19 protein-coding genes, 4 tRNA genes and 1 pseudogene are annotated in these 52,150 nt (G+C 40.6%); 3 read left to right on the top strand and 21 right to left on the bottom strand.

Translation table 11 applies throughout. The features are described from left to right. Positions 1–1,746: 1,746 nt before the first annotated feature. On the bottom strand, positions 1,747–3,312 hold the full coding sequence (hcp, locus tag EO125_RS06485; protein ID WP_127148167.1) for a hydroxylamine reductase: 1,566 nt from the start codon (positions 3,310–3,312) through the stop codon (positions 1,747–1,749). A 323-nt stretch (positions 3,313–3,635) separates the two neighbouring features. Between hcp and EO125_RS06480 the strand changes: the two genes are divergently transcribed. From EO125_RS06480 to EO125_RS06470, 3 genes are all read left to right on the top strand, one after another. Beyond that, positions 3,636–3,821, top strand: a complete 186-nt coding sequence (locus EO125_RS06480; protein ID WP_127148166.1) for a hypothetical protein — start codon at positions 3,636–3,638, stop codon at positions 3,819–3,821. A 72-nt stretch (positions 3,822–3,893) separates the two neighbouring features. Next, complete coding sequence (locus EO125_RS06475) at positions 3,894–4,769, top strand: Rpn family recombination-promoting nuclease/putative transposase (protein WP_127148165.1); 876 nt, start codon at positions 3,894–3,896, stop codon at positions 4,767–4,769. A gap of 223 nt (positions 4,770–4,992) precedes the next feature. Continuing rightward, on the top strand, positions 4,993–5,703 hold the full coding sequence (locus tag EO125_RS06470) for a Crp/Fnr family transcriptional regulator (RefSeq protein ID WP_127148164.1): 711 nt from the start codon (positions 4,993–4,995) through the stop codon (positions 5,701–5,703). Positions 5,704–5,857: 154 nt separating this feature from the next. Here the strand turns inward: EO125_RS06470 and EO125_RS06465 are convergent, their stop codons facing one another. The 20 genes and pseudogenes from EO125_RS06465 to EO125_RS06305 form a co-directional block, all read right to left on the bottom strand. Then, positions 5,858–6,649: an Rpn family recombination-promoting nuclease/putative transposase gene (locus EO125_RS06465; RefSeq protein ID WP_127148163.1), complete on the bottom strand. Its 792-nt coding sequence runs from the start codon at positions 6,647–6,649 to the stop codon at positions 5,858–5,860. 162 nt (positions 6,650–6,811) lie between these two features. Beyond that, complete coding sequence (locus EO125_RS09865) at positions 6,812–37,855, bottom strand: YadA-like family protein (protein WP_164726462.1); 31,044 nt, start codon at positions 37,853–37,855, stop codon at positions 6,812–6,814. Positions 37,856–38,572: 717 nt separating this feature from the next. Beyond that, positions 38,573–39,157: pseudogene (locus EO125_RS10075) on the bottom strand (ATP-binding protein); the annotation flags it as partial. 72 nt (positions 39,158–39,229) lie between these two features. Continuing rightward, positions 39,230–39,439, bottom strand: coding sequence for a hypothetical protein (locus EO125_RS06385; RefSeq protein WP_240630450.1), 210 nt, complete (start codon positions 39,437–39,439; stop codon positions 39,230–39,232). A gap of 14 nt (positions 39,440–39,453) precedes the next feature. Continuing rightward, complete coding sequence (locus EO125_RS06380) at positions 39,454–39,900, bottom strand: DUF3990 domain-containing protein (RefSeq protein WP_240630449.1); 447 nt, start codon at positions 39,898–39,900, stop codon at positions 39,454–39,456. Continuing rightward, the gene (locus EO125_RS06375) at positions 39,887–40,177 is read right to left on the bottom strand and encodes a DUF3791 domain-containing protein (protein WP_240630448.1); all 291 of its coding nucleotides are present in this window, start codon (positions 40,175–40,177) and stop codon (positions 39,887–39,889) included. The genes EO125_RS06380 and EO125_RS06375 overlap by 14 nt, the downstream gene beginning before the upstream one ends. Positions 40,178–40,277: 100 nt before the next feature. Then, complete coding sequence (locus tag EO125_RS06370) at positions 40,278–40,547, bottom strand: RloB domain-containing protein (RefSeq protein ID WP_127148160.1); 270 nt, start codon at positions 40,545–40,547, stop codon at positions 40,278–40,280. A 3-nt stretch (positions 40,548–40,550) separates the two neighbouring features. Then, positions 40,551–41,780, bottom strand: a complete 1,230-nt coding sequence (locus EO125_RS06365; RefSeq protein WP_127148159.1) for an ATP/GTP-binding protein — start codon at positions 41,778–41,780, stop codon at positions 40,551–40,553. A gap of 186 nt (positions 41,781–41,966) precedes the next feature. Next, positions 41,967–43,577, bottom strand: coding sequence for an LPO_1073/Vpar_1526 family protein (locus tag EO125_RS06360; protein ID WP_127148158.1), 1,611 nt, complete (start codon positions 43,575–43,577; stop codon positions 41,967–41,969). 291 nt (positions 43,578–43,868) lie between these two features. Continuing rightward, a tRNA-Val gene (locus EO125_RS06355) sits at positions 43,869–43,944 on the bottom strand. Positions 43,945–43,947: 3 nt separating this feature from the next. Then, positions 43,948–44,022 (bottom strand) — tRNA-Glu (locus EO125_RS06350). 12 nt (positions 44,023–44,034) lie between these two features. Beyond that, positions 44,035–44,110 (bottom strand) — tRNA-Lys (locus tag EO125_RS06345). Between the two features lie 26 nt (positions 44,111–44,136). Further along, positions 44,137–44,212 (bottom strand) — tRNA-Asn (locus EO125_RS06340). A 59-nt stretch (positions 44,213–44,271) separates the two neighbouring features. Beyond that, a complete protein-coding gene (locus tag EO125_RS06335) occupies positions 44,272–45,474 on the bottom strand; it encodes a P1 family peptidase (RefSeq protein ID WP_127148157.1) in 1,203 nt (400 codons plus the stop codon). Positions 45,475–45,760: 286 nt separating this feature from the next. Next, positions 45,761–46,834 carry an iron-containing alcohol dehydrogenase family protein gene (locus EO125_RS06330; protein WP_127148156.1) on the bottom strand — a complete coding sequence of 358 codons (1,074 nt, stop codon included), beginning with the start codon at positions 46,832–46,834 and terminating at the stop codon, positions 45,761–45,763. A gap of 104 nt (positions 46,835–46,938) precedes the next feature. Further along, positions 46,939–47,889 (bottom strand): HaeIII family restriction endonuclease, encoded by a 951-nt coding sequence (locus tag EO125_RS06325; RefSeq protein WP_127148155.1) that lies wholly within the window; start codon positions 47,887–47,889, stop codon positions 46,939–46,941. 37 nt (positions 47,890–47,926) lie between these two features. Next, positions 47,927–48,925, bottom strand: a complete 999-nt coding sequence (locus EO125_RS06320) for a DNA cytosine methyltransferase (protein WP_127148154.1) — start codon at positions 48,923–48,925, stop codon at positions 47,927–47,929. Positions 48,926–49,208: 283 nt separating this feature from the next. After that, positions 49,209–50,165 (bottom strand): 2-hydroxyacid dehydrogenase, encoded by a 957-nt coding sequence (locus EO125_RS06315; protein ID WP_127148153.1) that lies wholly within the window; start codon positions 50,163–50,165, stop codon positions 49,209–49,211. Between the two features lie 106 nt (positions 50,166–50,271). Beyond that, positions 50,272–51,630, bottom strand: a complete 1,359-nt coding sequence (locus EO125_RS06310) for a PFL family protein (protein ID WP_127148152.1) — start codon at positions 51,628–51,630, stop codon at positions 50,272–50,274. Between the two features lie 12 nt (positions 51,631–51,642). After that, a complete protein-coding gene (locus tag EO125_RS06305) occupies positions 51,643–51,912 on the bottom strand; it encodes an ACT domain-containing protein (RefSeq protein ID WP_127148151.1) in 270 nt (89 codons plus the stop codon). Between the last annotated feature and the right edge of the window lie 238 nt (positions 51,913–52,150).

Here is a 52,150-nt window from a genome sequence, read left to right as displayed (position 1 = left end):
CCTATCTATATAGATTGTACTATGCTTTGACAAATTCATTTATGTTTATACTATGACAATATCATATGTCGTTCATACATTCTTATGATAGCATTTATAAAATTCTTGTATTGTGTGGCAAGATGGTATATAATTATGGCATAAGGTGTAAAACTCCTCATCATGAGGGTAACAAAAAAGGACGGATGCGAGCCGTCCTTTTTGTCTTTCTATTTTCTGTTTTTGAAGACCTCAATCAATATGTGAGAAATAACATAAATCATGATACCTTGAATTACAGGGGCTAGAAAGTTGCCTACTTGTGGGTAAAACTCCTCAAACATGAAAGTCACCTCCTTTCATGATGAAACGAGGATATATAAAGTATACCACATTGTATACTTGAATGTATGTGAATATTCGCCGTTATTGTGCATTTATAATAGCCTAGGTATAAACCTATGGAAAAGCTAGCCTGCAGACCCCGATCAAATACCCATACTCCCTTTCCCCTGAGGAACGCAGTTAGGCATAGCAACCTTTGTAGCGTCTCTTACTACCTACATCGCACAAACACAAGAAGAGCACGGTGTGCCCCCGAACAAACATTATGAAATACCGTTTGTGAGGGGGTATACCGTGCTCTTCCCTTTATTCAGTTAACCTCGCCACAGGCTGCATAGCGAAATAAGAGACGTTGTATTGCACCCATAACCTATGTTATAATTAAGTCAATAAAGGAAGAGCCATCAACGTGCGCAGGCGTTAGGCTCATCTCAGAAATTCTAAAAGTGAAATGTGCCTAACGTGTTAAGGTGGACCAGACCTTATTCGTTAGGCTTTTTCATTAATCGATTTATTTGAACCAATCAATGAGATGTACTAGTAACTTTAGAATTAAAATCAAAATATCGATTTTTCTAAACTTTTTCATAGTACCACCTCCTCCCGTTACAGGAAGAGATGAGCCTAACAACACGTTAATGACTCTTACCATTTTTATTATAACATAGTATATTCGTATTGTTTATATTAACTTTAATATCATGCCAAACGGCAAACTAAGGAAAATGCAAGTTTGCAAATGGCACCGTCACAAGTACCTTCCCCCTAAGGAACGCAGTTAGGCGTAGCAGCCTTTGTGGCGCCCCTCACTACCTAAATCACACAAACATAAGAAGACCGTAACATACCCCTGAACAAACATAACCACTGTATAGTTTGAGAAGGGGTGTGTTACGGTCTTCCCTTTATCTTATTTAGTTAACACCGCCACAAGGCTGTATAGCGAAATAAGAGACGTTGTATTGCACCCATAACCTGTGCTATAATTAAGTCAATAAAGGAAGAGCCATCAACGTGTAGCTGGCGTTAGGCTCATCTCAAGACAATAACAAAGATGAAATTTGCCTAACGTGTTAAGGTGTACTAGACCTTATACGTTAGGCTTTTTCATTGTCTACTTAAGTAGATCAATGAGCTGAATTGCTAAACTAGCAACAGAAATGATTAAAGAAATCTTTTCATACTTAGTCATAGCAACCACCTCCTCCCACAATAGGAAGAGATGAGACAGAGGAGCGCAGTTACAAGTAGTAGCCTTTGTGCCGCCCCTTACCACCTAAATCGCACAAACACAAGAAGACCGTAACATACCCCTGAACAAACATAACCACTGTATAGTTTGAGAAGGGGTGTGTTACGGTCTTCCCTTTATCTTATTTAGTTAACACCGCCACAAGGCTGCATAGCGTCACAAGAGACGACTTAGCCCAAGATTGCTTTCAAATCTTCTTCTGGTGTTGTAATCGGATGTAAGTTGAATTTTTCAACTAAGATGCCAAGTACTGTATTGGACAAGAATTTTGGCAAGGATGGTCCGATGTAGATGTTGCGGATGCCTAAGGACAATAATGTTAATAGGATACATACCGCTTTTTGTTCGTACCAAGACAATACTAATGTCAATGGCAATTCGTTTACGTCACATTCAAAAGCGCCTGCTAATGCTACCGCTACTTGGATAGCAGAGTACGCATCGTTACATTGACCCATATCTAGGATACGAGGCAAGCCACCGATTTCACCGATGTTAAGGTCGTTGAAACGATATTTACCACATGCAAGAGTCAATACCATTGTATCTTCTGGAGTTTGTTTTACGAAGTCTGTGTAGTAGTTACGGCCTACTTTAGCACCGTCGCAACCGCCTACCAAGAAGAAATGTTTAATAGCGCCAGCTTTTACCGCATCAATTACTTTGTCAGCTACGCCAAGTACTGTACCATGACCGAAACCAGTTGTTACTTCTGTACCGCCGTTGATACCAGTGAATTGTTGTGGCTCTTTATAACCGCCTAATTCGATAGCTCGCTCGATGACTGCAGAGAAATCTTTTGTGCCATCTTCGTTGTGTTCCACATGACCGCAGCCATCGAAACCAACCATGTCAGTTGTGAAGATGTTTTTGATATATGTTTGTTTTGGTGGCATAATGCAGTTTGTTGTGAACAAGAATGCACCTGGAACGCCATCAAATTCTTTTTGTTGGTTTTGCCATGCAGTACCGAAGTTACCTTTCAATTGAGGGTGTTTTTTCAATTCAGGATATGCATGACATGGAAGCATTTCACCATGTGTATAGATGTTAACGCCTTTGCCATCAGTTTGTTCCAATAACATTTTTAGGTCGTGTAAGTCATGGCCTGTTACGACGATGAAAGGACCTGGTTCTACTGTTAAAGGTACAGTTGTTGGAACTGGAGTACCGTATGTCGTTGTATTTGCTTTGTCTAACAACGCCATGCAAGCAAGGTTGATGCCACCGAATTCCATCAATAGGCCTAACCATTCTTCTGCGCTGTGATCTTTTGCCATTTCAACAAGGCCTTTTACAAACCAAGCATCAACTTCTGGATCATTGTAGCCCAATACTGCTGCATGCCATGCGTAGGCAGCCATACCACGCATACCTAATAACAATGTAGAACGTAAGGAAACGATATCTTCATGACCTTTCCACAATTCTTCCCAATCAAAGTTAGGAATGTTCGCATCTAATTTATTATGCGCATTGTTGATTACATCGATGAACTCTTGTACACGATCTTCAGAGAAGTTTACGTTTGTTACGCACATGAATAAACCACGTTTTAACAATTGTACGTTGTCTAACGTTACTTCTGTAGCTTGCATTGCACGAGCTAAACCAATCAACGCCGCTGTTAATTCGTCTTGTAAATTTGCAACCGGTGCCGTTTTACCACATACACCTTGTACTGTACAACCATTTGGTTGCGCTGTTTGTTCACATTGGAAACAGAACATACTCATGAGAAACCTCCTTGGGAACTTTGCCCTTAACATGTATACTACAACATAGTTTACGTTTTATCTTAGATATCCTACCAAGGCACACTGTCTATACCTTATGATTGACGTTCGCAAGACCATCAGATCATACCTTACCATGGCACATGTCCACTTCACATATGTCCCTTGTCTTACCATGAGGCTACCGCACTTTCCAACGGCATCCCTCCATGCATACCTAGCATCGTCTTGTTATCTATACATGTAGTATAGTATACTGAAAGCAGAAAAAACGTATCCTTGGCTACACTTTAAAACATTCTGAGAAATGAAGAGGAAAGTATATGAGATTTGAAGTTGAAAAAATACGATATCGAAAAGAAGGATTCGCTGCCGGTAGAGCTGAAGCTATAGCTGAAATAGTTCTTGGCATGTTAGAGGATAACTGGTCTTTAGAGTTGATTTCGAAGTATACGAAACTAACTGTAGAGCAGATTATAGAAATTGGTCGAACCCATAGATTGATATAGTTACGTAAGAAAGAATAATGTTATATATCTAAAATATATGGTATAATCTGAATAAGAGCCGGAGGTGATTCTATGCATATTAAACCCTTTGAAGAACTAACCATTCAGGATAACTTTATGTTTCAGAAGGTAATGCGAAACAAGCGTATTTGTAAAGCAACAATAGAACGGCTGTTAGATATCCAGATTAAAGATATCACCTATCTCGAAGAAGAAAAGTCACTACATATGAACCCAGACAGTAAAGGTATTCGACTTGATGTCTATGTCAACGATGAGGACGGTACTGTCTTTAATGTGGAAATGCAAACTACTAAAAATATGGAGGAATTAGTAAAACGAGTCAGATACTATCAAAGTATCATCGATTTACATAACATTGAAAAAGGCCAGGACTACACCGAGCTCAATGATACCTATATCATTTTTATATGTACATTTCCACTATTTAGTGATAATCTTCATAAGTATACTTTCAAAAATATTTGTTTAGAAAATCACAATATCGAATTAAACGATGGAACCACAAAACTATTCTTGAGCACTAAAGGTACGGAAGACGATATTTCAAAACCGTTACAACATTTTTTAGATTATGTAGATGGCAAAACACCATCAGATGATTTAGTAATGGAAATGGACTCTGTCGTTGATAAAGTACGACATTCTAAAGAATGGAGGTTAGAATATATGACACTCGAAATGGAATTAAGACGCCGCTGGAAAGAAGGCATGGCAGAGGGCGAAGCTAAAGGTAGAGCCGAAGGTAAAGCTGAAGGTAAAGCTGAAGGTAAAGTTGAAGGTATAGCTGAGGGTAAAGCTAAAGGTAAAGCTGAAGTAGTTCTTGGCATGTTGGAAGATAAACTATCCTTAGAAATAATTGCCAAATATACTAAGCTTACTATTGAACAAATCAAGGAAATCGGTAAAGCACACTCTTTAATTTAATGTTTGTAAATATAACTATTTGTGTGACATTATATAGTGCCTTCGTACAATACTAAAAGGGTCCCTTTGGACCCTTTTGCTATACATCATATACGCAGTCATAGAACATATAGTTATATCACGCTATCGTTCTAGGGTTCTGTCACTCTATCATCACATACTTGTAGCACACCATCATTATATTCCTATACCACATTATAATTTTCTAGTTATCGGAGGTCTTATGTCGACATTACATCCAACGTTAGAAATATACATGAATACGATTCAACAATCTCCCCTATGCGCACATATTGCGCCAGAAAATTTATCACTTTTCTTGTCTCAAGCGAATGTGAAAGTACAAAGTTTCAAAAAAAATTCTTTCATTGCCATTGCTAGGGATCCCATGGAAGGCATCGGTATTTTACTAGAAGGACGTGCCTTATTAACACGAGAGAACATGTTGGGACAACGAACCATCGTAACAGAACTACAACCGTCCTCTATGTTCGGAGAAGCTTTGCTCTTTAGTAACCATCCTCTGTGGCCTGCTACGATCGAAGCCACAAAAGATGCGATCGTTTTATTTTTACCTATCGAGACTTTCACCAAAGCATTTCCGGACTGCCAATCCTGTCAGATTCAATTGCTCACGAACCTCATGCATGACCTGTCTGAAAAGGCGATGCAGCTGACCCGCAAAGTGCATTACCTATCCCTCAAAGGGATGCGCGAGAAAATTTTTGCCTATCTCATGGATATTCGGCAAGTGCAAAAAAAGAATATCCTCACCTTGCCACACAATCGGCAAGAAATGGCGGACGTCCTCAACGTAAGCCGCACCGCCCTCAGCCGTGAACTAGGTCGTTTGCAAGACGAACGGATTATTCAATTCCACGGTAAAGAAGTAGAGCTAGTAGATATCGAAACCATTCAAGATTTTTCATTTTAGTTAGTAAAAGGGACGCAGTACAACCTGTGTCCTTTTTACTATATTCCTAACATTATCATCCACTAGACACACTATACGAATACCACAACACAAAAGCCCCTACCACTCCCCAGTCTTTCGACTAGGAAGGGTAGGGGCTTATTAACTTACGTCACTATATCAGAGCATGGGCACGACCAATTTCTACAATTTGTTCTATAGTTAATTTCGTATATTTTGCGATTAATTCTAAGGACAATTTATCTTCCAACATACCAATCACAATTTCTTTTTTTGCCTCATCTTGCCCTTCTTTTCTTTGCCGTATTTTCTCAACTTCAAATCTCATATACTCCAACCTCCATTCCTCAGAATGTCTTACTTTATGAACTATACTTTCTATTTCTTCTAACAAATCATCTGTTGGTTCTGATCCATCAACATAATTTAAAAATGCTTTTAACGGTTTTGAAATATCCTTCTCAATGCCTTTAGTACTAAGAAATAATTTTGTAGTTCCATCACATAATTCAATATCACATTCTTCTATACATACATTTCTAAACGTGTATTTATGTCGTTTGCCTGTAAATACTGGAAATGTACAAACAAAAATAATATATGTATCCTTTAACTCAGAATAATCTTGTCCCTTTTCAAGATTATTTAAATCTATCAAACTTTGATAATATCGAACCCGCTTAACTAATTCTTCCATATCTTTACTTGTTTGCATTTCAACGTTAAAAACTGTACCTTTTTCATCATTAACATATACGTCAAGCCGTATACTTTTACCATCCAAAGTCAAATTCATTGTTTTTTCTTCTTCAAGATAAACAATGTCTTTGATCTGGATATCTAGCAGACGTTCTATTGTTGCCTTACAAATACGTTTATTACGCATTACCTTTTGAAACATAAAGTTATCCTGAATTGTCAATTCCTCAAAGGGTTTGATATACATAGAATCACCTCCGGATCTTATTCAAATTATACCATATATTTTAGAGATATAACATTACTCTTTCTCATATACACAAACAAAAGCCCCTACCGCTTCCCAGTCTTTCGACCGAGGAGGGTAGGGGCTTATTGTATGGGTTTAGAAAGTTACTTCTTTAGAGAATTATTTTATTCCCATTGCTTGCATAAGCATTTTAATTTGTGCTTTCATCTCTTCGTTGTCTTGAGCCATTTTTTTATAAGATTCCTTCATTTCTTGGTTTTCTGCTTTCATATTTGCATTATCTACCAATACTTGTTCGTAGGCTTCTTTCGTGCGTGCATTTTCTTCTTTCAATGCAGATACTTCGTCTTGCATTACGTATACAGAAGAGATTGGACCCGCTTTATAGCGTTCTGGAATTGCTTTTTTCTCTGGGCTCCAGCCAAATTTATGACTTACACCTGCATTGATCATCTTTTCGTTCTCACCGAGAGTAACTCCTGCATGGAACATAGTGTCTTCACGAGTAAAGTGTGCTATACCAAGTGCCACCGCAGTTTGGTTTTTGTAGTTACCTACGCCCGCCATGATTTGCGTTGGCTCCAATGGGTCATATTGCAACGGTTTCAACGCCGCCAATGCCGCCGCTTTCGCACCCGCCTTGTAAATATCACCTGTTGCTTGGTTTAGAACATGGTTCGACATTTCTTTCAACTGATCCACATTGACACCATCAGTGCCTTTCGTACCTGGTGCTACATTCGTGATTTTGTTACCTCCGTTATTGAGGCCATCGGCTGTCAACGATACGGAAGGATTCGCCTTACCGTCAGCATTTTTAGTTTGAATATACATACCGAATGGTTTTACCACCGTCGTAACCGATGCCTTACCATCTTGTATTGTGTATTCGCTGCCATTACCATCGTGTTTCACGGTCATAGGTAATTCCACTGGTTTGCCTGTTGTTTTATCTACTACAGGTTTGCCATCGACAGTAGGCTTAAATGTACCTGTGTACGATGTAGAGCCATCACCCATCTTCACATCTTTCGCCAACTTCACAGTCATCGTAGCTGGTGTCTTAATCGTGCCATCATCATTTTTCACAGCCTCTGCCAGTTCTACACCGATATTATTTTCGGTGAGTTTCTTAGCTCCGCCTTTGATGGCTAATGTTTCACCAAGACCTACCGTAGCCACTAGATCTTTGCCGTCTTTCACAGTATCAGCCACGAACTGACGTCCGCCAGTGAACTGTTTGCTTACCGCTAGCAATTGATCTTCCGTTGCCGCACGACCAGATACAAATTTCGGATTCGTTACATCCCAAGTCGTATTGCCAAGACCTGTGATGAAATTACCATCTGTCCCTTTCGTTCCTGCCGGTGCAGCTTTTCCGTCATTCGTAGGAGTCACAGTTTGTTTACCAATGACAATGCCATCGGTAACAGCTCCGCCAGTACCATTCGTACCATTCACACGAATAGTTGTTGCTCCCACAGAGGTTGTATTCGTACCATCTGTGACCGCTGTACCCGCTTTGGTCACTGTAGTTTTGTCACTACCAGCTTCCACAGTAAAGCCATTAGTATCCACCGTAGCATTGCCTGTAGCGATAGTGCCGTTTTTACCGTTGATAGTAACAGTTTTATCACCTGTTGTGCCACTACTGAAAGTAGTTTCTCCATTCGCTTTGAACTCAACTTTACCAGCGCCAGTACCATTAGTAATAGAGTTGATATTAGTTAATTCACTAGCCAATTGAACTTTTAACTTGCCACCTACATTGTTTACACCAATGTTGTTGTCCGTTAATGTGCCTGTCGCACCACCAACAATATCTACCGTTTGGTTCAATTTCTTAGCGATGACCTTGGATTTGTCAGTGCCTTGTGCATCGTCACCAGCATATTTCATGCCGTCGTCCATGGTTGCCACTTCATGCGTTTTAACAGTATCTTTCGTAGGATCTGTAGGATCTTTATGTATCGTTTCATATACGATACGAGTCATACCATCCTTACCGTTTACACCATTCGTGCCATCAACGCCATTAGCACCCTTATCACCTTTAATAGTCAGACCGTTTGCACCATCTTTACCATTCAAGCCGATAGAACCGTCTTTGCCGTTGATAACAACTGCAGAACCATCTTTACCGTTTACGCCGATTTTGCCATCAGAACCTGGTTTACCATCTTTGCCAGCTTCACCTTTTTCGCCTTTTTCACCAACCGTGATTTCAGCATCTTTGCCAGGCTTGCCGTCCTTACCATCTTCACCTTTCACAGTGATAGTGGTAGTAGATAAGGATTTCGATGTCAAATCTTTGTTCAACTTCACAGTTACTGTTGTATTGCCATCATCGGTTTGTTTAACCGTTGTCACTACGTTGTTGCCATCATAGTTGTCATCAGCAGCTACATTAGCGGTACCCACAATGTTCAACGTACTTCCTAATTTATTAGATACCACATTAGGTTTACCATCCACACCAAGGTTGGCACCATACTTCATACCAGTATTCACAATGTTATTCGTTGCAGATTTCAACTGATTTACATTGACAGCATCCGTACCATCTGTACCTTCCGCCACATTCGTGATTTTGTTACCGCCATTATCTAATCCAGCATTTGTTAAGGATACGCTAGTACCTGTGCCATTCGATGGTTTAATTGTGATGCCGTTAGGTCCAGTCACAGTTGTAGTTGTACCATCTGTAGTGGTTACTTTGCCACCTTCTACTTTTGTTGTGGATTTACCATCAGCGCTAGCAAATTCAGCACTTGTTAAGCCTTTCAATTCTTTCGCTAATTTCACTTCCACAGTAGAACCATTGGCATTCACACCGATATTGTTATCAGATAATTTATTTTTATCTGCACCACCAGTAATATTGAAAGCGATACCACCTTGTTTGTTCAAGGCTTGTGTATCCGTTTTCGACGCATTATCTGCACCAAATTGGATTGTATTATTCGCTACCGCATTCGTTGTGTCAGACACAGCTTTCAACTGATCTTCTGTGGCTGCACGTCCAGATACAATGCCATCTGCTTTTGGATTCCACGTTGTATTAGTTAATCCAGTTACGTAATTACCTTTTTGCTCTGTAGCAGGTCGTTTCGTAGTTGTCACAACTTGGTCCCCAATCGTAATACCGCCTGCTTTCACCGTACCAGCTTTACCATCAAGCTCAACCAATGTGTTACCAGTACCAGTGGACACCTTACCGTCTTTACCGTTGATAATCACAGTAGTATCGCCTGCTGTTCCACTACTGAAAGTAGTTTCTCCATTCGCTTTGAACTCAACTTTGCCATTGCCAGCTTTATTAGTAATGCTGGTAATATTGCTAAGGTCTTTGTTCAAAGATACTGTCATCGTTGTCTTTCCATCAGCTTTTACAAGGATATTACCGCTAGCAGACTTGAAGTCATCTACTTTGTCTTTATCCACGCCTTCACCAACGATGTTCACCACTGTGTTCAAGCGATGTTTGTTCACTGTATCAGAATTGTTACCAGCGAAGCGTAAGCCATCATCCATGGTAGCCACTTGACGTTCTACTGTTGTTTCAGTATTAGTAGTAGGGTCTTTCACGATTGTTTTGTATACGATACGAGTGATGCCGTCTTTACCGTCAACACCCTTTTCGCCACGAACACCTGGAACACCATCTTTACCATCTTCACCATTATAGCCATCTTTCATGCCAATGTTGATAGATTTGCCTGGTTTTCCATCTGCCCCTTTCGGTCCAGTCAATCCGATAGATCCGTCTTTACCGTTGATGACAACAGAGGAACCATCTTTACCGTTAACGCCGATTTTTCCGTCAGATCCTGGTGTACCTGGATTGCCATCTTTACCATCCTTGCCATTTTCACCAACGACGATTTCAGCATCCTTACCTGGTGTACCAGGAGTACCTTGAACCACCACTTTATTGGTTGTTACAGACTGAGATTTCAAATCTTTGTTCAACTTAATTGTAACTTTCGAGTTGCCTGTAGTTGCATCTTTTTCAATGGTAGTCACTACGTTGTTGCCATCATAGTTGTCGTCATCTTTTACATCTGCCGTACCCACGATATTCACGGTAGAGCCAAGGGCATTTTCAACGACTTTTGGACCACCTACTGTAGCAGGAAGATTAGCTCCGAAGGATAATTTTCCACCATTCACTTGATCTTGAATTGCTTTCAACTGATCTTCTGTGGCTGCACGACCAGATACAATGCCATCTGCTTTTGGATTCCATGTTGTGTTAGTTAATCCAGTTACGTAGTTACCTTTTTGCTCTGTAGCAGGCAATTTCGTAGTTGTCACAACTTGGTCCCCAATCGTAATACCGCCTGCCTTCACAGTACCAGCTTTACCATCAAGCTCAACCAATGTGTTACCAGTACCAGTGGATACCTTGCCGTCTTTACCGTTGATAGTAACCGTTGTATCTCCCGTTGTTGCACTGCTGCTGAAAGTAGTCACACCATTGTTACCGAACTCCACTTTGCCAGAGTTTGCACCATTTGTAATAGAATTAATGCCTGTTAAGTCGCTAGCCAATTGGACTTTTAACTTGCCATTCACATTGTTTACACCAATGTTTTTATCCGTTAATGTGCCTGTCGCGCCACCAACAATATCTACAGTTTGGTTCAATTTCTTAGCAATCACTTTCGTTGCATCTGTTTGACCGTCGTCACCAGCATATTTCATGCCGTCGTCCATGGTCGCTACTTGATGTTCAACAGTTTTATCTGTATTAGTATCAGGGTCTTTCACTGTTGTTGTGTACACAATACGAGTGATACCGTCTTTACCGTCAGCACCGTCTACACCATTTTTGCCTTGTACATTCGGAGTGCCATCAGGATTTGTAGTATTATATCCAGGTTTTACTCCAATGTTGATGGATTTGCCAGGCGTACCTGGTGTACCATCAGCACCTTTCGGTCCAGTTGGTCCAGTCAATCCGATTGTGCCATCTTTGCCATTAATGACAACGGAAGCACCGTCTTTACCGTTGACACCAATTTTTCCGTCAGAACCGTCTTTACCTGGTGTACCTGGTTCGCCTTTTTCACCAACGATGATTTCCGCATCTTTGCCATCTGTACCTGGTCGGCCATCAGCACCTGGTGTACCTGGAGTACCTTGAACTACCACTTTATTGGTTGTTAAAGATTCAGATTTCAAATCTTTTTTCAACTTCACAGTGACAGTGGTATCACCAGTCGTTGTATCTTGACCAATAGTAGTTACCACGTTTTCATCGTTGTATCCTTCATCAGATGTGGCCTTAGAAGAACCTAAGATGTGCACTGTAGTGCCTAATTTATTTGTTACTACTTTATTTGCAGCCACGGTTGTACCAAGATTAGCACCGTATTTCATGCCTGTATCTGTCACTTTTGTAATCACTGCATCAGAGTTATTTTTAAGATCAGATACATTCACTGCTGCATTCGGAGTATCCGTATTAGCTTTATCTAATTTTTCCCAGTACGTAGCGTTAGTTTTAACTGCACCTGTAGCATCTTTCACCACAGCGGTTTCAATAGCAGAGCCGACGTTATCTACACGTTGAGGTTGCACTGTATTTACTTTTGTATGAACTGTACCCGTATATGCATTGCCTGTAGCATCTTTGAAAGTACCATCTGCTTGTTTGAAGACTTGGTTACCGTTGTCATCTACAAAGATTAACGCTTGTGCTTCTCCCAATTTTTTAGCATTTACTTTTACATCGTACGCATGCGTATCTGTACCTACGTTACCCACAGTAATAGTTCCATCACTAGATGTAACGGTTGTCACCGTATCACTATCTGAACCTTTTGGTGCACTAATTGTGATGACCCCATCTTTTTGAGTCACACTTACGCCAGAACCACCTTCGATAGCAATTCGTTTGTTATCTGTTTTGGTGGCCCCATCTTGAGGAGTTACATTAGTAATAGACGTACCTGATTTAACTGCTAAATCCCACAATTGAGTTTTATCTGCTTTGCCATTCACAGCATCACTAACATGTTTCAATTGGTCTTCTGTCGCTGCTCGACCAGATACAATGCCATCTACTTTTGGATTCCATGTCGTATTGGTTAATCCAGTTACATAATTACCTTTTTGCTCTGTAGCAGGCAATTTCGTAGTTGTCACAACTTGGTCGCCGATAGTAATACCGCCTGCTTTCACAGTACCAGTTTTACCATCAAGCTCAACCAATGTGTTACCACTGCCAGTAGATACCTTGCCGTCTTTACCATTGATAGTAACCGTTGTATCTCCAGTCGTTGCTCCACTACTGAAAGTAGTTTCTCCATTAGCTTTGAACTCCACTTTGCCATTACCAGCATTGTTCGTAATAGAAGTAATCTTAGTGATATCACCTGTTACATTCACTTCATACGGGTCAGCTTGTGTACCTGTACCAGTCACGGTTGTGTTCGTGCCATCGGCTAGGTTACTTTCTTTCACAGCTATTTTGTAAATAGTCTTACCTGTTGTTTTGGTATCTGGCGTCACTGTTACATTCGTAGATCCAGATTCCACAACTACTGCACCCTTCGCTACATCCGCCACCGCTGTTTTTGTAACAGATACAACATATTCTGTATTAGCGGCACCGTATGTAGTTGCAGGACTTGCAGGACTTACTGTAGCAATGTTATCAGTATCATCCGAAGCTTTTACCTTTTCAATAGAACCATTTGCTGCCACAACTTTCTTTAACTGACTCAAGTTAACTGCATCAGTATCCTTTGTGCCATCGGCTACGTCTGTAATTCGTACACCGCCTACAGAGATAGTACCCGGTGTTGTTACATCATGACCTTCTGCATCCTTAGTCGTAGTACTAGGGTTAATAGTCAACGTTGTACCACCATTGGAAATAGTTAATGGGTTTGTACCACCTTTGCCAGCGATGGAATTGATGCCTGTTAAAGATTCTGCTAATTGAACTTTTAGCTTACCATCGACATTATTAACACCGATATTATCTGTTGCTGTGAAAGGTTTAGCCGCTCCACCAACAATATCTACAGTTTGGTTCAATTTCTTAGCAATCACTTTCGTTGCATCTGTTTGACCATCGTCACCAGCATATTTCATACCATCATCCATAGTGGCTACTTGATGTTCAACAGTTTTATCTGTATTAGTATCAGGGTCTTTCACTGTTGTTGTGTACACAATACGAGTGATACCATCCTTACCATCGGAACCGTCTACACCATGTTTACCTTGAACATTCGGAGTACCATCAGGATTTGTAGTATCGTATCCAGGTTTTACTCCAATGTTGATGGATTTGCCAGGGGTACCTGGTGTACCATCTGCACCTTTCGGTCCAGTCAAGCCGATTGTACCATCTTTGCCATTGATCACAACGGATGTACCATCTTTGCCTGTAGCGCCGATAGATCCGTCTTTACCGTTGATAACCACTGCAGAACCGTCTTTACCATTCACACCGATTTTTCCGTCAGAACCATCTTTACCTGGCTTACCTGGTGTACCTGGTTCGCCTTTTTCACCAACGATGATTTCCGCATCTTTGCCATCTGCTCCTGGTGCACCTGGTGTACCTTGAACTACCACTTTATTGGTTGTTAAAGATTCAGATTTCAAATCTTTTTTCAACTTCACAGTGACAGTTGTATCACCAGTCGTTGTATCTTGACCAATAGTAGTTACCACGTTTTCATCGTTGTATCCTTCATCAGATGTTGCCTTAGAAGAACCTAAGATGTGCACTGTAGTACCTAACTTATTTGTCACAACTTTATTTGTTGCCACTGTTGTACCAAGATTAGCACCGTATTTCATGCCTTTATCCACTAATTCTTTGGACGCAATATTTTTCAATGTAATATCGCTAGTCAAACCAGTTATATCATCTTTTACAGTCAGGTTCAATTCTCCTGCATTATCTACTGTGTACGCACCACCAGTCACATCCGGATTTGGAATCAAGCGATAATCTGTAGAGGATTTTTTATTCACCGCTGTAGTAATCGCTTTCAACTGATCTTCTGTAGCAGCACGTCCAGTGACATACACAGGATTTTCCATACTCCAATCTGTGTTACCTAGACCTGTGATGAAATTACCTGCAGGACCTGTAATCGTACCTGTAGGCGGTTGACCATTCGCTGTCGGTGTCGCAAATTGTTTACCGATCGTAATGCCACCAGCTTGGACTTTACCAGGAGTAATCGTAGTCGTTCCATCGTCGGACTTCACTTCTACTTTCTTCAACTCTGTCACTGTATCATTCAAGCTGTATGTAAAGTTTCTACCATCTTGTTTGATTTTTAGATTTTTACCAGCTGTGAAAGTAACTTCATCATCGTTTGTTACATGTTCCGATGTTGGATTAGAGCCTGTTGCTTGTTCACCACCATCTGCCACATCCGATGTTGCATACCAACCTAACGTGGATTTCAAATCTGTAATAGATTTGTTCAATTGAGATACGTTTACCGCATCCTTATCGTCTTTACCATCTCCTACATTGGTGATTTTCGCTCCACCTACAGAGATTGCACCTTTGTCCCCTGGTTTTGTAGCATCTGGTTTTGTAATCGTGATAGTCGTATCACCATTGGAAATCGTTAATGGTGTATCTCCTTTACCAGCGATGGAATTGATGCCTGTCAAGGATTCTGCTAATTTGACTTTCAACTTATCACCGTCTGCGTTAACACCGATGTTGTTATCAGTCAATGTGCCTGTGGCACCGCCAAGGATTTGTAATTGTTCCCCTAATTTCTTAGTGATACCGTTTTGCTCAGCTTCTGTAGTCGTTGCCGCTTTGTAGTTATCCCCAGCATATTTCATGCCCTTATCTGTAGCATCATTTACGGCTTTCGCAATACTTTCATCAGATGTTTTCTTGAGGTCAGATACATTCACCGCTGCATTCGGATGGTTACCATCTTTTGCAGCTTCTGTTAACCGTTCTAGGAATGATGGATTTGCTTTCGTTCCTGTACCCTCTGGTACTTCTGTTGTTGCAATAGCAGAACCAACGTTATTAAGGATAGTATCTCCTGCTTTCGTATCTTTCGCTGCAGATTGAATACGTGTTTGTACTTTATCATTAGGTACTAAAACATTGTCTTCAGTGTAGAATTTGCCATCATTACCAATATGAAGTTTATTACCATCTTTATCAGTATATACAACTGGTAATTGAGCCCCGTCAACAATGCCTTGTTTATTAACCGTTAACGTGTATGCGTGATCTACCGTAGCAGTCGGAGTATCTTTTACAGTGAGTACACTTTCATCACCAGATGTCACAGTAGTAACAGTGTTACTATCTGTACCACCAGTTGGTGCACCAATAGTAACTACACCATCTTCTTGTGTAATACTTACACCACCAGTACCTTGTAAGATAATCCGTTTGTTTTCACCAGCTGTGCCAGTTGCTTGTGGTTCTACTTTGTCTGTAGCTGTACCATTCTTAACTGCCAAGTCCCACAATGCAGTTTTATCTGCTTTGTCTTTGACTACATCACTAACATGTTTCAACTGATCTTCTGTCGCTGCACGTCCAGATACATAGGTTGGGTTAGTCACTGTCCAAGTAGTGTTGCCTAGACCAGTGATATAGTTGCCATTTTCAGGTGTACCACCTGTTGTAGGAGCTGCACCGTTGGCACCTGGAGTCACTGTTTGTTTACCAATCACAATGCCACCCGCTTGGACTTTGCCAGGAGTAATCGTAGTCGTTCCATCGTCTGATTTCACTTCTACTTTCTTCAACTCTGTCACAGTGTCATTCAAGCTGTATGTGAAGTTTCTACCATTTTGCTTGATTTTTAGATTTTTACCAGCTGTGAAAGTAACTTCATCATCGTTTGTTACATGTTCCGATGTTGGATTAGAGCCTGTTGCTTGTTCTCCACCATCTGCCACATCCGATGTTGCATACCAACCTAACGTGGATTTCAAATCTGTAATGGATTTGTTCAATTGAGATACGTTTACCGCATCCTTATCGCCTGTACCATTTTCTACATCAGTGATCTTTGCACCGCCAACAGAGATAGTACCTGGTGTTGTCACATCCTTATTATGCTCATCCTTAGTGGTAGTACCAGGATTAATGGTAATCGTTGTTCCACCATTAGAGATAGTTAATGGATTAGTACCGCCTTTACCAGCGATGGAATTAATATCTTTCAAGGATTCTGCTAATTGAACTTTTAGCTTACCACCGACATTATTAACACCGATATTATCTGTTGTTGTGAAAGGTTGAGCCGCTCCACCAATGATGTCTAAGCGGTTGTTCAACTTCTTAGCAATCACATTTTGTTCAGCCGTTGTACCTTCTGCAGGTTTATAATCATCACCAGCATATTTCATACCGTCTTCCATAGTAGCTACTTGGTGTTCTTTATCGCCTTCTTTGTAAACGATACGAGTAATACCATCTACGCCGTCAACTCCTTTTTCACCTTGTACACCATCTTTGTTATAGCCAGGTTTTACAGAAATAGTAATAGATTTACCTGGCGTACCTGGTGTACCATCCGCTCCGTCTGCCCCTTTCGGTCCAGTTAAGCCAATAGATCCGTCTTTACCGTTGATCACAACAGAAGCACCATCTTTACCAGTGACAGTTACTTTTCCATCAGAACCTGGTTTAGGATTATTCTCTGCGTCCTTACCATCTTTAGAACCAATTTCTACAGTAGAATCATTACCGTCTTTATTGTTCACAGTCACTTTTTCTGTAGTTAAGGATTTAGATGTTAAATCTTTGTTTAACTTTACAGTGACAGTCGTATTACCATCGCCATCTTGCGTAATAGAAGTTAATACATTGTTTCCGTCATAGTTTTTATCTGCTTCAGACGCATCATCTGTTGGCACAGGAGCTGTCCCTTTGATAGTTACCTTGGAACCTAATAGATTTGTTTTTTCTCCGCCAATATTAGCATTGAATTTCAAACCTTTACCTACTGTTTCTTTCACAGCGTCTAAATCAGATTTTTTAGCCACTCCAGTGATAACAGCTTTTGTATCTGCAACATCGTCACCCTTGCCATTAGCATAGGTTAATGTCACGTTACCGTCCTTATCTACTGCATATTTAGAATCATCAGTAGTTGGTTTAACATGTAGCTCTTTCTTCGCAACTGCAGTTAATTGAGATAGGTTCACCGCATCCTTATCGCCTGTACCATTTTCTACATCAGTGATTTTTGCACCGCCAACAGAGATAGTACCTGGTGTTGTCACATCCTGATTATGCTCATCCTTAGTGGTAGTACCAGGGTTGATAGTAATAGACGTTCCACCATTAGAGATAGTTAATGGATTAGTACCACCTTTACCAGCGATAGAATTGATACCTGTCAAGGATTCTACCAAACCAATTTCTAACACTCCATTGTTATTAGTCGTGCGGATATTATTAGCAGCTGTATTGCCAGCTAGTGTTCCTTCCCCTTTAATATTTAGGGTTTCGCCTAACTGCTTGCTGATTTCAGTGCCTGTATTACCTTGGAATTTCAATCCTTTTGTAGTAGCTTCACTTACCGCTTTGGTAATGCTCGCATCAGATGTTTTCTTAAGGTCAGATACATTCACTGCTGCATTCGGATGGTTGCCATCTTTTGCTGCTTCTTCCAAGCGTTCCAAGAATGATGGTTTTGCTTTAGTTCCTGCACCGTCTGGCACTTCTGTTGTTGCTATAGCAGAACCAACGTTATTTAGGATAGTTTTGCCATCGGTAGTAGATTTACCTGCAGATTGAATACGTGTTTGTACTTTATCATTAGGTACTAAAACATTGTCTTCAGTGTAGAATTTGCCATCATTACCAATATGAAGTTTATTACCATCTTTATCAGTATATACAACAGGTAATTGAGCACCGTCAACAATCGCTTGTTTGTTAATATTCAACGTGTATGCGTGATTACCATTAGTTCCTGTATCGTCTACAGTAAGAACCTTCGTATCTCCAGATGTCACTGTTGTAACAGTATTACTATCTGTACCACTTGTTGGTGCACCGATAGTAATCTCGCCATTGCCTTGCGTGATAGTAACTCCGCCTGTACCTTTTAAGATAATTCGTTTATTTTCGCCTTCTGTACCAGTTGCTTTTGGTTCTACTTTCTCTGTAGATGTACCATTGTTAACTGCCAAATCCCACAATGCAGTTTTATCTGCTTTGTCTTTGACTACATCACTAACATGTTTCAACTGGTCTTCTGTCGCTGCACGGCCAGATACATAGGTTGGGTTAGTCACATTCCAAGTAGTGTTGCCTAGACCAGTGATGTAATTTCCTGGTGTACCTGTAGTTGTTCCAGTAGGTGGATTACCGTCCGCAGTAGCCGTTAAGGTTTGTTTACCAATCACAATGCCACCAGATACAGTTCCATCAGTACCATTTGTGCCATTCACACGAATTGTATTGCCACCAACAATTGTGCTGTTTCCATTTGCTTTCACAGTCACATCATCAGGGGAAACCGTTGTATTCGACGTTGTAATCACACCAGTTTTACCGTTGATAGTCACAACTTTGTCTGTACCACCTGTAGCAGCATTATTGCCACTACTAAAAGTAGTTACACCATTGTTACCAAACTCAACTTTGCCATCCCCAGCTGCATTAGTAATACTGCTGATGTTAGCAAGGTTTTTGTTCATTTTCACAGTCAATGTGGACTTGCCATCTGCTTGTACCAGAATATTGCCACTTGCAGATTGGAAACCAGCCACTTGAGCTGCTGTTACACCTTCACCAACGATGTTCACTAATGTATTTAGCTTGTGTTTGTTTTCAGTGCCAGAATTGTTACCAGTGAAACGTAAACCGTCTTCCATGGTAGCTACTTGGTGTTCTTTCTCGCCTTCTTTGTAGACAATACGGGTAATACCGTCTACGCCGTCAACGCCTTTTTCACCGCGTACCCCTGGTGTGCCATCCGCACCGTCAGCGCCGTTATAACCTGGTTTCACAGAAATGTCGATGGATTTGCCTGGAGCACCATCTGCCCCTTTCGGTCCAGTTAAGCCAATAGATCCGTCTTTACCTCTGATGATAACAGAAGCACCATCTTTACCATTCACGCCGATAGTACCATCAGAACCTGGTTTGCCATCCCGTCCATCAGCGCCTGGTTCGCCTTTTTCACCTACTGTAATAACTGCATCTTTACTATCTGTACCATTCGCACCTGGTTCACCTTTCACAATCACTGTATTTGTTGTCAAGGATTCCGTTTTTAAATCTTTTTTCAACTTCACAGTGACAGTGGTGTCACCCTTTGTATCTTGACCGATAGTAGTGACTACGTTTTCATCGTTGTACCCTTCATCAGAAGTTGCCTTAGAAGAGCCTAAGATATGTACTGTAGTGCCTAATTTATTTGTCACAACTTTATCTGTAGCTACTGTAGAACCAAAGTTTGCTCCGTATTTCATGCCCTTATCTGTAGCATCAGTTACGGCTTTCGCAATACTTGCATCAGATGTATGTTTCAAGTCTAATACGTTAACCCCTGCATTTGGATTCGTCGTACTTGCTGTTTTTAATTTATCCAAGTACTCCGTTGTTGCCGTCGTATTACCATCACCTGTGGCACCAGTTGGATCGATCACTGAGGCTACATTGTTGAACACAACCGCATCTGTAGTATCTGTTTTACCAGTAGCTGGCTTTGTATTCACAAGACGTGCTTGTGGTTTGTCCACTGGTTGAGGTGTCACGCCACCATTGTCCGCAGCATTCTTAACAGAACCATCTGCATTCACTTCTGTTGCTTTATAGTATTTACCATCATTGGCTTTCACTAAGCGATTACCATGTTCATCTGTGTATACCACTGGCATGGAGTCAAGAATTTGTTTTCCATCTACTGTAACAGTATGACCGTCGGCAGTCACTGAAATACCGTGAGCACCTACAAGGTCTACTCGTTTATTCGTTGTATCTGGGGTTACTTTATTAAGAACACCTGTATTATCCTTCGCACCTAGATTCCAAGTAACAGCATCCAATTGAGATTTGTTAACTGCATCAGTACCGGCTTCGCCATTGGCTACGTTAGTGATTTTTGCACCGCCTACAGAGATTGTGCCTTTGTCCCCTGGTTTTGTAGCATCTGGTTTTGTAATCGTGATGGTTGTATCACCATTAGAAATTGTTAATGGTGTATCTCCTTTACCAGAGATGGAATTGATACCTGTTAAGGATTCTGCTAATTGAACTTTTAACTTACCATCATCGGTTTTGTTCACGCCGATGTTATCTGTTGTTGTGAAAGTTCGTTTTGCTCCACCAATGATGTCTAAGCGGTTGTTCAATTTCTTAGTAATTACGTTTTGCTCAGCTGTTGTACCTACTGCTGCCACATAGTTGTCACCAGCATATTTCATGCCGTCTTCCATAGTGGCTACTTGATGTTCTTTATCGCCTTCTTTGTAAACGATACGAGTGATACCGTCATTGCCATTCACGCCGTCTTTACCAAGTACGTCATCTTTGTTATAGCCAGGTTTCACACCAATAGTAATAGATTTGCCTGGTGATCCATCAACTCCATCTGCCCCTTTCGGTCCAGTCAAGCCGATTGTACCATCTTTGCCATTGATAACAACAGATGTACCATCCTTACCGTTAGCGCCGATAGATCCATCTTTACCGTTGATTACAACAGAAGATCCGTCTTTACCGTTCACAGTTACTTTTCCATCAGAACCAGGTTTTACTGAGTCATCTGCGTTTTTGCCATCTTTCGAACCCACGGTTACAGTAGATTCATCACCTTTTTCATTATTCACAGTCACTTTCTCAGTTGTTAAAGAACGAGACGTTAAGTCTTTATTCAACTTAATCGTAACTGTAGTATTACCATCTTCTTGGGCAATCGTAGTTAATACGTTTTTATCTTCGTAATTCGTATCTCCATCTTTTGGTGTATCTGCTGTACCTTTAATAGTCACCTTGGAACCTAATAGATTTGTTTTTTCTCCGCCAATATTAGCATCAAATTTTAATCCTTTAGTAGTGGCTTCACTCACAGCTTTCGCAATGCTTGCATCAGATGTTTTCTTGAGATCAGATACATTCACAGCTGCATCTGGCGTTGTTTCACTCGCTTTTTTCAACTTATCCAAGAAAGGAGTTGTATCAGCTGGCGTACCATCTGCTGGTTTCGGATCAATAGCAGATCCAACGTTATTAAGGATAGTTTTGCCATCGGTAGTAGATTTACCGGCAGATTGAATGCGTGTTTCTACATCTTCTGCTTTTACCTCTACCGCTGGATTATCTACTGTATGGAATTTGCCATCTTTGTCGATAGTTACTTTTTTACCATCTTTTGTCGTATATACAACAGGTAATTGAGCACCGTCAACAATAGCTTGTTTATTGACAGCCAAGTCATAGGCATGTGCGTCTGTGGCAGATGTAGTGATTCCAATACTATTATCTGTTGATTTGACAGTAGTAATTGTATCTTTATCAGTAGTTGTACCACTTTCAGGAGCACCGATAGTAATGACACCATCTTGTTGCTTGATTTTAACTCCGCCTTCACCTTTTAAGATGATCCGTTTGTTATCGCCAGTTACATCCATAGGAGTAACCTTTGTACCTTTTGGATCGTCGCTTGCAATGGCCAAGTCCCACAATGCAGTTTTATCTGCTTTGTCTTTGACTACATCGCTAACATGTTTCAATTGGTCTTCCGTCGCTGCTCGTCCAGATACTGGCTGCGTAGTTCCTACAACCCAATCTTTATTTTGTAAACCAGTCACATAGCCCTGTTTACCATCAATAGATACTGCTTTATCTGTACCACCAGTGCCAGTATTGCCACTACTGAAAGTAGTTACACCATTGTTACCAAACTCAACTTTGCCGTTACCAGCTGCATTAGTAATGCTGGTAATGTTAGCAAGGTTTTTGTTCATTTTCACAGTCAATGTAGAGTTGCCATCCGCTTTTACAAGGATATTGCCACTTGCAGATTGGAAACCAGCGACTTTATCTTTTGTAACACCTTCACCAACGATGTTTACCAATGTATTGAGCTTATGTTTATTTTCAGTAGCAGAATTGTTACCAGTGAAACGTAATCCGTCTTCCATAGTGGCTACTTGGTGTTCTTTATCGCCTTCTTTGTAAACGATACGAGTAATACCGTCTATGCCGTCCACGCCTTTTTCACCTTGTACACCATCTTTGTTATAGCCTGGTTTCACACCAATAGTAATAGATTTACCTGGCGTACCTGGTGTGCCATCCGCTCCGTCTGCCCCTTTCGGTCCAGTCAAGCCGATAGTGCCATCTTTACCGTTGATGACAACAGAGGCACCATCCTTACCAGTGACAGTCACCTTACCATCAGAACCTGGTTTTGGCTTATTTTCTGCGTCTTTACCAGCTTTAGAGCCAATTTCTACAGTAGAATCATCACCATCTTTATTGTTAACAACCACTTTTTCTGTAGTTAAGGAATGAGATGTTAAGTCTTTGTTCAACTTCACAGTGATTGTTGTATTTCCATCAGTACCTTGTTTTACTGTTGTTAACACGTTTTTACCATCGTAGTTTTTATCTGCTTCTGTCGCATCAGTAGCTATTTCTGCAGTACCTACGATGTTTACAGTAGAACCAAGCTTGTTAGTCACAGGGTTTTCGCCACCATCAGCAATATTAGCTCCGAATTTCATACCTTTATCAGTAGATTCACTCACTGCTTTTGCAATACTTGCATCAGATGTTTTCTTAAGGTCAGATACATTGACTGCAGCTTTAGATTTTGTAGTGTCAGCTGCTGCTTCGCCCAATTTTTCTAGGAATTTATTATCCGGTACATTTCCATCTGGATCAATCGCAGAACCTACGTTATCTACACGTTTTGCTCCATCCGTATTTACTTTTGTATGAACAGCATCTGTATACTCTGTACCTGTTTTTGTATAGAATTTACCATCTGCATGTTTAAATACTTGGTTACCGTTGTCATCGACATAAATCAACGCTCCATCTTTTGCGATTTGTTTCGTATTTAAAGAAACTTTCACATCAGTGCCCGATGCCGTAGTCGTAATGTAGTTGCTATCGCCTTTGATGTTGAATTTCACATCGCCATCGTTTAGAGATTTTGCATCCGTGCTACCTGTACCATCATCTCCAAGAGCAATAGTATGACTTACTTTTGTCTTCAAGTCCGCTACATCACTAGATTTAGCAATGCCTTCGATAGTGACATTCCGTGTATTGGCAGTATTAGAAGCATCTTGCACTGTTAATGTAACAGTATTATCATCGCTAACTTTATAATTACCGCCATCTGGATTTGCTACTAAGCTGTAGTCACTACCAGTTTTCGCTTTCACCGCATCGCTAACTGCTTTCAACTGGTCTTCTGTGGCTGCACGGCCAGATACATAGGTTGGGCTATTCACATTCCATGTTGTATTACCCAAGCCTGTCACAAAGTTGCCTTCTGTAGCGGTAGCACCCTCTGGAGGTTTACCCTCAGCGCCTTCTGTAACAGATTGTTTACCTACAAGAACACCACCCGCTGTAAGTTGACCCGCAGAACCATCGACTTTCACAATATTGTTACCAGTTCCAGCAGTTACACTCGCATTAGATCCATTGATAGTAACAACGTTATTCCCAGTACCTGCAGTAATTGTTCCTGCTGTACCATCTAAAGTAAGTTGTTTTGCTGTTTCTGTGCCTAATGTTACTTTATTTGCTAAGCTCACGTCATAGTTTGTATGTCCATCAGCGGCTATAGTCTTTGTCAAGGTAAGATTTTTATTCGCATCTGCATTGTTATTATTAACGGTTACAGTTGTTTTCGCTTTGCCAACTTCATCTTTCAATTGTTTTACGTTAACAGCGTCAGAATCACCTTCGCCATTAGCTACATTGGTGATTTTTGCACCACCAACAGAGACACTACCTGTATCTCCATCTTTTGTAGCATCTGGTTTTGTAATCGTTATCGTTGTGCCACCATTAGAAATAGTTAATGGTGTATCACCTTTACCAGCGATAGACTTAATATTAGTCAAGGATTCTGCTAATTGGACTTTTAACTTACCCCCGACATTATTGACACCAATATTATCAGTTGCTGTGAAAGTTCCTGTAGCACCGCCAAGAATTTCTAAACGTTCATTTAGCTTTTTGCTGATAACGTTTTCTTCTGGCTCAGTACCTTCTGCCGCTTTGTAATTATCACCACTGTATTTTTGACCATCATCCATAGTAGCCACTTGATGTTTCACAGTCGTAACTGTACCAGTCTGAGGGTCTGTATGTTTCGTTTCATATACGATACGAGTCATACCATCTTTACCATTAGCACCATCAGTACCGTTTAAGCCAACCATACCTTTGTCGCCTTTAATTGTAAGACCATTCGCCCCATCTTTACCATTCAAGCCGATAGATCCATCTTTACCGTTGATAACAACTGCAGAACCGTCTTTACCGTTGACAGCCACCTTACCATCAGAACCAGGTTTTACTGAGTCATCTGTGTTTTTACCATCTTTCGAACCCACGGTTACAGTAGATTCATCACCTTTTTCATTATTCACAGTCACTTTCTCAGTTGTTAAAGAACGAGACGTTAAGTCTTTATTCAACTTAATCGTAACTGTAGTATTACCATCTTCTTGGGCAATCGTAGTTAATACGTTTTTATCTTCGTAATTCGTATCTCCATCTTTTGGTGTATCTGCTGTACCTTTAATAGTCACCTTGGAACCTAATAGATTTGTTTTTTCTCCGCCAATATTAGCATCAAATTTTAATCCTTTAGTAGTGGCTTCACTCACAGCTTTCGCAATGCTTGCATCAGATGTTTTCTTGAGATCAGATACATTCACAGCTGCATCTGGCGTTGTTTCACTCGCTTTTTTCAACTTATCCAAGAAAGGAGTTGTATCAGCTGGCGTACCATCTGCTGGTTTCGGATCAATAGCAGATCCAACGTTATTAAGGATAGTTTTGCCATCGGTAGTAGATTTACCGGCAGATTGAATGCGTGTTTCTACATCTTCTGCTTTTACCTCTACCGCTGGATTATCTACTGTATGGAATTTGCCATCTTTGTCGATAGTTACTTTTTTACCATCTTTTGTCGTATATACAACAGGTAATTGAGCACCGTCAACAACACCTTGTTTGTTAACTGTCAACGTGTATGCGTGGTCTCCAGTAGCAGTCGGAGTATCTTTTACAGTTAAAACACTTTCATCACCAGATGTCACTGTAGTAACTGTATTATTATCTGCACCGCCTTTTGGGGCACCGATTGTGATAACACCATCTTTTTGCGTAACACTAACACTACCTGTACCTTGAAGAACAATCCGTTTGTTGTCTGTGTTCGTTGGTCCATTTTGTGGAACCACTTTATCAGAACCTGTATCCGTTTTAACCGCCAAATCCCACAATTGAGTTTTATCTGCTTTGTCTTTGACTACATCGCTAACATGTTTCAATTGGTCTTCTGTCGCTGCTCGACCAGATACTGGTTCTGTAGTACCTACAACCCAATCTTTATTTTGCAATCCTGTAATATATCCAGTAGAACCATCAATGGTCACAGGTTTGCCATTATTACCAACAATGACTTTACCATCTTTACCGTTGATAGTTACCGTTTTATCTGTACCATCCGCACCATTATTGCCACTACTGAAAGTAGTTACACCATTCAAATCAAAGGATACTTTGCCAGATCCTGCTGTGTTGGTAATACTTGTAATGTTACCTAAGTCTTTTTTCAGCTTGATGTTTACTGTTGTATTACCATCAGTTTGTTTCACAGTGGTCAAAATATTGGAACCATCAAATTTAGATGCATCCGTTTCCGTTGCGCCACCTTTGATATGTACAGTAGAACCAAGTTTATTAGTCACAGGATTTTCGTCACCATCAGCAATGTTAGCGCCGAATTTCATACCTTTATCGGTAGATTCACTCACAGCTTTCACAATGCTAGCATCAGATGTTTTCTTGAGGTCAGATACGTTAACTGCCGCATTTGGTGTATCCGTATTAGCTTTATTTAATTTATCCAAATACGTAGCATCTGTTTTAGGGTTTCCATCTGCATTATTAATTACAACAGAATCAATCGCAGAACCAACGTTATCTACTCGTTGTGGTTGTTCAGTATTTACTTTCGTATGAACAGTACCTTCATACTTAGCTCCATCTTTGTCATAGAACTTACCATCTGCATGTTTAAATACTTGCTTACCGTTGTCATCGACATAAATCAACGCACCGTCTTTTGCGATTTGATTCGTATTCAAGGAAACTGTCACATCAGCGCCATCAGCTTTTGTAGTGATGTAGTTACCATCACCTTTGATATTAAATTTCACATCATTCGCTAATGTTTGTTTCGTAGTAGCGGAGTTATTATCTCCACCTAAAGTGATACCACGTGCTACTAAACCGTCTACAGCAGTTTTCGATGCTACATCGCCAATTGTTACTGTTTTTGTAGTGCCAGATTTTTCATCTTTCACAGTCAATTCAACATTGCCATCTGTATTTGGCTTGTACACTCCACCACTGTGTTCTGCTGGATTTGCAATTAATCGGTAATCTGTTGTAGACGCGCTATCCGCAATGTCTTTTACCGCTTTTAATTGTTCTTCCGTTGCGGCACGACCTTTTTTAGCAAAATCAGTTGCTGTAAGAGCTACATTGGTTAATCCTGTAATATCTCCCACAGTTCCATCAATGGTTACAGCATTTCCACCATTACCAACGATGACTTTACCGTCTTTACCGTTGATGGTAACTGTTTTATCTGTACCATCAGTGCCATTATTGCCACTACTGAAAGTAGTTACACCATTCGTACCGAACTCCACTTTACCAGATTCTGCTGTGTTCGTGATAGATGTGATTTCACCCAACGCACCTTTGACATTAACAGCGTATGTTTTGGCTGTTCCATCTGTACCTTCTGTGACAGTGGTATTTTTACCATTCACTACTTTTACAGCTTCTTTAGCTTCATTTTGGATAACTGTTTTACCTGTATTTGTAATATTGGATAAATCATTTTTAGCTACACCAGAAATGACAGCTTGTTTACCAGTTGCTTCTGTACCATCACCATTTGCATACTTCAAGGTAATGTTACCACTGTCATCCACTTTGTATGTTTCTGTTTTTTCAGTCGGTTTAATGTGAAGTTCTTTACCTGCTACAGCATCCAATTGAGATTTGTTAACTGCATCAGTACCATCTGTACCTTCTGCTACGTTAGTGATTTTTGCACCACCAACGGAAATTGTGCCTGGTTTTGTATCTTCACCTGCATTAATTGTTAACGTTGTTCCACCATTAGAAATAGTTAATGGTGTATCACCTTTACCAGCGATAGACTTAATATTAGTTAAGGATTCTGCTAATTTGACTTTCAACGCACCGCCATCTGCATTGACACCGATATTGTTTTCAGTCAATGTGCCTGATGCACCGCCAAGGATTTGCAATTGCTCCCCTAATTTCTTAGTGATACCATTTTGCTCAGCCTTTGTACCTTCCGCCGCTTTGTAGTTATCCCCAGCATATTTCATGCCCTTATCTGTGGCTTCACTCACTGCTTTCGCAATGCTAGCCTCAGATGTTTTCTTAAGGTCAGATACGTTGACTGCAGATTTAGATTTTGTTGTATCATCAGCGGCATCTTTTAATTTACTTAAGAATGTATCCCCTGTTGATGTACCATCTGGATCAATCGCAGAACCTACGTTATCTACCCGTTGTGGTTGGTCAGTATTTACTTTTGTATGAACTGTGCCCTCATACTTAGTACCATCTTTGTTATAGAACTTACCATCTGCACGTTTAAATACTTGCTTACCGTTGTCATCCACATAGATTAATGCTTGCGTTTCGCTCACTTTATCTGTATTGACTTTCACATCGTACGCATGCGTATCTGTATCAGAGTGTGTCACTGTAACTGTACCATCTGCACTAGCTACTGTTGTAATCGTATCGTTATCTATGCCTTTTTTAGCACCGATTGTGATTACACCGTTTTCTTGCTTAACTGTAACGCCGGATTCACCTTGTAAGATGATACGTTTATTTTGACCTGCTACAGTCGAATTTTGTGGTTCTACTTTCTCTGTAGTTGTACCATTATTAACCGCTAAATCCCACAATGCAGTTTTATCTGCTTTGCCCGTAACGGCATCGCTGACATGTTTCAATTGGTCTTCTGTAGCTGCACGTCCAGATACTGGTTCTGTAGTACCTACAACCCAATCTTTATTTTGTAATCCTGTGATATATCCAGTAGAACCATCAATGGTCACAGGTTTGCCATTATTACCAACAATGACTTTACCATCTTTACCGTTGATAGTTACCGTTTTATCTGTACCATCCGCACCATTATTGCCACTACTGAAAGTAGTTACACCATTCGAATCGAAGGATACTTTGCCATTTCCAGCTTCATTAGTAATAGATGTGATGTTACCTAAATCGCCTGCAACATTCACTTTGTATGGCTTAGCTTCTGTACCTTCACCTTCAATAGTTGTATTTGTACCAGCTGCTAATTTCGTTTTAGCTACAGATACTTTGTACACAGTTTTACCATTTGTAGATGTGTCTGGTGTTACAGTTACATTATCTGAACCATTAGTTACTTCTACGGCACCTCGAGCGATTTCAGCCACTTTTTTCTTAGATACACCAACACCATAACGAGCATTAGCTTCTTGATCATTTCCAGTAACCATAGAAACAGTAGCGATATTTTCATCGCCTTCTGCCGCAGCGGATGTCGTCACAGATTCTACTTGTTTATTTGCCGCAATTGTAAAGGATTGTTTACCTGTATTCTTATCTGGTGTTCCTGGTGTAACTGTAATACCGTCTCCTGCATTGATCGTTGGACCTAGGTCAGTAATCACTTTTTTACCTGCATCTGTGATATTAGACAAATCTTCTTTTGCTAGACCTGTGGCAGCAATGGTCACTTTACCTGCTTCGCTAGTAATGTTGATGTTATCACCTTTTGCTAAATCAATAACACCATCCTTTGGTGCAACCTCTGTACCGTTAGCCGATAACTTCCACAAATCCGCTTTTTTCGCTAATCCGCTATCATTGAAAGTCAATGTTACATTATCCCCAGCGGCAGCTGTGGTAATGTACCCATTAGCACTCTTAATATTAAATTTCACATCTTGAGCTAATGTTTTTTCTGTGGTAGTACCAGTGTCACCACCCAAGGAAATCTTACGAGCAGTAAGACCGTCCACAGCTGTTTTCGATGCCACGTCATTAATAGTAATCGTCTCAGGCGTACTATCAGGTTGCTTGCTGTCTTTCACTTTTAAGGAAATAGTTCCATTGCTCGGTGTATACGCACCACCAGTCACATCTGGATTTGCAATTAACCGATAATCTGTTGTAGAGGCTTTATCCGCAATATCTTTGACCGCTTTTAATTGTTCTTCTGTTGCGGCACGATGAGATGTACCAAAACCAGTTACATCTAAGCTAGTATTTTGCAAGCCCGTAATATATCCAGTAGAACCATCAATGGTTACAGGGTTTCCACCATTGCCAACAATAACTTTACCGTCTTTACCATTGATAGAAACTGTTTTATCCCCTGTAGTTCCACTACTGAAAGTACTTACACCATCAGCACCGAAGGCTACTTTGCCAGTTCCAGCTGTGTTTGTGATGGATGAGATTTCAGTCAAATCACCTTTCACATTCACTTTATACGTAGTGGCATTTGTATCTGCATCTGTACCAGTTTCTACAGATGTGTTCGTACCATCAATCACTTTAACCGCTTTTTTAGCTTCATTTTGGATCACCGTTTTACCAGCATTGGTAATATTAGACAAATCTGTTTTTGCTAATCCTGTAGCACTTACTTTCACGGAACCATCAGTTTGTTTCGCAATCGTGATGTTATCGCCATTTACAAGATTAACCTTTTTATTAGTTGGCTCAACAACGTCATTATTCACAGCCAATTTCCACTCATCAGCTTTTTTCGCCAATGTGCTGTCATTGAAAGTCAATGTTACATCGTCTCCAGCGGCTGCTGTGGTAATGTACCCATTAGCACTCTTAATGTTAAACTTCACGTCTCCATCTTTTAAAGACTTAGCCGTAGTAGATCCTGTTTTACTTCCATCCCCAAGAGCGATGGTGTGTGCCACTTGATTTTTCACATCGTTCAAATCGGTTGCTTTTGCCACATTTGTGATTGTCACCGTTTGTTTATGAGAATCATCACTGTCATTAGGGTCTTTCACAATTAAATTGATGTTATTGTCCGTATCTGGTGTATAGGCCCCGCCAGTCACATCCGGATTTGCAATTAAACGATAATCTCCTGTAGTTCTATTTTTAATAGCTTCGCTAACTGCTTTCAACTGATCTTCTGTGGCAGCACGACCAGACACATAGGTTGGATTTGCTACACTCCAAGTTGTATTCTCAAGACCTGTAATGAATTTGCCAGTTGTTGCTGTTGTACCTGCTGGTGCTGTGCCATTGGCACCTGGAGTGACACTTTGTCTACCCACTACAACACCACCTGCAGTCACTTGTCCAGCAGAACCATCGATAGCAACAGCATTGCTACCCGTACCAGCACTTACTTTACCTAATGTACCATTAATCGTAACAGGAATATCTCCAGCTGCTCCGCTACTGAAAGTAGTTTCACCATTCGCACCGAAGGCTACTTTGCCATAACCTGCTTCATTTGTGATGGACGTAATCTTAGTCAAATCGCCTTTTACATTTACTTTAAATGGAGTTGTTGTTCCATTCCCTTCGACCTTCGTATTGGTACCATTAGCTAATTGCGTTTTAGCCACAGATACTTTGTACACAGTTTTACCAGTTGCAGATGTATCTTTATTCACAGTTACATTGTCCGCATCATCTGCAGCTTTTACTTCTACTGCACCTTGAGCGATTTCAGCCACTTTTTTCTTAGATACGCCTACACCATAACGAGCATTGGCAGATTGATCTGTTCCGGACACCATAGAAACTGTAGCAATGTTTTCGTCATCTGCTAACGTTGCCGTTGTCACAGATTCAACTTGTTTATCTGCAGAGATAGTATATGTTTTCTTACCAGTAGTAGCATCTATGGTAGGATTTCCTATTGTAACACGGTCGCCTGCTGTAATTTCAGTACCTAGAGCAGTGATATTTTTCTTACCAGCATCTGTGATGTTAGACAAGTCTGTTTTTGCTAAGCCCGTAGCACTTACTTTCACGGAACCATCAGTTTGTTTAGCAATCGTGATGTTATCACCATTTACAAGGTTCACCAATTTGTTCGTTGGAGCAACTTTTGTTCCATTCACCGCTAGGTTCCATTCATCAGCTTTTTTCGCCAATGTGCTATCGTTGAAAGTCAATGTTACATCATCCCCAGCGGCTGCTGTCGTAATGTACCCATTAGCACTCTTGATATTGAATTTCACGTTACCGTCTTTTAAAGATTTAGCCGTAGTAGACCCCGTTGTCGTTCCATCTCCAAGGGCGATGGTATGTGCTACTTGGTCTTTCACTGTATCTAAATCTGCTTTTTTCGCTACTCCTTTAATCTTTGCGGTAGTATCAGGTACAACACTTCCATTGCCATCGGAATATGTTAATGTAACATCCCCTTTTTCATTAGGCGTATATTCTATTGGTGTAATATGCAATTCTTTATTTTTTAAATCAGATACTGCACTGTGTAAATCTTTCACATTCACCGCAGCATTAGGATTATTTTTATCCGAAGCCGCAGCCGCTAATCGTTCTGTGAAAGTTGGAGTGTTATTACCGACCACACCTTGCTTTTCAATGACAGATTTCACATTATTCAAAACCGTTGCAATCTTAGTATCTGTTTCTCCCTCTTTAGGGGTGCCATTTACTAAACGAGCTTGCACATCCGTTACAGGTTTATCTAATCCTGCTGTAGGAGTTTTCGTTTTGTAGTATTTTCCATCTGTATATTTATACACACGTTCACCATCTGGCGCCGTGTACACAACGATGGAATCTTGGGCTCCTCCAGTAATGGTGATTGTGCCACCTGTTTCTGTGACGGTCACATTACCAGCACCTTGCAAAGTAATCCGTTTATTTTGACCAGTCACCTCAGCTGGATTTACTTTTGTAGAGGCACCATTGTTCATAACCCCTAAATCCCAAGTAACGGCATCTAATTGAGATTTGTTCACTGCATCTTTTTTATCAACCCCATCAGCAAGATTCTTAATTGGCTTACTGTTCATGTTGATGCCTGTATGACTTACTGCTGGTCCAGGTTTAGTACTATCTTTAATACCACCATTGTATTCATATGTAGAGAATGATTCTGCTGAAAGTTTAGTATTTAAACCGATTACTAGTTTACTGGAACTATTACCTAGGTAAGTCCCAACATTTTCTCCAGTAAATGACATTTGGGTACCATTCACCGTTGTCGTCCATTGTTGAACGGTTGGTTCATTAGCTCCCCCTATGATACTCAATGTAGGACGAGTTTTTGTCGGTGTGAACGTACCACCCCCATGCAGTGCTGTAAAGCTAGGCGTAAACAAAGAGTCTTTTACTGCATTTAAATCACTAGCTTTAGCAACATTAGTCAACGTCACCGTTCCGGAAGCATCATTTCCTGCACCATCAGCATATGGCAATACAATGTTGCCCGCATTGTTAAATGTATAGGAACCTTCTTTAATATGGCGTTCGTCGCTCGTATTTAACTTATTATTAATTGTATCTTTTAAGCCCTGTGCTACTGAAACAGTAATCGTTCCTCCTTGTGCAGAAGTCGAAATATATCCTGTTTCACCTTGTACTTTCAATGTATCTTTATGCACTAATAAATCGCCAGTAGTATTGTTGTCACCAGCAATCTTTAGGTTAAGACCTTTCAGCTGAGCTACGTTTACCGCATCGGTATCTTCCTTACCTGCTGATACATTTGTAATTTGTCGTGTTTTACCTGAAGCACCTACGGATACAGCACCTAATCCAGAGGTAGACGCTGCCCCACCTGCTTTCACAGCATCATAGACACTAGTTCTATCTTTTGCTGGATCCCAGCCTACAATACCAGACGCAGTACTAGCAGTAGATTCAGATCCTATGGCAACCCCACCAGCAGTGCTAACCGTTGCACCATACCCGAGGGCAAAACCTTTAGTCGCACTGACTTTAGATTTGTTACCTAAAGCAACTGCCTCAGTGGAACCTGATGTCACATTTGATTCTAGACCAATTGCCACCGAATTATCTGCCTCAACCTTAGCACTTCGACCAAGCGCCACACCATCCTGCCCTGTCACTTCACTTTGAAGACCAATAGCGACACCATGATTTTTGGTAACACTAGTATTACCACCAATGGATATAGCATTTAGTCCATTAGCAGTAGCTTCATGACCGATAGCAATTGAACGGAATTGCTGTGCTTTTGCACTATCTCCAAAGGCTGCACTGAATTGTCCAGTTGCTTGCGCTCCTTGACCTACCGCCGAAGATTTTTCACTACTAGCAGCCGCTCCATCACCAATCGCCACAGAGCTTACACCACTAGCATAGGTATTATTACCAACAGCGACGGCATTATCGGCACCAGTGCCTGATTCATTACCGATGGCGACCGTATTAGTACCGAAACTTCGTGCATACACGCCTAAAGCAATAGAATTAGTTCCTTTAGCACCTTCATTGTTATAGTTGGATTCTGTGGCTTTACCATGAACTGTTTTATTCCCGCCTTCACTACCATTAGTTGCCAAGAAATGTACAGGATTTCCCACTGCATTAATTTTATTAATGGCATCTTGTGTTAATCCCACGGTGATTGTATTATTATTCGCAGTTGTGGTTAAATATGTGCCATCGCCTTTTACGGTTAACGTTTGATCGTGGAGTCGAACATCTGCTTTACTAGCATCTGTTGTGTTACCTGCAATTTTTAGATTTAAGGCTTTCACTTGCGCTACGTTTACAGCATCGGTGTCAGCAGTACCAGCAGCAAGATAGTTAATTTGACGGGTGTGAATTTGATCACGCCCATTACTATCTTTATAAGCACCGCCCAAGGAAACTCCGCCTAAGGTGGATGTTAATGTACTACCCGATAATACATTTTTATTATTCGCTGTATATTGATTCCGACGGCTATTGGCAGGATCCCATCCATCTTTTCCTTTTTCTGTATCTGCTATAGAATTGGAGCCTAGAGCAACACCATCAGCTTTGGTTACCTTAGCGTATTTACCCAATGCTACCCCATTCTCCTCTTTCGCCCATGACTCTTGACCAATCGCAACAGCACCTGTTTTATCCTTTGCTGCGCGAGCTTGTGTGCCGATAGCTACAGAGTTTGTTCCACCGGAATAGCTAGCACTACCTAAACTTAGGCTATCCTTTCCATAGGCACCAGCACCATAGCCTACACCAATAGCTGTTTCTCCCGTTGCTTTGGCATACGGTCCCAACGCCATAGCCCATTTACCAGTGGCTTGATCACTATTATAGTTACTTCCACGGTTTTCAATCGTAGTACCATCTGCTGCATAGCCTGCATTTTTAGTATTGACTTCTGTAATTTTATGATTATCGGCATTTTCTATGGACAAGAAATTCACGCCTTTTGCTCGCCAATCTCTTAACTGTGCCACTGTTACTACATCTGTGTCCAATGCACCTGGTGCTACGTTGATGATTCTTCGCAATGCTTTTGCTTTGCCACCAGCACCATCATCAATATTAGTAGCTTCGCCACCGACAGAAACAACACCTAAACTCTGCTTATCCATTTCGGCTAAGACTTTACCCATTTTTGAGTCTGGCGGTAAATAGGATGGTATATCCATACCATTGACTTTATCCAGCACTACTGAACCATCAGCATTAAATTCATACTTCGCACTTGGTGGTAAATTGTCATAGGCTCCTACACCAGGTTTTAACCGCCGTTTCCATCCTTCGTAGGTATCATTTGAACCTTTCCCTAGCACAATGGAGTTACTATGCTGTGCCCCTGCGCCTTGACCTATGACAACCGCATTATCAACAGATTTATTCACTGTATCTGTGGGCGCGGGTGCCGCTTTTGCGGCATTACCAATAACAATAGTGTTAGCCCCTGTTACAGACGTGCTCGTTCCTAAGGCAATAGCATCTTTTCCTGTTGTAGCTGCACCTGAACCAATGGAGATAGAACGGTCAGAATTGGATCGAACTGAGGCACCTTGCCCTACAGCTATAGAGTTTATGGCCTGTACACTACTATTATTACCAACTGCCAAGCCTCCTGCTGCGAAGAGACCTGTTTCAGCTTTTGTTCCTAGGGCCATACTATTTTCAGCTTTTGTTTTCGCACTATATCCTAAAGAAATAGAGTTGGCTGCCTTATCCTCTACCTTTGCCATCATACCTATAGCAATACTATTTTGGGAAGATTCGCCAATTTCAGATTCCCTACCAACTGCAACACCAGCGGTAGAGTTGGATTTAATTCTCGACTTATTACCTAATGCGGTGGAGCTAGTAGATAATACTGTAGTATTTACACCAATGCCGATAGAATTTTCTTTAAGCACCGTAGCTTGATTACCAATGGCTACATCAGATTGACCGTATGTGCTCGCTTGAACGCCCATGGCCACGGAGTTTTTTTCGTGTGCTTGCGAACCTACGCCAATTGCTACAGATCGTGCAGCCTCTTTCTCTACTTTGGCAAGAGCTCCCAATGCAATACTGGCATCCGCTTGTGTATGAGCGCCTACGCCTTGTGCAATACTCGCATTGCCTGAGGCAGATGTATAGTTACCGATAGCAATGGCATTGTCTCCATCCTTCTTAGTATACTCTTTAAAATCACTTGCATTCTTAGGGTTTTGAATTTTATCCTTTGCAATATCTAAATTTAACGCATTCGTCTTAGATTCATAGTCAAAGCCATTGTTTAATTTATTATTAATAATATCAGATACCTTAGTAGTGCTACCATTGGATAAAGCTTTACCCAGCTCTGTACCATTTGATCCGTCCGTAGTTGACAATCCCATTAGCGACCTATAATCTTGTTGCTTCTCTAAGAAAGTCCTAATCGAGTTCATTTCACTTTCAGTACTAGCCATAGCATCTCTAGCAATTTGAGCATCAGCATCATTGTTGGCATGTTTTAAAGCATTGGAATAATTTTCATATTCAGATAATTTTTCTGCGTACTCAGCCATCTTCGCTTTTGTAGTATCACTCACTACATTGGTTAATCCACCAATCGTGGTTCCTAGATTATTTTTCACACCAGCTTCCGCATTGGCAAATGTATTATAACCAATAGCCAACGATGATTTACCACCTGCTTGTGTATTGAAACCAATGGCATTACTACCTACATCACCGGCACCAGAACGAGCTCCTAAGGCTAAGCTATAATCTGCATGTGATTCTGCTTTGAAACCCATAGCAATATTATCTCGTAGGGATGGACCATAGGTATATTCCGTCACAGAATTTGCACTGCCAGCAGGGGTATATGTGACCGTCCCTGTCGCTTTTGCGCTGGCGTCACTGTATTGCCCTAACGCAATGGTACCTACGCCACTAGCCTTACTATTACCACCTAAAGCAATCGCACCTGTACCGTTTACAAATGTGTTTTCACCACCCGTAATAGTAGACCCTTCATAGGTAACATACCCTTCGTTTACATCCAAAGTGCCTTGCTTATTAAAGCCATAGAACTGCGTAGATTTCGTAGCTAATGGATTGTGATATAGCAATGTATACAAATCAGATAAGGTTAATCCCAAATCACTCACCTTAGCACCCAAAATTTGTTTCAGTGCATCACTTTCGGTGCCACTAAATGCAACTTGTTCTTTTTTTAACTTAACTGTTCCAGGAACAGATCCATTTTCATACGTTATCTTTTCATACCCATTGATACCCGCTGCCTTGAACGCAGCCGCCAATAATCCTGTCGGAATAATCGCATGTACAGCTGTTGGCACAGCAATGCCAATTCCCCCTGTAATCAAGAAGGCAATAACAGCCCCTTTGCTATATCGCCCTTTATCCTTGAGGGCACGTTTCAGAAATCGTTCACATTCTAAAAATATTTGGCTAGATTTCATAGAACCTCCATACAACTAGTCATATCCACATTCCATTACATACTGTTTCTTACGATCTGTTTCATAAATTCCAGACCTATTCTATTTTGTATTCATTGTATATCTTCTTGGATTCGTTCCCTCCAGTTGTGACATTTTTAACACACATTTTCATTGCCTTACCTCTTTCTACAGCAACGATACATACTATACAACAAATTTTTACTCTTTGGATTTTATTATACACCAATATGGTAGCATTTTGTAGTACTTATACGTAAAAATCCTTATTCTTTTACACATTTTGCAACCTTTGAAAGCAGATTATATCTTAATAAATAACCATTATTTTTTACGTAGTACCCCCCCCCCGATTTTTAAAGCATTTTTTCAATTTTTATAACTTTTTCTTGTTATAATTATAAGAAAAAATTACATTTCCTTGGTGCACAATATATGAAAGTAAGTTTTAAACCAAAATGGGTTAGTGGCTTATAACACAAAAAACTCACACAACCTGGGGGTGGGATTGTGTGAGCTGTCGATGTATTCTATTGTTCATCACTACCTTGAGTTACTAATATTATTGAAAACTTCAACAAGCATTTAAAGCGGTATACAAAGCGAAAAGAACAATTCCGTACAGAAGATTCTCTTGATCGATTTGTCTATACATGAGTAATTGAATATAACAGTCCACATCTTGAAAGAATGCATAGAGGATTTACTCACTTACTTTTACTCGTTAAGTTCCCAACGACCATTATTTCCACTACCTACATATTGCAAATTATCTATTTCCTTTATAGCTCTTTCAATAGTCTTTACGCTAACTCCAGCTTCATCTGCAATAGCCTTTCTTGTAATCCTATCATTGCTTCTTACTTTTTCTTTGATAAACTCTGCGAGGATTATCTTATCGTGAGCGACATCGTGAACGACACCCTGAACGACATCGTGAGGGACACTGTGAGGGACATCGTGAGGGACATTCCCGCCACCCACCTTTTGCGTCGCTATCTTCTTCAAAGGAATTACCGTTCTGAATATATCTCCTTCCTCAAATAGCGGATTTTGTCCTGAATACAGCTGTGTGTACTTGTAGGTATTTCTCATTCCTGAACCTAATTCATCAGCAAGACCTATTTCTCTAAATACCTTTGATATAGCAGGGTTTTTAGGAAATGGCTCAAATTTCTGCAAGTCTAATGCTCCCATACCATGAGCCAAGTTGCTGTTTTCAACAGTAATTTTCTCATCATCAATAATCATCTTTGCAGGATACCCACTTGAATAATCCCTATGAGCCAATGTATTGGAAACGGTTAAAGGTATAAGCAAATATAAAGATTCACACAACCCAGGACCGGATTGTGTGATTTCTACGAATGTATTCTATTGTTCATCACTGTCTTGAGCTACTTTCAACTCATCTAGGATTTCTTCTATCAAATAGAACTCCCCTTGACAGTGCATATCTGCAATTCCTTGTCGCATCATTTCATAGGTATAGGAATGATAGAACACGTCCATCGCCTCTAGCATAGACACCTGCAATCGCTCCGCTAATAAGGCAATCACGCGAGCATACTTTCTTTGTAACAAAACTGGATGGGCTCTCATATGTTTACACTACTTTCAAATCTTAAATAACTTAACGCTCGATCCGTTCTAAAAGTAATCTGCAAGTTGTTTTCTTCATATCTTAATCGTTTAATCGCTTCTAACTTATCAATTAATCCATCAAAATATAACTCCACTGTATTAAACACTCTATCATTAGCTACGCCACCAATTACAATATCGTAGTCCGTCGTATCTTGGCAACGACGACATTGCAGGATAAAATCCAACCATTCTTCTGAATAGGTTTCAAAGGTCAATACCTTTAGATGATCTAGATGCTGTTCATTAAAGTTATAGATTGATACAACACCACTACCTGTATTCTTACAAAGTCGTTTTGCCCACTGTTCTGCTTGTTCGTAGATAGGAGTTACATAAAAACCTTTTCCAAAATCAACTTTCTCTCTGGAGTGCTGTAAGTCTGGCTTAGAAACTTCCATGTAAGACCCGTGGTATACTTGCACTTCCAACACCTCGCTTATATAAATACATCATGATATCTTCGACGATATAGTCTTTACCCTGTGTGTGCAGCACATCGTAGCAGGGGATAATATAATTTTGTAAGGCATCGGTTCGCCTTGCTAGTAGGTCATAGGCCGTTGTACCATCTATCCCCAAATGCTTGGCTATGTTCTCAATGCAGAACACAGCAAACTCTAGTTCTTTAAACTCTTGGCTATTCCCATCAATACCCAACTGCATGCATGCATTCATCGTCATTCTCCTAGTAAAAAGGGTCAGGTGTATTGCCTGACCTAATGTTATACTTTCATTATAGGCAGTGGTCCTATCCATGTCAAGACAAGGAGGTTAATTATAAGTCTCCATGTATACTCTGGCATAAATTCCCCACATTGGTACACTGCGTATGATACGACAAATCACTTACGTTTCTTGTATTTACAATAGCTTCTTCAAAATGATCCACTATAGCACTTAACTGTGCTTTATCACCTTTTTTATATTCTCCTCGCAAATAATTGGACAATCGTCTCTTTAACTCATTTGCTGAAAGTAGTCCCCTCGTAATACTCTCAAAGTGTGCTAGTAACCATACTTCAAAAGCAGAATTAGAAAAAAACACCCTCTACTCATAATCTACTCCTAATGTTTCTGCAATAGCAGACTCATTAATAATTTGATCAGCACCATAAATACCTTGCAAGTATCTCCGTTTATATTTATAATCATGACGTTTCAATGCAATGTCATCAAAGTCAAACAGGCTATATAGTTCACTTTTACCAAATCTATCTTTTTCTACAAAATAAATTTGATCAGGACGCAAGTTTTTATCCATTAAGTCAAATGAGTGGGTAGTTACTATGAATTGACTTTTTTTATTCCATTGATTAAATAGTTTTAGCAAAACTTCTGTCAACTTGCTATGCAATGAGGCATCAAATTCGTCAATTAAAAAAACCGTATTTCTGTCAAAATCTCTCAAAATATACGTAGCTAGTATTAAAAATATTTTAGTACCTGCGCTTTCTTCAGATAAGTTTAATACAAATATATCATCCTGACTTCGTTGATGTGTACAATAGATTTCCGCTACTTTTCGTTCCACAAGCTCTCCTGCTTTCAATTCAGGGTTATCATTATCTAGTGTAAGAGAAACCGTACTCGGTACTTTAGTTACCCGTTCACGCACATCAACATCTAAAATATTAAAGTCTGCAGCCTGTAGAAATGATATTAGTTTCTTCTTTAATTCCTTATTTTGTTTTAACTCTTTTAGAATGGAAAGGTCTATCTCATTTGTATTAGGTATAACTATGTCTAGCACAAACCATTCATAAGCCTCTTTTGCTTCTAAAATATTATTAGTTTGAGCAAAAAACAGTAGCAATTGATTTTTTCGTATCGTTGCCCTTAATGCCATTAGTGATTCAGGTAAAACTACTTCATCGTTATTTCTAGAAAAAATTACACGGTCATTTACTAGTAACGATTCCTTTATAACGTGCTCTTCATCATACTTCAATTCATAGGTGAAAATCTTATTATTTTTAAAAAATGTTACAAGAAAATATGTTGGTCTAGAATCTCCTGCAAAAGTATCTGTTATCAACCCTTCAAGCTCGGACATTGTAGGATGTACGATAAGTGCTTTTAATAAGTAGAAAATACTCATTACATTTGTTTTACCATTCGCATTCCCACCAAAAATAAAAGCAGACTTTAAGAGTTTTAAGCTTTTACATCTATGAGTATTGGTTGTAGTATATGACCGTAATCTCGACCCAGTTTCCATAGAAAATACAGTCCTACCATAAAAGGACCTAAAGTTTTCAACCTCTACAGATATAAGCATAGTTACACCTCCTTAAAAACGAGTTTTCGTTTTATTCAGTATATCACATCTAATCTTTACTTACCAATACATTACTCTCATTTTATATCACTAGAGAATCTTTATACGTCCAAGTTTAGATATATAGCAATATTAAAATTCACACAACCCAAGACTGGATTGTGTGAATGTATCATGTCTATGTTGTTAGTTAAACCACGGCGAGATGTCGAAATGTTCGTTGATGGTGGCTTTCACCATGCCTCGTCCTAGGTACAGTCCCAACAGCGTTAGATTCAATCGGCACAAAGGTATGCGATTGTAGGTGTGGCATAGGTTGAGCAAGACTGGGGAGATGCGTTCTAACACGTCATCAAAGGAGCTGTGCGCCCAATCGAATGGTTTGCTGTACGCCAATTGTGTCAGTGCTTGTTGCGTGTCTTGATCCGTAATGCCTGCCCGTTGGTACAAGTTTGGCAACATGTATTCATCTATGGCAGCCAGTTGCAACGAAGATGAATTGAGACTCTCCACGGTAATCGATGCACGCACTGGCGCCTGCTGCATCACATAGTCTAGTTCTTCATAGGTGAACCCACGATAGTCAAAGACTAGGGGATAGGAATTACGCAGAATTTGTTCAAAAGATACTTCATTCCCCATCGATGTGCAACGTAAATATTCCAATTGTTGGTACATGTCGTCTCGAGTTGGCAATTCACTAAGGAATGATTCTAGGTACCTTTCTACATAATGTTGAAAGTGTTCCAAGGAATAGTTATTGGAATTTTTCGAGTATTGCAAGATTAATGCCAATGCAAGAGCTTGTAAATGTCCTTTTTGTAATTGCATGAGACTCTTTAGGGCATCTACTGCTACCAAGTACAAGGTACTAGACCTCGGTTGCTGTACTACGTCTCGGAAGGTGTCTGTCAACAAATCTCGCATCCACTCTGTGGGATTCGCCACATAGGCTTTTTGTAGGTCTAACAAACTATCTTGTACTTCAACATGGGTTAATAGGCTAACTAATTCTTCTTCCGATGTAGCTCCCAATTGGGACAGCACATACTCGGTAATATATTTCGCATGTTGCTCCGACTGAGGGTTCAAAATACCAAAGGCAGACACATATTGCGCCACTGCTTTGTCTACGACAGTTGTTTCTGTTGCCCCCGTATTGTCTGGTGCTATTGCATCTACGTTTGGCCCCTCTGTGGTTCCGCCCGCTGTGGAAGACTCCTCTGTAGCAGGTCTTTCTGGGATTGCTTCTTCTACAGGGGGTTCCTCTACACTTGGTCTTTCTATCTCTGATATGTCAGATTCCCTCAACGTTTCATCAGTAATCTTCGGTATAATCCGAGTTGCATCGTCCGCTTCCTCTAAAGGTTGTTCGCTAACGGCACGAACCAATTCGCTGGACACAATGCCTTTCGACTCATTCCAATCTGCGGAGTCCGCCGTCCGCAATGGCATCGTATAATCGCTTAAATCAGATGTAACTGTAATCTCATCCGTAGGATGTATTGCCCCTATATGTCCATGGGATCTTTCTTCAGATGCTACCAAATCCCCCTGTTGAGCACTCTCTTCTACCGACTCTATTGACATATCATCACGCAGCGCATAGGGATTCTGAAAGTTCCGTCTCCGTTGCTCGTAATATGCATCACCATGCGTCGTGCTCTGTGTTGTATGTTTCTGGTTGCTTTTACCATCTCGAAACAAGAAATAGCAACACAGTAAAAATAACAATATAATCCCTACCACGACCACATAGGGTCCATATTGCAATGAAAGTTGTATCAATCCGTCCATGGGAAACCTCCGATGTATAACTATAGTACTATCCTTTTTATTATACTCATTTATCTTGGGATTTGAAAGTACACATTATACTTAACTCCTTTATAATTCATAGTTCTCTCCTCGTGTTGTATCTGTGCTAACATTATATTGTACTGTTAGCACAGATACAACTTAATGTACTAAGGTAATCTCAAAAAGAATAGTGCCCGCTATTAAAACCAACTCATTTTGTCCTATAGCCCCACATTTTGCAAAGAACCATACATCAAAAAAGGAACTATCTCAAGATAGTTCCTAGTGTGGTGGACGATGACAGGATCGAACTGCCGACATCCTGCTTGTAAGGCAGGCGCTCTCCCAGCTGAGCTAATCGTCCATATGGTGACCCGTGGGGGAATCGAACCCCCGATACCGCCGTGAAAGGGCGGTGTCTTAACCGCTTGACCAACGGGCCATGTTGTGTAAGTGGTGACCCACCCGCGACTCGAACGCGGGACACCCTGATTAAAAGTCAGGTGCTCTGCCAACTGAGCTAGTGGGTCATGATAGTGTACTAACCGAAAGTAGTTGGCTCCTCGAGTAGGACTCGAACCTACGACCGATCGGTTAACAGCCGATTGCTCTACCTGCTGAGCTATCGAGGAATAATACAAGAGTTATTATATAGTACTTTCAACTAAATTGCAAGTGCTTTTTACAAATATCACATTTTCACTTCGTGTAAATCCATTATATTCGCCAAAAACTTGGAATTATCTATCTTGCTAGATCGTATAGCATCTTCGATGGCTTCGCTCATTAACTCAGCTGCCAAGGTGCCTACCACATTCACATCAGCTACTATAGGCTTACTTGTGCCACACACACTTTCACCCGCAACCGAATTACCACAGTGGGCAACACCATTCCCATATTCCGCATCAACCTCGGTACCAGCATAAGGTGTACCACTATTATTTCCCATACTTTCAGCAGCCCTTGTCACAGAAAAAGCATAGATGGTATCTCCATCGGACAGGGTTCCCACCGGTCGAATAGACCGTGCATACCCATTAGTAGCCATCATAGCAATCTTGGTTAGTTCACCTTTATGAAAGGCAGCATTTGTCACGATAGCGCCAATGGTGGTGTTTCCTTTTTCCATACCTAGGACCGCTTCACATTGGGAGTTACCATCCTGTAAATTTTCATTCCTCATCCTAGATTTCACAGATTCACCTAACATAGGTTTACTTTCACTAATTCCTTCATATTGGTCAAACATCAGCTGACAAGCATCCAATATGTGTTGGCGTCCTTCGTCCATGACCCCCCCTAAGGCATGTCCCTGACGATCATACACATTACCAAAGGCATTCACCACCACGACGGCGCCCACTACGAGGTCCCCTAGTTTCGCCGCCGCATAACCGATACCACCCTTCATAGCCCGTTCCATGCCGCATACCTTACCTACGGTCGCCCCTGTGCCAGCCCCTACATTGCCAGATATGGGTTCTGTGCCTGTGAAAGTCCTTTCACAGGCATCATGGGCCATCTTTACCGTAGGACGTGCCTTCGGATTGCCATAAGACAAGTCATATATATCACTTTGACAAACGATGGGTACTACGCCATAAGCTGTGGGAAATCCAACATTCCGTGCTTCTAAGGATTGCATCACCCCATCGCTGGCGCATAGCCCAAAAGCAGAGCCCCCACCTAAGACCAAGGCATTCACTGGCGTTGGCGCCGTCGTCGGATCGAGGACTCCACTTTCACGAGCCGCAGGACCCCCACCACTAATGTGCAGACCCCCTTGTACCCCATTGGGAAAACGCAATACAGTCAAACCCGTTTTACCTACAGTATCCGTAGCATTTCCTACCTTTACAAAATCTATTTCATTCCATGATATTCGTTCCATCGTTCTTCACTACTCCTGTCTTCTCATTGTTAGCACTTATCGTCCTAATCATGTACCAACGGTCTATCTTACTCCATATATATTTAGCTATCGTCGATGCCAATCCTATACATTTAAACCTTTCTACTAAGAGGCATCGCTTATATATCTACCACCGTCATTTCATAGGTCCCAAAATCTGACTCAAGTTCCTAACATACGCCATGCCATTCTAATGTATAGCCTAAATATACCCCCATCATAGCACAAACAGGTATCTCTTTCTACTAGAGATACCTGTTGATAATTAGCTATGTGCTTCTACTTTCAAAATCGCTTCCGTGAGCAATTCTTCCGTCACTACATAGGGACTGATGACCACGTCGCGAACAGAAGCTGCTTTTTTCACTATCATCGGGATATGTTCTGTGGTTAATCCCATGTCTGAAAGCTTCGTAGGCCATCCAATTTGACGATACACTGGCAACCAGCGACTTAACTCCTCATCTTGCTTGTCTGCTGCAAACAGCACGAGCAAACCATAGGCCACCATTTCCCCGTGAAGATGGGTTTCTTCCGTATGTGGATCTTCGGCACAACCATAACATACAGCATGTGCGATAGTGCTATTAAAGTCCCCAGGCATGCAACCTGATACAATGCCTGTTGTCAAAATCACTGCCATTACTAGTTCATCAAAGAGGCGATTGCGTTCTCCCTTTTCATTAGCCGTAAGGGCTTCACGACCATGGGCAAAGATAGGCTCCGCACACATCTCAGACAAGGCTAACCCCACTTGTACATTGTAGGACAAGTCACGACCACGTGTAGCCATATGCGTTTCGTAATGCTTGGCAATGGTGTCGCCCATGCCCGCCCAGAAATAGCGACTTGGGGCTTTCACCAAAATATCTGCATCGATGAAAGTATGCGCTGCGGGACGTTTCATGAAAGCAACACTATCAAAGGTGTGGTCTAATGTATAAATGGCAATAGCCTCGGATGTAGCCGCACAGGTTGCTGCAATGGTAGGCACGGTAATGACTGGAATATCCCCTAATTCAATACTCGTCAATTTTGTGGTATCTAAGGCTTTGCCACCACCCACACCGATGAGAAAGTCAGCCGCCTGCAGAGATTCCTTTTTCGCTAATTCATTCGTTACTACATAGGCGCATTCACCGCCAAAATGCACCACTTCTAGCACCTCAACCCCTGCATTTTCTAAGGCTGGTTGCAAAAAAGGTAATGCTACAGATAAAGATGTATCTCCACCGATAATAACAGTTTTCTTGCCTAACTGTTTTGTATACTCTCCGATAGTGTCAAAAATTTCATGTCCCCCAAAGCTATAGCTTGGTAATGTATGTACAGGTCTCATCCAATCATCCTTCCTATGAGTCCATTTAAGGCGTACCATTGTATGTTAAAACGTAATACAAAGTATTATAGGACGATTGTGGAGAAAATGCAATGCAGTTTTAACTATTTCCACTTACAATCTATTGAAACTATCGATGTCGGCATGCCGATAATTTGCACATCAAATTTCAAACTCGACTCAACCTTACTCGATGCATTATGGATTCTAAATGTAAATTGCCAACCTCTATCTAAATATAACTCTAAAGTATTATTGCTATCAGGTTTAAATTCTAAGCTCACAATCCGTGTAGGCAATGACGCAACAGGTAACTTTATACTTCTTTTACGTTTCTTCCCTTCTTGATTTAAAGTTCCTCTTAAATTATAGCTCTGAACCTGAGTTGTTCTTGTACTATCTATGCCAATAATCTTATAAAAGTCAAACTCTCCAAGAAGATACTCTACTAACATTTTTGCAATATTTGCAAATTCATTCTGCCTATCTAGTTCTTCTTTAAACGCTATTAACAAAGGCATATACACATCATCTTCTTTATTTGGTAAATCCTTCCATAAAGTTTGTTTAGACTTTTCTATGTCCAAATAGTTAAAAATAGGTTTTATATCCGCCCAATACTTATCAGAACATTCTATTCCATACCATTTTTTACCAAAGTCCAAACCTTTCGATAATCTACTGTGCTTAACTGCAAAATGATTATGTTTAACACTAATACCAATTTCCCATTCAATATCTTTACGAATAATTAGAACATCCCTTACATCTCCATCCTGACCGTTATCATCAGATTGCAGTTTCAACTCTAATTCCCCATCTCCATCATCCAAGATTAATGGTTCAAGTTCTAAAATTGTATTAGTTCCTGCTAATGCACTGATTCTATATATATTTTTTTCAGACTCCTCTAGTGTATTCCATGCCCGCTTTGCAGCTTCATAGGTTGAATTTTTCTCAATCTTTGAAACTCTATACTTAGATATTTCTTCATGTAACGTGTTCAAACACGCAAATTCATAGGCTCTCCCTTGATTGTTACTTTTAACGCTCATGTTTGCCCTCCCATAATTACACCATTCTATCTATACGTTAATTCTTTTCTTTATTTTCTCCATTTAATGCTACTAAGATTGACTTAGCCATCTCATAGGCTAGATTCACTGGTACCGCATTACCGATCATTTTGTATGCATCATTAAGATTCGTATAATAAAATTTAAAATCATCTGGGAATCCTTGAACTCTAGCACACTCTCTTATCGTTAATCTTCTGTAAAGTTCTTCTTTTCCTGGCTCGAATATATTTTTATTTGTTTCTACTTTAGGCATTACTGGTGCTTGAGGATGTAATTGACATTGTCTTCCTGATGCTTGAACCGTAAATGCCGGTTCATCCCATTGTCTAACTCGATTTCTACTCATAAACATAGAGGAATATGCTCCAGTAAAATATTCATGATTTAAAACTTTACATTTATCACCATTCGTTTTATTTTTTTCTAATGCTGGAATTGCCGAATCTTTTAGATCAAAGATTGCATCCTTAAATGTTTTTTTAGTTTCATGTGGTGTAGGTGGTTCAAACGTAACATGTAAATCCTTTCTAAAGCCTACATAAAACACTCGTTTTCTATCTTGAGGTACACTATAATCACTAGCATTCAACAAACAAATAAACACATCATAACCTGCCTCTTCAAACTGAGCAATTATGTTCTCCACTGCAGTACTATGACGTTTTGCCATCATACCTTTCACATTTTCTGCAAGAAAAAATTTAGGGTTCTTATCTTTTAAAATACGTATATATTGATAAAACAATTGTCCTCTTGGATCATCAATTCCTTTTAAAGACCCTGCCTCACTCCAAGATTGACATGGGGGACCACCTATAATCCCATCACATTCTGGAAACATATCTGAAGAAATATTGCAAATATCCCCCTTTATAAGTTCAGCATCATGATTATTCTCATAGGTTTCCCAAATTGTTTTATCATATTCATTAGCTGCCACTACTCTAAATCCAGCTTTTTCAAACCCTAAATCTAATCCTCCGGCGCCTGCAAACAAACTTATTATATTCACGCTAAATTTCCTCCAATCAATCTTTAACTTTCATCCATAATATGTATTGATTTATAGTTTTAATACTACTTCTATTTATTTATATTATAACACACAAACACGTATTTAAATAAACTTTTTTCGAACAATTTTTCGAGTTTATTTTAATGATAAAAAGAGACTATAACAATAGTTCTCAACTATCGTCATAATCTCTTTCATTTTACTCAGATACTAACTTTTAAACTACCTATTCTATAACTCTTATTTAAAGAATACAGCTAAATAGTTTATATCCCTCTATTTAACACACCCGATTTACAGGTTCCCCTTGTAAAAAGGCCACGATATTATCCATCACGATGTGTGCCCGTGTGACAAAGGCCTCTTGGCTAGCAAAGGCAATGTGCGGTGTTAATACTGTACGAGGTGCATCGCATAATGGATAATCTGTCGGGATTGGCGGTTCTACTTCAAACACATCAATGCCAGCTCCACGTAGTTTACCTGCTTTTAAAGCGTTTGCTAGTGCTTTATTATCCACCACAGGTCCCCGTGCTGTATTGATCAACACCGCTGTATCTTTCATCATATCAATGCGTTTCGCATCGATTAAATGGCGTGTCTCTTCTGTTAATGGTACATGTAAGGATAGAATATCTGCTTCTTGTACCACTGTGTCTAGGTCTGTAAAAGTAATCCCTTCTGCCACTAGTTCTGGTTTTTCTGAACGGTTATAGGCGATGACCTTGCACCCAAAGGCTTTTGCAATGCGTGCCACCGCACTACCGATTGCACCTGTCCCCACGATACCAAAGGTTTTTCCATGCAATTCAAATCCAGGTAGTCCATCTTTGGTAGCGCCTGTCCGTGTGCGACCATCGCAGGGAATTACATTCCGAAGGATGGAAATAGCTAACCCAAATACCAACTCTGTAACAGCTTGCGTAGAATAGCCAGCCGCATTGCTCACGACGATTCCTTTTTCACGGCATGCCTCCAAATCGATGTGGTCCACTCCTGTGAAAGCCACTGAAATACATTCTAAATTGGGACATTGGCGAATGATCTCCCCAGACAATGGTTGATTTGCCAAGATAATGATAGATGCCTGACGAACACGATCCAATAACTTCACTTGGTCAATTTCTTTCGTAGTATGTACGACTAGTTCATAGCCTTGTGCCTTGAACTTTTCTGCTAAGGAATGCAACAGTTCTTCGGATACACCTAATGGTTCCATCACACAAATTTGTTTCATATCGTCACCTCACTATATTCTATAATACCCAACTGATAAGGGAGATTCCATGTGGTTAAACTGATTAGTTCGTCAAACAGGTGCAGGAATACGTCCACCAAACTGATTAATTCGTCAAACTACGCACTGGTGCCGGAATACGTCCACCACGGCGAATGAACTCTTCCGAACTGAATGGATGCACTTTTATAATCGGCGCATATCCTAAGAGACCACCAAATTCTACCACATCCCCTACTGTTTTATTCGGCACTGGAATGAGACGCACCGCTGTCGTTTTATTATTGATCATACCGATGGCCGCCTCGTCTGCAATGATTGCAGAAATGGTCGCCGCCGACGTATCCCCAGGGATGGCAATCATATCTAGTCCCACAGAGCAAACACAAGTCATAGCTTCTAATTTATCTAAGGACAAACTGCCCAATGTAACCGCATCAATCATGCCTTTATCTTCGCTGACAGGGATGAAAGCACCACTTAATCCACCTACGTGAGAGGATGCCATAAGTCCACCTTTTTTTACTGCATCGTTCAACAAGGCTAAGGCTGCTGTTGTACCATGTGTTCCGCACGCTTCTAGGCCCATTTCTTCTAATACATGCGCCACGGAATCCCCTACGGCAGGTGTTGGTGCCAAGGAAATATCAATGATGCCGAATTGTTTATTCAATCTACGTGACGCCTCTTGTGCTACTAATTGTCCTACACGAGTAATTTTGAAAGCTGTTCGTTTGATCGTTTCTGCCACTACATCAAATGGTTCGCCTTTCACAGATTCTAGGGCATGTTTCACAACCCCTGGACCGCTGACTCCAACACTAATCGTGGTCTGTCCTTCTGTAACACCATGGAAAGCGCCTGCCATGAACGGATTATCTTCTACAGGATTGCAGAAAATCACAAGCTTCGCACAGCCCAACGCATCTCTATCTGCGGTGAGGCGAGCTGTTTCTTTCACAATGTGCCCCATTTCAGCCACTGCATCCATGTTGATACCCGCCTTTGTAGAACCGATACCGACAGAGCTACATACGATATCCGTCGTCGCTAGGGCCTCTGGAATAGAGGCTATGAGCTTGCGGTCGCCTTCCGTATATCCTTTGGATACTAAAGCAGAGAAACCGCCGATGAAGTTCACACCCACTGCTTTCGCGGCCTTATCTAAGGCACGCGCGATAGGTACATAATTAGGTAAGTTAGAGGCTCCACCAATTAAGGAAATAGGTGTGACGGAAATACGTTTGTTGATGATAGGCACTCCTAGTTCACGCTCTAAATCTTCCCCAGTTTTCACCAAGTATTCTGCTTCCTTCGTAATATGGTCATAAATACGAGTGCACATGCGATCTCCATCTTCCGAGATACAGCCCAAGAGGCTAATCCCCATGGTGATAGTCCGCACATCTAGTTTATTGTCTTGAATCATCCGATTTGTTTCTAAAATATTTTCAATACTTAACATAGGTACCCTCGCTTATCCCACACGATGCATACTTAAAAAGATAGCTGCATTTTGTGCTAAAATTTGTACACCCAAGCGTTCACCTTCTGCTTTCAAATCTTTTTGAATGATGCTCAAATCTGCAGAATCGCTTACTTCACACATCATAATCATGTTAAAGATACCATCTAAGATGGTTTGATTAATGGAAATAACATTCACCTCGTTATCTGCAAGCACACTGGTAACCCCTGCAATAATTCCTACGCGGTCTTGACCAACTACTGTAACCACTAATTTCATATCTGTATCCCCCTATCATACTGTCCAACAAAAAGTTATTTATATTATAAAGTATGGTCATATATTTTTCAACAAATGAATGAATCCTCTGTCAAGCACAAATTAATTTGTCATAAAAAATAACTAAACATAGGCGTAATTAAAAATCAAGATGAATCTAGGTCATAAATTTATCCTGTGTATAACAAGCTTCATCAAAAGAGTACTCGTAACGTAGCCTATGCACTTCATAGTCAAT

It is taken from the genome of Veillonella sp. VA139 (assembly GCF_003992005.1).
Lineage (GTDB): Bacteria > Bacillota > Negativicutes > Veillonellales > Veillonellaceae > F0422.
This window is presented reverse-complemented; position numbering and strand designations above follow the sequence as displayed.

Excerpts from the sequence above, each read along its gene's own strand:
- EO125_RS09865 (WP_164726462.1), bottom strand. The coding sequence starts at position 37,855 with ATGAAATCTAGCCAAATATTTTTAGAATGTGAACGATTTCTGAAACGT.
- EO125_RS06365 (WP_127148159.1), bottom strand. The coding sequence starts at position 41,780 with ATGCTTATATCTGTAGAGGTTGAAAACTTTAGGTCCTTTTATGGTAGG.
- EO125_RS06475 (WP_127148165.1), top strand. The coding sequence starts at position 3,894 with ATGCATATTAAACCCTTTGAAGAACTAACCATTCAGGATAACTTTATG.
- EO125_RS06335 (WP_127148157.1), bottom strand. The coding sequence starts at position 45,474 with ATGGAACGAATATCATGGAATGAAATAGATTTTGTAAAGGTAGGAAAT.
- EO125_RS06305 (WP_127148151.1), bottom strand. The coding sequence starts at position 51,912 with ATGAAATTAGTGGTTACAGTAGTTGGTCAAGACCGCGTAGGAATTATT.
- hcp (WP_127148167.1), bottom strand. The coding sequence starts at position 3,312 with ATGAGTATGTTCTGTTTCCAATGTGAACAAACAGCGCAACCAAATGGT.
- EO125_RS06330 (WP_127148156.1), bottom strand. The coding sequence starts at position 46,834 with ATGAGACCTGTACATACATTACCAAGCTATAGCTTTGGGGGACATGAA.
- EO125_RS06380 (WP_240630449.1), bottom strand. The coding sequence starts at position 39,900 with ATGGAAGTTTCTAAGCCAGACTTACAGCACTCCAGAGAGAAAGTTGAT.
- EO125_RS06465 (WP_127148163.1), bottom strand. The coding sequence starts at position 6,649 with ATGTATATCAAACCCTTTGAGGAATTGACAATTCAGGATAACTTTATG.
- EO125_RS06480 (WP_127148166.1), top strand. The coding sequence starts at position 3,636 with ATGAGATTTGAAGTTGAAAAAATACGATATCGAAAAGAAGGATTCGCT.
- EO125_RS06325 (WP_127148155.1), bottom strand. The coding sequence starts at position 47,889 with ATGAGCGTTAAAAGTAACAATCAAGGGAGAGCCTATGAATTTGCGTGT.
- EO125_RS06310 (WP_127148152.1), bottom strand. The coding sequence starts at position 51,630 with ATGTTAAGTATTGAAAATATTTTAGAAACAAATCGGATGATTCAAGAC.
- EO125_RS06360 (WP_127148158.1), bottom strand. The coding sequence starts at position 43,577 with ATGGACGGATTGATACAACTTTCATTGCAATATGGACCCTATGTGGTC.
- EO125_RS06315 (WP_127148153.1), bottom strand. The coding sequence starts at position 50,165 with ATGAAACAAATTTGTGTGATGGAACCATTAGGTGTATCCGAAGAACTG.
- EO125_RS06375 (WP_240630448.1), bottom strand. The coding sequence starts at position 40,177 with ATGAATGCATGCATGCAGTTGGGTATTGATGGGAATAGCCAAGAGTTT.
- EO125_RS06470 (WP_127148164.1), top strand. The coding sequence starts at position 4,993 with ATGTCGACATTACATCCAACGTTAGAAATATACATGAATACGATTCAA.